Annotated in this window: 50 protein-coding genes, 2 tRNA genes and 1 pseudogene (2 of these 53 only partly in view); 16 read left to right on the top strand and 37 right to left on the bottom strand. The window is 67.9% G+C overall.

Translation table 11 applies throughout. The annotated features are described in order from the left end of the window. Positions 1–1,306: the 3' portion of a polysaccharide deacetylase family protein gene (locus tag ABDJ40_RS12580; protein ID WP_347610146.1), read on the top strand. The gene continues 932 nt to the left of window position 1, outside the view; the window shows 1,306 of its 2,238 coding nt (coding positions 933–2,238); its start codon lies beyond the left edge, outside the window; the stop codon is at positions 1,304–1,306. 61 nt (positions 1,307–1,367) lie between these two features. Here ABDJ40_RS12580 and ABDJ40_RS12575 read toward each other — a convergent pair whose 3' ends face one another. Further along, a complete protein-coding gene (locus tag ABDJ40_RS12575; protein ID WP_347610144.1) occupies positions 1,368–2,687 on the bottom strand; it encodes a chondroitinase-B domain-containing protein in 1,320 nt (439 codons plus the stop codon). Between the two features lie 30 nt (positions 2,688–2,717). Between ABDJ40_RS12575 and ABDJ40_RS12570 the strand changes: the two genes are divergently transcribed. Next, positions 2,718–3,785, top strand: a complete 1,068-nt coding sequence (locus tag ABDJ40_RS12570; protein WP_347610142.1) for a GNAT family N-acetyltransferase — start codon at positions 2,718–2,720, stop codon at positions 3,783–3,785. Positions 3,786–3,804: 19 nt separating this feature from the next. Here the strand turns inward: ABDJ40_RS12570 and ABDJ40_RS12565 are convergent, their stop codons facing one another. The 4 genes and pseudogenes from ABDJ40_RS12565 to ABDJ40_RS12550 form a co-directional block, all read right to left on the bottom strand. Further along, entirely contained in the window at positions 3,805–4,158 is a 354-nt protein-coding gene (locus ABDJ40_RS12565; RefSeq protein ID WP_347610409.1) for an FKBP-type peptidyl-prolyl cis-trans isomerase, read from the bottom strand. A gap of 24 nt (positions 4,159–4,182) precedes the next feature. Then, a pseudogene (locus ABDJ40_RS12560) lies at positions 4,183–4,527 on the bottom strand (FKBP-type peptidyl-prolyl cis-trans isomerase); the annotation flags it as partial. A 37-nt stretch (positions 4,528–4,564) separates the two neighbouring features. Then, positions 4,565–5,500: a tRNA glutamyl-Q(34) synthetase GluQRS gene (gene gluQRS / locus ABDJ40_RS12555; RefSeq protein ID WP_347610140.1), complete on the bottom strand. Its 936-nt coding sequence runs from the start codon at positions 5,498–5,500 to the stop codon at positions 4,565–4,567. Further along, positions 5,497–6,408, bottom strand: a complete 912-nt coding sequence (locus ABDJ40_RS12550) for a LysR family transcriptional regulator (RefSeq protein ID WP_347610407.1) — start codon at positions 6,406–6,408, stop codon at positions 5,497–5,499. Before ABDJ40_RS12550 ends, gluQRS begins: the two co-directional genes overlap by 4 nt. A gap of 188 nt (positions 6,409–6,596) precedes the next feature. On the opposite strand from ABDJ40_RS12550, the gene ABDJ40_RS12545 reads away from it, so the two are divergent. Further along, positions 6,597–7,334, top strand: coding sequence for a pirin family protein (locus ABDJ40_RS12545; RefSeq protein WP_347610138.1), 738 nt, complete (start codon positions 6,597–6,599; stop codon positions 7,332–7,334). A 63-nt stretch (positions 7,335–7,397) separates the two neighbouring features. Further along, entirely contained in the window at positions 7,398–8,117 is a 720-nt protein-coding gene (locus ABDJ40_RS12540) for a DUF599 domain-containing protein (protein ID WP_269632701.1), read from the top strand. Positions 8,118–8,135: 18 nt separating this feature from the next. On the opposite strand, the gene ABDJ40_RS12535 is transcribed toward ABDJ40_RS12540, so the two are convergent. From ABDJ40_RS12535 to ABDJ40_RS12525, 3 genes are read right to left on the bottom strand one after another with little or no spacing between them, the layout of a single operon-like run. Then, a complete protein-coding gene (locus ABDJ40_RS12535; protein ID WP_347610135.1) occupies positions 8,136–9,053 on the bottom strand; it encodes an ATP-grasp domain-containing protein in 918 nt (305 codons plus the stop codon). Further along, a complete protein-coding gene (locus ABDJ40_RS12530; protein WP_347610133.1) occupies positions 9,050–9,925 on the bottom strand; it encodes a hypothetical protein in 876 nt (291 codons plus the stop codon). The genes ABDJ40_RS12535 and ABDJ40_RS12530 overlap by 4 nt, the downstream gene beginning before the upstream one ends. After that, a complete protein-coding gene (locus ABDJ40_RS12525) occupies positions 9,906–11,774 on the bottom strand; it encodes a S8 family peptidase (protein ID WP_347610131.1) in 1,869 nt (622 codons plus the stop codon). Before ABDJ40_RS12525 ends, ABDJ40_RS12530 begins: the two co-directional genes overlap by 20 nt. 219 nt (positions 11,775–11,993) lie before the next feature. Between ABDJ40_RS12525 and ABDJ40_RS12520 the strand changes: the two genes are divergently transcribed. Beyond that, positions 11,994–12,245: a hypothetical protein gene (locus tag ABDJ40_RS12520; RefSeq protein ID WP_347610129.1), complete on the top strand. Its 252-nt coding sequence runs from the start codon at positions 11,994–11,996 to the stop codon at positions 12,243–12,245. Between the two features lie 231 nt (positions 12,246–12,476). Here the strand turns inward: ABDJ40_RS12520 and ABDJ40_RS12515 are convergent, their stop codons facing one another. From ABDJ40_RS12515 to ABDJ40_RS12470, 10 genes are all read right to left on the bottom strand, one after another. Further along, positions 12,477–13,244, bottom strand: a complete 768-nt coding sequence (locus ABDJ40_RS12515; protein ID WP_347610127.1) for an ABC transporter ATP-binding protein — start codon at positions 13,242–13,244, stop codon at positions 12,477–12,479. A 4-nt stretch (positions 13,245–13,248) separates the two neighbouring features. Continuing rightward, a complete protein-coding gene (locus ABDJ40_RS12510) occupies positions 13,249–14,367 on the bottom strand; it encodes a succinylglutamate desuccinylase/aspartoacylase family protein (RefSeq protein ID WP_347610125.1) in 1,119 nt (372 codons plus the stop codon). Positions 14,368–14,419: 52 nt separating this feature from the next. After that, complete coding sequence (locus tag ABDJ40_RS12505) at positions 14,420–15,106, bottom strand: ABC transporter permease (protein WP_347610123.1); 687 nt, start codon at positions 15,104–15,106, stop codon at positions 14,420–14,422. Between the two features lie 12 nt (positions 15,107–15,118). Next, positions 15,119–15,811 (bottom strand): ABC transporter permease, encoded by a 693-nt coding sequence (locus tag ABDJ40_RS12500; RefSeq protein ID WP_269632710.1) that lies wholly within the window; start codon positions 15,809–15,811, stop codon positions 15,119–15,121. A gap of 124 nt (positions 15,812–15,935) precedes the next feature. Continuing rightward, the gene (locus tag ABDJ40_RS12495) at positions 15,936–16,727 is read right to left on the bottom strand and encodes an ABC transporter substrate-binding protein (RefSeq protein WP_347610120.1); all 792 of its coding nucleotides are present in this window, start codon (positions 16,725–16,727) and stop codon (positions 15,936–15,938) included. 72 nt (positions 16,728–16,799) lie between these two features. Beyond that, a complete protein-coding gene (locus ABDJ40_RS12490) occupies positions 16,800–17,768 on the bottom strand; it encodes an alpha/beta fold hydrolase (RefSeq protein ID WP_347610118.1) in 969 nt (322 codons plus the stop codon). Between the two features lie 4 nt (positions 17,769–17,772). Beyond that, positions 17,773–18,546: a sulfurtransferase gene (locus ABDJ40_RS12485; RefSeq protein WP_347610116.1), complete on the bottom strand. Its 774-nt coding sequence runs from the start codon at positions 18,544–18,546 to the stop codon at positions 17,773–17,775. Positions 18,547–18,595: 49 nt separating this feature from the next. Further along, the gene (locus ABDJ40_RS12480; RefSeq protein ID WP_347610114.1) at positions 18,596–19,570 is read right to left on the bottom strand and encodes a hypothetical protein; all 975 of its coding nucleotides are present in this window, start codon (positions 19,568–19,570) and stop codon (positions 18,596–18,598) included. Positions 19,571–19,578: 8 nt separating this feature from the next. Further along, the gene (locus ABDJ40_RS12475) at positions 19,579–20,574 is read right to left on the bottom strand and encodes a peptidylprolyl isomerase (RefSeq protein ID WP_347610112.1); all 996 of its coding nucleotides are present in this window, start codon (positions 20,572–20,574) and stop codon (positions 19,579–19,581) included. Between the two features lie 149 nt (positions 20,575–20,723). Further along, positions 20,724–21,098: a VOC family protein gene (locus ABDJ40_RS12470; protein ID WP_347610110.1), complete on the bottom strand. Its 375-nt coding sequence runs from the start codon at positions 21,096–21,098 to the stop codon at positions 20,724–20,726. 180 nt (positions 21,099–21,278) lie between these two features. Here ABDJ40_RS12470 and dnaE point away from each other — a divergent pair, with 180 nt between their 5' ends. Then, positions 21,279–24,788: a DNA polymerase III subunit alpha gene (gene dnaE / locus ABDJ40_RS12465; RefSeq protein WP_347610108.1), complete on the top strand. Its 3,510-nt coding sequence runs from the start codon at positions 21,279–21,281 to the stop codon at positions 24,786–24,788. Positions 24,789–25,013: 225 nt separating this feature from the next. Beyond that, positions 25,014–26,291, top strand: coding sequence for a patatin-like phospholipase family protein (locus ABDJ40_RS12460; RefSeq protein WP_347610106.1), 1,278 nt, complete (start codon positions 25,014–25,016; stop codon positions 26,289–26,291). Here ABDJ40_RS12460 and ABDJ40_RS12455 read toward each other — a convergent pair. Both ABDJ40_RS12455 and msbA read right to left on the bottom strand, forming a co-directional pair. Further along, positions 26,263–26,652, bottom strand: a complete 390-nt coding sequence (locus tag ABDJ40_RS12455) for a ComEA family DNA-binding protein (protein WP_347610104.1) — start codon at positions 26,650–26,652, stop codon at positions 26,263–26,265. The two genes, ABDJ40_RS12460 and ABDJ40_RS12455, sit on opposite strands and share 29 nt — an antisense overlap. Continuing rightward, entirely contained in the window at positions 26,624–28,426 is a 1,803-nt protein-coding gene (gene msbA, locus ABDJ40_RS12450) for a lipid A export permease/ATP-binding protein MsbA (protein ID WP_347610102.1), read from the bottom strand. The genes ABDJ40_RS12455 and msbA overlap by 29 nt, the downstream gene beginning before the upstream one ends. A 64-nt stretch (positions 28,427–28,490) precedes the next feature. On the opposite strand from msbA, the gene ABDJ40_RS12445 reads away from it, so the two are divergent. Continuing rightward, entirely contained in the window at positions 28,491–29,633 is a 1,143-nt protein-coding gene (locus ABDJ40_RS12445) for a glycosyltransferase (RefSeq protein WP_269632721.1), read from the top strand. Positions 29,634–29,648: 15 nt separating this feature from the next. On the opposite strand, the gene ABDJ40_RS12440 is transcribed toward ABDJ40_RS12445, so the two are convergent. From ABDJ40_RS12440 to gyrA, 13 genes are all read right to left on the bottom strand, one after another. Next, on the bottom strand, positions 29,649–30,689 hold the full coding sequence (locus ABDJ40_RS12440) for a glycosyltransferase family 2 protein (protein ID WP_347610100.1): 1,041 nt from the start codon (positions 30,687–30,689) through the stop codon (positions 29,649–29,651). Beyond that, the gene (locus tag ABDJ40_RS12435) at positions 30,686–31,669 is read right to left on the bottom strand and encodes a glycosyltransferase family 32 protein (protein WP_347610098.1); all 984 of its coding nucleotides are present in this window, start codon (positions 31,667–31,669) and stop codon (positions 30,686–30,688) included. Before ABDJ40_RS12435 ends, ABDJ40_RS12440 begins: the two co-directional genes overlap by 4 nt. Beyond that, a complete protein-coding gene (locus ABDJ40_RS12430; RefSeq protein WP_347610096.1) occupies positions 31,666–32,412 on the bottom strand; it encodes a glycosyltransferase in 747 nt (248 codons plus the stop codon). The genes ABDJ40_RS12435 and ABDJ40_RS12430 overlap by 4 nt, the downstream gene beginning before the upstream one ends. After that, the gene (gene lapB / locus ABDJ40_RS12425; protein ID WP_269632725.1) at positions 32,412–33,560 is read right to left on the bottom strand and encodes a lipopolysaccharide assembly protein LapB; all 1,149 of its coding nucleotides are present in this window, start codon (positions 33,558–33,560) and stop codon (positions 32,412–32,414) included. The genes ABDJ40_RS12430 and lapB overlap by 1 nt, the downstream gene beginning before the upstream one ends. Further along, positions 33,550–33,843 carry a LapA family protein gene (locus tag ABDJ40_RS12420; protein ID WP_183104342.1) on the bottom strand — a complete coding sequence of 98 codons (294 nt, stop codon included), beginning with the start codon at positions 33,841–33,843 and terminating at the stop codon, positions 33,550–33,552. Before ABDJ40_RS12420 ends, lapB begins: the two co-directional genes overlap by 11 nt. 98 nt (positions 33,844–33,941) lie before the next feature. Then, positions 33,942–34,247 (bottom strand): integration host factor subunit beta, encoded by a 306-nt coding sequence (locus ABDJ40_RS12415; RefSeq protein ID WP_347610094.1) that lies wholly within the window; start codon positions 34,245–34,247, stop codon positions 33,942–33,944. Between the two features lie 114 nt (positions 34,248–34,361). Further along, complete coding sequence (gene rpsA, locus ABDJ40_RS12410; protein ID WP_430765639.1) at positions 34,362–36,389, bottom strand: 30S ribosomal protein S1; 2,028 nt, start codon at positions 36,387–36,389, stop codon at positions 34,362–34,364. Next, complete coding sequence (locus ABDJ40_RS12405; RefSeq protein ID WP_347610092.1) at positions 36,301–38,313, bottom strand: bifunctional 3-phosphoshikimate 1-carboxyvinyltransferase/cytidylate kinase; 2,013 nt, start codon at positions 38,311–38,313, stop codon at positions 36,301–36,303. The genes rpsA and ABDJ40_RS12405 overlap by 89 nt, the downstream gene beginning before the upstream one ends. A gap of 63 nt (positions 38,314–38,376) precedes the next feature. Beyond that, positions 38,377–39,261, bottom strand: coding sequence for a prephenate dehydrogenase (locus ABDJ40_RS12400; protein WP_269632728.1), 885 nt, complete (start codon positions 39,259–39,261; stop codon positions 38,377–38,379). A gap of 25 nt (positions 39,262–39,286) precedes the next feature. Further along, on the bottom strand, positions 39,287–40,399 hold the full coding sequence (gene pheA, locus ABDJ40_RS12395; protein ID WP_347610089.1) for a prephenate dehydratase: 1,113 nt from the start codon (positions 40,397–40,399) through the stop codon (positions 39,287–39,289). Further along, complete coding sequence (gene serC, locus ABDJ40_RS12390) at positions 40,392–41,513, bottom strand: 3-phosphoserine/phosphohydroxythreonine transaminase (protein WP_347610087.1); 1,122 nt, start codon at positions 41,511–41,513, stop codon at positions 40,392–40,394. Before serC ends, pheA begins: the two co-directional genes overlap by 8 nt. 40 nt (positions 41,514–41,553) lie before the next feature. Continuing rightward, entirely contained in the window at positions 41,554–42,153 is a 600-nt protein-coding gene (locus ABDJ40_RS12385) for a DUF2059 domain-containing protein (RefSeq protein WP_269632731.1), read from the bottom strand. A 17-nt stretch (positions 42,154–42,170) separates the two neighbouring features. Further along, a complete protein-coding gene (gene gyrA, locus ABDJ40_RS12380) occupies positions 42,171–44,849 on the bottom strand; it encodes a DNA gyrase subunit A (protein WP_347610085.1) in 2,679 nt (892 codons plus the stop codon). 268 nt (positions 44,850–45,117) lie between these two features. Between gyrA and ompA the strand changes: the two genes are divergently transcribed. Next, the gene (gene ompA, locus ABDJ40_RS12375) at positions 45,118–45,771 is read left to right on the top strand and encodes an outer membrane protein OmpA (RefSeq protein WP_347610083.1); all 654 of its coding nucleotides are present in this window, start codon (positions 45,118–45,120) and stop codon (positions 45,769–45,771) included. Between the two features lie 198 nt (positions 45,772–45,969). On the opposite strand, the gene efp is transcribed toward ompA, so the two are convergent. Together efp and earP are read right to left on the bottom strand one after the other, a co-directional pair. After that, entirely contained in the window at positions 45,970–46,524 is a 555-nt protein-coding gene (efp, locus tag ABDJ40_RS12370) for an elongation factor P (RefSeq protein ID WP_183104334.1), read from the bottom strand. Between the two features lie 259 nt (positions 46,525–46,783). Further along, positions 46,784–47,869: an elongation factor P maturation arginine rhamnosyltransferase EarP gene (gene earP, locus ABDJ40_RS12365; RefSeq protein ID WP_347610080.1), complete on the bottom strand. Its 1,086-nt coding sequence runs from the start codon at positions 47,867–47,869 to the stop codon at positions 46,784–46,786. A gap of 33 nt (positions 47,870–47,902) precedes the next feature. Here earP and uvrC point away from each other — a divergent pair, with 33 nt between their 5' ends. The 7 genes from uvrC (at position 47,903) to ABDJ40_RS12330 (ending at position 54,157) form a co-directional block, all read left to right on the top strand. Next, positions 47,903–50,029 carry an excinuclease ABC subunit UvrC gene (gene uvrC / locus ABDJ40_RS12360; RefSeq protein WP_347610078.1) on the top strand — a complete coding sequence of 709 codons (2,127 nt, stop codon included), beginning with the start codon at positions 47,903–47,905 and terminating at the stop codon, positions 50,027–50,029. Continuing rightward, the gene (locus tag ABDJ40_RS12355) at positions 50,016–50,618 is read left to right on the top strand and encodes a hypothetical protein (protein WP_347610076.1); all 603 of its coding nucleotides are present in this window, start codon (positions 50,016–50,018) and stop codon (positions 50,616–50,618) included. The genes uvrC and ABDJ40_RS12355 overlap by 14 nt, the downstream gene beginning before the upstream one ends. 63 nt (positions 50,619–50,681) lie before the next feature. After that, a complete protein-coding gene (gene pgsA, locus ABDJ40_RS12350) occupies positions 50,682–51,248 on the top strand; it encodes a CDP-diacylglycerol--glycerol-3-phosphate 3-phosphatidyltransferase (protein WP_347610074.1) in 567 nt (188 codons plus the stop codon). 308 nt (positions 51,249–51,556) lie between these two features. Then, entirely contained in the window at positions 51,557–51,829 is a 273-nt protein-coding gene (locus ABDJ40_RS12345; protein ID WP_269632737.1) for an HU family DNA-binding protein, read from the top strand. A gap of 14 nt (positions 51,830–51,843) precedes the next feature. Next, positions 51,844–51,919, top strand: a tRNA-Val gene (locus tag ABDJ40_RS12340). A 170-nt stretch (positions 51,920–52,089) separates the two neighbouring features. Beyond that, positions 52,090–54,003, top strand: a complete 1,914-nt coding sequence (locus tag ABDJ40_RS12335) for a SurA N-terminal domain-containing protein (RefSeq protein WP_347610071.1) — start codon at positions 52,090–52,092, stop codon at positions 54,001–54,003. A gap of 78 nt (positions 54,004–54,081) precedes the next feature. Beyond that, a tRNA-His gene (locus ABDJ40_RS12330) sits at positions 54,082–54,157 on the top strand. 413 nt (positions 54,158–54,570) lie between these two features. Here ABDJ40_RS12330 and ABDJ40_RS12325 read toward each other — a convergent pair. Beyond that, complete coding sequence (locus ABDJ40_RS12325; protein WP_347610069.1) at positions 54,571–55,314, bottom strand: LuxR C-terminal-related transcriptional regulator; 744 nt, start codon at positions 55,312–55,314, stop codon at positions 54,571–54,573. 157 nt (positions 55,315–55,471) lie between these two features. Then, on the bottom strand, positions 55,472–55,505 hold the final stretch of the coding sequence (locus ABDJ40_RS12320; RefSeq protein WP_347610067.1) for an NADPH:quinone oxidoreductase family protein. 947 nt of this gene lie beyond the right edge of the window; only the last 34 of its 981 coding nucleotides appear in the window; its start codon lies off the right edge, out of view; it ends in the stop codon at positions 55,472–55,474.

The following is a 55,505-nucleotide window of genomic DNA, read 5'->3' as shown; positions in this document are numbered from 1 at the left end:
TCCGCCCGAGCCCGACCTGGCGCGGCCGGCTCGCCCCCATGCCGCCTTGATGGTCGCCTTCCACTTCCCGCCTCAGGCCGGCTCCAGCGGTGTGCTGCGCAGCCTCAACTTTGCCAAGATCCTGCCCGAGGCCGGCTGGGACGTGAGCCTGCTGTCGGCCAGCGCCAGCGCCTATGAGCGCACCAGCGTGGACCTGATGGCCCAGGTGCCGCCGGACATCCGCCTGGATCGTGCGCTGGCTCTGGACGTGCGGCGCGACCTCTCCATCCGCGGCAAGTATCCCGAGCTGCTGGCCATGCCCGACCGCTGGTCCAGCTGGTTCTTCGGCGGCGTGCGGCGCGGCATCCGCCTGGTGCGCAGCCGCCAGGCACAGCTGGTCTGGAGCACCTATCCCATTCTCTCGGCTCACCTGATCGGCGGCATGGTGGCCCGCTGGACCCGCCGGCCCTGGATCGCCGAGTTCCGCGATCCCGTCTACCACGAGGACTGGGATGCCAGCCGCCTCAAGCGCTGGCTGCTGCCGCGCCTGGAAGGCTGGGTGGTGCGCAGCGCCACCTGCTGCGTGGTGACGACGGATGGCGCGCGCCAGCTCTTCGAGCGCCGTTATCCCGAGGCCCGCGGCCGCGTCCATGTGATCGAGAACGGCTACGACGAGGGCTCCTTCGTGGGTGCGCAGGCACAGCGTTATGACGTGGCGCCCGAGCGCCTGCTGATGCTGCACAGCGGCGCCATCTATCCCAAGGAACGCGACCCCAGCAACCTCTTCCGCGTGATGGCCCGCCTGCGCGACAGCGGCCGCATCGAGGCCTCCCGCCTGTGTGTGCGCTTCCGCGCGCCGGGCGCCGACCAGGCCATCCGCGAGCTGGCGCAGAAGTTCGGTGTGGAGGACATGGTCGACATCGCCGGCCCCGTTCCCTACCGCCAGGCCTTGCAGGAGATGATGGGCGCGGACCTGCTGCTGGTGTTCCAGGGCTCGGCCTTCAACAACCAGATCCCCGCCAAGATCTACGAGTACCTGCGGGCGCTGCGTCCCATCCTGGCCCTGGTGGACTGCGCCGGCATCACCGCGCAGCGCCTGTCGCAGTTCGAGGGCGTGCGCAATGTCGATGTGCTGGACGAGGCGGCCATCGAGGCGGCCCTGCTGCAGTCCTATGACGCCTTCGTGGCCGACATGGCTGCCTGCCGCCAGCCGGTGCGCACGGTGGAGGCGGTGTCGCCGACCTCGCGCCAGCATGGCGCCTGGCAGCTGGCGCAGCTGATGATCGCGGTGGACGCCCGGACCAACGACGCGCCGCTGCGCGGCTGACTGAAGCCTGCCAGGCTGAGCCGGGGCCGCGACGGCCCCCACCGCGGGGGCAGGGTTCGACTCAGGGGCGGATCTTCAGCTGCGCATCCAGCGGTGCCCGGCCCAGGCCGTCGCTGCTGACGTCCTTGTTGGCGAAGGTGCGCACCGAGCCGTCACCCAGGTTGCCGATCAGCCGTGCCGCGGGGCTGGTGCCGCGCACATTGATGCCGGCGGTGTTGATCAGCACATTGCCTTCCAGCGTGATGCTGGTCGCGTGGTTGATGTCCAGGCCGGCGTCATTGCAGTTGGCCACGATGTTGGCACGTGCGAGGCCATTCTCGTGCTCGGTGCGGCACAGCTGGTCCCGGCAGTAGCTGGGTCCGGTCAGGCCGCCCCCGAAGGAGATGCCCAGCCGCGTGCCGCGCGAGGACACGCCCTGGGCGGCGCAGATCACCAGGTTGCGCTCGATGCGGCCACCGCTGCCGCCGCCCTTCATGAAGATGCCGTAGCTGCTGGCCCTGTCATCGGGGTGAACGAAGTGGCGCACGATGTTCTCGTCGATCACCCAGTGGCTGGCGGCCACGATGTCCACCGGATTGGCCGGTCGTGCGCTGACGCGCTCGCCCTTGTTCAGCAGGGTGTTGCGGGTCAGGTGGCCGTGGTCGGGGAACAGGCCCTTGCTGCCGTTCACCTTGACATGCGAATCGAAGTCGCTGATCACGTTGTTCTCGGCCCGGAAATGGCTGGCCTTGCCCGTCACGTGCAGCGCATGCTCGCAGCCGGGCGGCTTGCAGTGGCCTTCGATGTCCAGGTCCTCGACATGCCAGTAGGGCTCCGTGATCTCGAACAGCGTGGCCGTCTCCGAGACCAGCACGGCGGCCCGGGCATGGGCCGCACGCAAGGTGATGGGCTGCTCGGCCGTGCCGGCCGAGCGCGTCCACAGCGAGCGGGTGATGGAGTAGCGGCCGTCGGCCAGCTCGAGGATGTCACCGGGCCTGGCCTCCTGCAGGGCCAGCTCCAGGGCCGCCGGGCTGTCCACCGGGCGCAGGCGCCGGCCCAGCTCCTCGTCGATCCTGCCGCGCCCGGCCAGGGCCTGCTGTCTTACACTGCGGGCGCTTTCGGCGCGCGCGCCGCGGCCGTGGTCGGGGTGCTGGCTGAGGTCCACCTCGGGCTCCAGCCAGGACTGCCATCCCTGCAGCAGCGGCTGGAAGACCGTCTCCAGCTTGGGATGGCCTTCCAGGCGCTTGAAAAGGTAGCGGGCATAGTCGTTCCCGCGCTTGGATGTCCAGGGCGTGCCGCCCAGGCGGTCCAGGTCCGCATAGACCAGCTTGAACGAGACAATGAGCACGAGCAGCAGCAGGGCCGCAGCAATGAGGGGCAGTCGTCGGACTTTCATGGACATGGGCGGGGCGAATCGAGCCCCGATTCTCTGATGTCCTTGTTCCAGACGCCGCCCTGGTTTCGCCTCATGGCCTCCCGTGGTCTGGGGGGGCAGGGTGAGCCCGTGTTGTTCAGTGCCGAAGCCGGGGCTGGCCGGCGTCTCTCGCTGTGGCTGTGCCGGCATGAGCGCCCCGTCGCGCCGGCCGGTGCGCGGCTGACCGCCCTGGGCAACTTCTACAGCCCGCGCTTCGGGCCCTTGCTCGAGCCGGCCTCAGCCGCCTGGGAATCGGCCGAGGCTGTGCAGGCCGCCAGAAGCATCGGCCTGCAGCTGCGCTGCGACGCCCGTGGCGCGGTGCTCAGCCTGCAGCCCATGCAGGCCGGCAGCGCCGAGCTGCAGCTGCTCCAGGGCGGGCTGACCGCCGCAGGCTATCGCACGGACTGCTACCACTGCTTCGAGAACTGGGTCCTGCCCTGTGCGGGCCTGCGCTTCGAGCCCTACTGGGCTGCGCGCTCCTCCCGGCTGCGCAATACCGAGCGGCGCGCCCGCAAGCGCCTGCAGGCCGAGCACGGGCTCAGCATCGAGATCGTGCGAACGGCAGGGCCCGCGCTGGACCGCGCGCTGCAGGACTTCGAGTCGGTCTACCAGGACAGCTGGAAGCAGGGCGAGGCCCGCCCCGACTTCATCCGCGAGCTGGTTCAGCTGCTGGCTGCCGACGGGCGCCTGCGCCTGGGCGTGCTGCGCCTGCAGGGCGTGGCGCAGGCTGCACAGCTGTGGTGGGTGCACGAGGGGGTGGCCAGCATCTACAAGCTGGCCTACCGCGACAGCGCCGCAAAGCTGGGCGTGGGCACCGTGCTGTCTGCCAGCCTGTTCCAGGACACGCTGGACAGCGGCGAGGTGCACCTCATCGACTACCTCAACGGCTCCGAGCCCTACAAGCAGGACTGGGTCAGCGAGCGCCACGAGTTCCTGGGCCTGGTGGCCTTCGACCTGCGCCGCCCTGCGGCCTGGATGCCGGCCTTGCGGCACTTTGGCGGCCGCTGGATCAAGGGCCTGCTGAAAAGGCTGCGCCCGCACAAGGCGGGCGCAGAAGCGGTCGACAGGGCCCAGGACGAGGCCTGAGCCGGGTTCAGCAGAGGCCTCAGACGGCCAGCAGCTCCACCTCGAACAGCAGCGTGGCATTGGGCGGGATCACGCCGCCCGCGCCGTAGGGGCCATAGCCCAGGTCCGAGGGGATCACCAGCATGCGCTTGCCGCCGACCTTCATGCCCTGGACGCCTTCGTCCCAGCCCTTGATGACCTGGCCGGCATCCAGGTGGAACTTGAAGGGGTCGTTGCGGTCCTTGCTGGAATCGAACTTCTTGCCGCGCTGGCCGTTCTTGTAGAGCCAGCCGGTGTAGTGCACGGTGACGCGCTTGCCCGAGACGGCTTCGGCGCCTTCACCCACGGTCACGTCCTCGAACTGCAGGCCGCTGGCGGTGGTCTGCAGGGTCAGCGCGAGGGGCTCGGAACCGCCGGACACGCCCAGCAGCTCCACCTCGAACATCAGCGTGGCATTGGGCGGGATCACGCCGCCGGCGCCACGGGCGCCATAGCCCAGCTGCGCGGGGATCACCAGCACGCGGGTGCCGCCGATCTTCATGCCCTGCACGCCTTCGTCCCAGCCCTTGATGACCATGCCGCCGTCGAGCTCGAACTCGAAGGGCTGGCCGCGGTCCTTGCTGGAGTCGAACTTGGCGCCCTTGACGCCGTCCTTGTACAGCCAGCCGGTGTAGTGCACGCGCACGTCCTGGCCGGACTTGGCCTCGGCGCCGTCGCCGACCTGGGTGTCTTCGTACTGCAGGCCGGTGGAGGTGGTGATCATGGATAAAGCCTCGTGGGGAAAAACGCGAATCCCGGGATCATGCCATCAAAGACGGGCGGCGCAGGCCCTGGCTCGCCCACGCGCGCACGGCGGCGGCGAGCCAGTCAGCCATCGTCGCGCCGGGCAGGTCGGGCAGGCCCAGGGCTGCAGCGGCATGCTGCAGGGTGGCCAGCGGCTGGTCCAGGTCCAGCGGCCGGGCGCCGTTCTGCTTGGAGAGCTTCTCGCCATTGGCACCCAGCACCAGCGGCGTGTGCAGGTAGCGCAGGGAGGGGAGGCCCAGCAGCTGCTGGAGGCGGAGCTGGCGCGGGGTGTTGTCCGCTAGATCCTCGCCGCGGACGACGTCGGTGATGCCCTGCTCGGCATCGTCCACCACGACGCAGAGCTGGTAGGCCCACAGCCCGTCCGCCCGGCGCAGCACGAAGTCGCCCACGGCCTCGGTGAGGTTCTGCCGCTGGGCGCCCAGCCGGCGGTCTTGCCAGGAGAGGGTCAGGTCTTGCGTCCCTGCCAGATCGGCGGTGCTCAACAGCCGCCAGGCGCGGGCCTGTGCGGGGGACAGCCGGCGATGCCGGCAGGTGCCGGGATAGACCAGCTCGCCGTGCCGGGCCTTCTGCTGCGCCTGCGCAGCCAGGGCCTCGGCGATGGACTTGCGCGTGCAGTCGCAGCCATAGGCCCAGCCGCCATCGACCAGGCGCAGCAGGGCCGCGGCGTACAGGGGCTCGCGCCGCGACTGCCAGACGGGCGGCTCGTCGGGCACCAGGCCCAGGGTCTGGAGCTGGCCGAGGATGGCCTGGTCCGCGCCGGGGACGCAGCGGCCCTGGTCATGGTCCTCGATGCGCACCAGCCAGCGGCCACGGTGGGCGCGGGCGTCCAGCCAGCTGGCCAGCGCGGCGACAAGGGAGCCGGCATGCAGCAAGCCGGTGGGCGAGGGGGCGAAGCGGCCGCGGTAGGGGGGGCCGCTCAGGGCCTGACTCACAGCAGCAGGCCCTCATGCTGCTCCAGCAGCGCGCCGCGCGTGACCGGGCTGCGCAGCTGTTGCAGCCACCAGGCCAGGGCACGTGCCGGCGGATGGCCGGCCCGCCAGGCGTAGTTCAGCGAGACCGGCGGGCGGACCTGGGCATAGGGCTTGTGCACCAGACGGCCGGCCTCGACATGCCGCCGCACCATGGAGCGGGGCAGGGAGCCGCAGCCCAGGCCGCGCAGCAGCGCCTCCAGCTTGGCGGCCATGGAGGGCATGGTCAGCACCTCCTGGCCGGGCATCACGCCCACGGTCATGGGCAGCAGCTGCCGGGCCGTGTCGGCCACGGCGATGATGCGGTGCTGGGCGATGGTGCCCGGGTCCAGGGCGCCCTCATGGCTGGCCAGCGGGTGGTGGGGGGCCACGACGAAGATCATCTCCATCTCGCCCAGGGGCTCGCAATGGAAGCTGCTGCCGGGCGGCTGGGTGGTGGTGCCGATGGCCAGGTCGGCCTGGCCCGAGCTCAGCGCCTCCCAGGTGCCGGCCAGCACCTCGGTGCGCAGCTTCAGCCGGGTGGGCGGCGGCTGGCCGTCCTCGCGCAGCTGGAAGAAGGCTTCCATCAGGTCGTAGACCGCGCGGCGGGCGATGGCGTCGTCGATGGCCACCGTCAGCGTGCTTTCCCAGCCCGTGGCCACGCGGCGCACGCGGTTGGCCACGGCGTCCATCTCCTGCAGCAGGCGGCGGCCCTCGGCCAGCAACTCCTGGCCGGCGGCGGTCAGCACGGCCTGGCGCGAGCTGCGGTCGAAGAGCAGCACGTCCAGCGCCTCTTCCAGCTGGCGCACGCTGTAGGTGAGGGCGGAGGGCACCTTGCCCATCTCGCGGGCGGCTGCCGCGAAGCTGCCGGTGCGGGCGATGCTGTCCATCATGGAGAGCGCCTCGGGCGTCAGCACCCGCCGGCTGGTCTGGTGGGCCTCCAGCGACAGGGTGCTGATGGCGTAGGGGCTGGCGGGGTCTTTGTGCGGCATGCCTTCATCTTATTTGAACGATGGCTTCAAGCGCGCTCGATCCCGGCGGAGGCAGGGATCCCTACAGTGAGTGCAGGAGAAATCGCACCATGTCCCAGACCCAGCTGATCCGTTCCTGCGACCGAGGCTATGCCGACCACGGCTGGCTGAAGAGCTTCCACAGCTTTTCCTTTGCCGACTACTACGACCCGTCCCGCATGGGCTTCGGCGCCCTGCGCGTGATCAACGAGGACCGCATCGCCCCCGGCACCGGCTTCGGCACCCATGGCCACCGGGACATGGAGATCATCAGCTACGTGCTGGACGGCGAGCTGGCGCACCGCGACAGCATGGGCAATGGCGATGCCGGTGCCGCCAACGCCGGCGTGATCCGCCCGGGCGACGTGCAGCGCATGAGCGCCGGCACCGGCGTGCTGCACAGCGAGTTCAATCACGCCAAGGACCGGGCCACCCATTTCCTGCAGATCTGGATCCAGCCCAACCAGCGTGGCGTGGCGCCGGGCTATGAGCAGAAGCACATCGAGGTGCAGCGCAAGCGCGGCCGGCTGGCTCTGATCGCCGCCCCCGCGGGCGAAGCCAGCGCCGCGGACGCCGTGATGATCCACGCCAATGCGCGGGTCTACGCCGGCCTGTTCGATGGCGCCGAAACCGAGACATTGCCCCTGCCCGCAGGCCGCCTGGCCTATGTGCACCTGATCCGCGGCAAGCTCAGCGTCAATGGCCAGCGCCTGGCCTCCGGCGACGCCCTGCAGCTCCAGGACGTGGCCCAGCTGCAGCTCGCCGAGGGCGAGGACGCCGAAGTGCTGGTCTTCGATCTGGCGCCCTGAAGCTCACGTTCCGATGAGGCCGGGGGCCTGCGCCCGCGCGCGGGCCCTCGCTACACTGGCGTGATGCAAAAGCTGTTCTCGCACCTGGGCCTGCTGCCGCTGGCCGACTGGCTGGCACTCGTGGGATTCTTCGTGGCCTGGGTAGGCTACGCCCAGTTCGCCCGCCACCGGGCGCAGCAGAAGGGCTCGCTGCTGGCCATCACCAACCAGGTTCGGCGTCGCTGGATGATGCAGGTCACCTACCGCGAGGTGCGGGTGATCGACGGCGTGGTGGTGCAGAGCCTGGCCTCCAGCCCCTCCTTCTTTGCCTCCACCACCATCCTGATCCTGGGCGGCCTGCTGGCAGCCCTGGGCGCCAGCGACAAGGCCAGCGAGCTGGTCAAGGAACTGCCCTTCGCGGCCAGTACCAGCAACCTGGTGTTCGACCTGAAGCTGGTGCTGCTGACGGCCATCTTCATCTACGCCTTCTTCCGCTTCACCTGGAGCATGCGCCAGTACACCTTCGGCGCGCTGCTGGTGGCCTCGGCGCCGGAGTCGGAGCAGTACCTCGCCGAAGGCCTGGACCGCACTGCCTTCGCCGACCGCGCCGGCCGCGTGGTGGGCATGGCGGCCGAGACCTTCAACGACGGCCTGCGGGCCTACTACCTGGCCTTTGCCGCCATCGCCTGGTTCTTCTCGCCCTGGGCCATGCTGGCCGCGACGGTGGGCGTGATCTACATCCTCTACCAGCGCGAGTTCCACTCCGAGGTGCTGGACGTGCTGCGCGAGGCAGTCCGGCACTGAGCCGGACCGGGCCTGCGCTCAGTGCAGCGGCTCGGCCCCCCGCAGCAGCCGGGCCAGCGAGCCGGAGATGTCCTGGCCGGTCGCGTCCTCGAAGAAGCTGTAGCCCGGGCTGGGATTGGCCTCGAAGCAGTAGGTGAGGCCGTCGTCCGCCAGCATCAGGTCCAGGCCCACGAAGGGCAGCCCCAGGACCTGCGAGGCGCGCAGGCAGCGCTCGCGCGTGCGAGGCTCCAGGGTGGTGGGCCGCAGGTGGGCGTCGCCGCCCTGGCGCGAGGCATAGCGGTAGTCCACCACGTCCGCGTCGATCTCGGTGGCATGGACCTCCTGCCCCACCACATGCACCCGCACATTGCTGCCCCGCAAGCGCTTCTGGAACAGGGCGGGGCAATGGCGCAGGCGGTCCAGGCGGGAGCGGGCCTCGTCGTCCAGCTCCCGCACGATGGAGCGCACGCCGCTGGCGGACTTGTAGATCAGGGGCCCCTGCTCGGCCTCGAAGGCCAGCACCTCTGCCGGGTCGTTGCTCACGAGGCTGGGCGGCACGGCAAAGCCCAGCCCGGCGAGCAGGCGCAGCTGGTAGGGCTTGGAGGCGTTCGACCCCATGGCCGACACGCGGTTGACCACCGTGCCCGGGAAGAGCTCGCCCAGCTCTGCCCAGGCCTGGCACCACAGCTGCTGCTGCAGGGCCGAGGCCTGCGAGCCGCTCCCCGGTCGGCCGAAGGGACGCAGGTAGATCCCCTGGACGGCCTCGAGCGCCTGGGACCGGCCTCCGTGGGCAAAGCTGCCCGTGAGACGTCCACCAGCCAGGGCATGGCGAGGCAGCTGCAGCGCCTCAGTCTCGGGCCGCAGCCACAGGGGCTGGACGCCCTGGTGGCGAAGGGACTGGACCAGCAGTTCGCAGGGGCTGTCGCTGCCGATGATCAGTACGGGGGCCTGGCTCATGGGTGCAGCTCCTCTGCTGGCAAGGTGGGGGGAAGCAGCCGCCAGGCGTCGCTGCCGGCGGCGGTGCGAGGCAAGACCTGACCCCGCCGGTCCGGGCCCAGGCCCAGGCAGGCCAGCAGGGCGGCCACGAGGTCGGCATCCAGCTGGCGCAGTTCGGGTCGCGGGTCGGCACGGTCCAGCACCCAGCGGCCGGCGCCGTCCCTGCAGAGCCAGACTTCCAGCAGGGCCAGGTCCAGCCGGGCGGCAAAGGCGGGCAGGGCCGAGGTCCAGTAGCGCAGGGCAGGCTCCATGGCCGCACGCGCCTGCACATCCGGCAGGCAGTGCGAGCCCAGCACCAACAGGCGGCGCCCCTCGCGCCCTGGGGGCGGGGACGAGGTCTCCGGCCAGGCCGGCAGCCCGGCATGGCTGGCCTGCAGGCGCCACCAACTGGGCGAGCCCTGCGGCCCGCAGAGCCCCGTGGGATGCGCAGGATTGAGCACGGGGCAGGGCAGGCTGGCCAGCCAGAATGACAGGATGGCCTGCCATTCCTGCTGCTGGTAGGCCGCGTCCGCGTGGGTGCCGGCCAGCCGGGGCGGGCCCAGGCGGTTCAGCACCGCCCGCAGGCGATGGCCCTCGATGCGGTGCGGGCCCAGCTGCAGCGCAGACCGGGTCCGGCCTGCGCTGTCCATGCGCAGGGACCAGTGCCTGGCCTGCAGCAGCGCCGGGGCGGGCAGGCTCAGCAGCTCGCCGCCTTGCGCCCGGGCGGCCGGTGCCAGGCAGCGCCGCAGGGGCTCTGCGCTGGCGTCGTCCAGCTCGTGCAGCAGCAGCCACAGCGGGCCTTCGGCAGAGCCGCCCTCGCGAACGGCTCCCGGCTCACTGGCCCTGGCTGCCATCGTCCGATCCCCCACCGACCAGGGGCCGCAGCGCTTCGGGAATGAAGTGCTCCTGGCCTCCCAGGCCCTGGAGCTGCAGCATCTGGGCCAGGCTCTGCACGGTGGCCTCGAGCGCCGCCAGGCGTGCCTCGCTGCTGGCCGCTTCCGCCGGCGTGCGGATGACGCCGCCGCCGATGCCGCCCTCGAAGACGTCCTTCTCCTTGTCCTTTTCCTTGATCGGCTTCTCGAGCTCCTTGACGTCCTTCTCCTTGAGCTCCTTCAGGTCCTTTTCCTTGAAGTCCTTGATGTCCTTGTCCTTGTCTTTCTCCTTTTCCTTCTCCTTGACATCCTTGATGTGGTCCTTGAGGTCCTTCTCCTTCAGGTCCTTGTCCTTGATCTCCTTGAGCGTCTCCTTGAGGATGGGCTTGGGGAAGAGCTTGCCGTAGATTTCGCGCAGATTGGGCCGCTTGCCGATGCGCTGGCTGACCGGGCGGCCGGGCTCGTCCTGCTGGGGTGAGCCGGTGTTGCGCAGCATCTGGCGGGCGCTGGCGGGCGTCATCAGTGGCTTGCCGGCGGCACGCAGCCAGCCCTGCACGCAGCCCAGGGCACCGACCACGATGGGCGAGGCGCTGGAAGTGCCGGAGAAGGTGTCGGTGTACTGGGTGTTGCTGCTGTTGTTCTGCAGGTCGCCGTAGCCGGTGCTCGTCACCTCGCGGCCCCAGCCCTGGCAGTCCACGGCCGAGCCATAGTTGGAGAAGCCCAGGCGCGAACGGTCCGCACCGTGGTTGCGGCCATGCGTGCCCGGCGGCGGTGCGCCGGCCCCGACCAGGATGGCGCCGCACTGCGGATTGTTGCGGTTGAAGGGATTGCGCCAGCTCTGCGGGAAGCCGGCCGGGCGCACGCTGTAGAGCGCGTCGTCCAGGTTCTCGGCGCCGTTGCCCGCGGCTTCCACCACGAGGATGCCCTTGGCGGTGGCGTAGAGGATGGCGGCGAAGTCATCAGGCCACCACTCGATGCCGATGTAGCCCAGCTGGTCGTCGCGGGCCTGGAAATTGTGGCGCGGGCCGGCGCGGTGGATCTCCAGCAGGATGATGTCGCCCGGGCCCAGGCGGTCGGCCGCCTTGCGGATGGCCGCGGCGGAAGGGTTGGTCACGAAGGAGATGGTGGAGAGCTTGGCATTCGGGGCGATGCCCATGATGCCCAGGCCGTTGTGGTCCCCGCCGATCTCGCCCAGCACGGCGGTGCCGTGGTGGTTGTTGGCCGAGTTCGTGCCGTCCAGCAGACCGCCGGAGTTGGCCAGCAGGTCTTCGTGGCTGAAGTTCCAGCCCCATTCCAGGTCGATCACGCGGCCGCCGTCGCCGCGGCCGCCGGGCTTGGTCCAGGCGAAGCGGGCGTCGATGCCGGCGGGGGCGGCGTCGAGGTAGATCTGGCGGGCGTTGAAGTCGGGCGTGGGGGCCGGGGCGCTGTCGGTCGGGGCGGGCATGCCGTTGGCCTCGCCTTCCTCGCGGTACACCGGCGGCTCGCCACCAGGCTTGAGGTAGGCGCCTTCGATGGCCTCCTCGTTGAGCAGGTCGGCGATCAGCTTCTTGGGGTTCTTCACCTCGCCGCTGACCACGTAGTAGCTGCCGGGGTCGGGCGTCTCGCCTCCCGCATGCTTCATCATGGGCTCGCTCATCACGGAGCGGACAGCCGCCTCGTTGTCGCCAAACAGCGGCTCCAGGGTGATCTTGCCGCTCTTGAGCAGGCTGTTGAGCCCGCTGACCTTGGCGCCGGGGCCGGCGCTGACCGTGGGCATGCCCTTGGGCGAGCGCAGTGCGGCGGAAGTCTTGGCCACCACGATGATCTCGGGGGCGGAATAGGTGTCTTTCATTGAGCCTCCTTGTGGACCGGCAGGCGCCGGCTTAGGCTCAGTGTCGAAAGCGGCGAAGTCGCTCTCAAGTCCCCTCAGTCCCCAAGCTTGAGGACGCCAATGCTTCGAATCCCTAAGGCATAGGCCCGCCATTCAAGGGGTGAGGCCCCAAAGGCTAGGGGGCTCGTTCAGGGGGGGGGAGCGCCGCATGCTGCGCCATCAACGAGTCAGGAGACCTGCATGGACACACCGGCACAAGCCGTCCTTCTGCTGCAGCCCGGCGCCCCCTTTGCGCCCCTGCAGCCCCTGCTGAAGCAACTGGGCCTCGACGCCCGGCCCATGCATCCCGGCAGCACCGATCCCACGCTTCAAGGCTGGTACACCCTCAGCCATCCAGACGCCGCCCAGCTCGACGCCGCCCTCCGGCGCCTCCAGCAGGCCCCGGGCGTCGACGGTGCCTACCGCAAGCCCGAGGGCGAGCCACCCGGCTGAGCGCAGCAGAGGGTCAGGTCTTGTCAGCCCTGCCCCGAAACGCAAAACGGGACCCGCCCAAGGTCCCGTTTTGCCCCCAGCGGAGCGCGAGGATCCGGCTCCGCCGGTCCTACGCGCTCGCCCCCCTGGGGGGCTGAGGTCGGACACGAACGCCTTGGCGTTTGTGCCTACCGAAGGGCCAGGCCTCTGGCCTGGCGCGGCCTGCAAGGCCGGCGAAGCCGGTAGGGGGGGCTACTTCAGTCCACCACTGAGGAAAGCCTTGAGCCGCTCGCACTGAGGCTTGATCAGGATCTCCTTCGGATGCCCCTGCTCTTCCACCCGGCCCTGGTGCAGGAACAGGGTGTAGTTGGAGACCTCGCGGGCGAAGCCCATCTCGTGGGTGACGACGATCATGGTGCGGCCTTCGGCGGCCAGGTCGCGCATCACCTTGAGCACCTCGCCCACCAGCTCGGGGTCCAGCGCCGAGGTGGGTTCGTCGAAGAGCATCACCTCGGGCTCGACGGCCAGCGCGCGGGCGATGGCCACGCGCTGCTGCTCGCCGCCCGAAAGCTGGGCCGGGTAGACGTCCTTGCGATGCGCCACGCCCACGCGGGCCAGCAGGGCCTCGGCCTTCTCCAGGGCCTCGGCCTTGGACACGCCCAGCACGTGCACGGGAGCCTCGATGACGTTCTCGATCACGGTTCGGTGGGCCCAGAGGTTGAAGTTCTGGAACACCATGGCCAGGCGCGAGCGCCAGTGCTGCAGCTGCTTGGCATCGGCGGCCTTGAGGCTGCCGTCGCGGTCCCGGACCAATTTGAGCTGTTCATCGTGCAGCCACAGCTGGCCTTCGTAGGGCTGCTCCAGCAGGTTGAGGCAGCGCAGGAAGGTGCTCTTGCCGGAGCCGCTGGAGCCGATCAGGGTGATCACGTCGCCCTTGTTGGCCGTCAGCGAAACGCCCTTGAGCACCTCGCGCTCGCCGTAGCGCTTGTGCAGGTTCTCGACTTTCAGGCTGGCACTCATCTCGTCAGGCTCCCAGCAGCTTGCCGCTGCGCAATGCATTCAATCCGGCCACCTTGGCGACGCGTGCGCCCGCAGTGACGAAGCGCAGGTTGTCCCGCGCAAAGAGAAGACCGTCCACCGGGCTCTTGAGCTCGGTCAGCCGGGCAGTCACGGGGTCGATCACATGGGCGAGCACCTCGCCCTCGCGGACCTCCTCGCCCGGCTGCCGCAGAAAGGTCAGCACGCCACCCACGGGCGACTTGATGGGCATGGAGCCGGCCAGCGGGCGGGCGTCGCCCTGTGCCGGCGGCACGGGTTTGGCCTCGCCGGCCAGGGCGCCACGCCAGCGCAGGTAGTCGAGGATGTTGGCGGCGTCCTGCTCGGCCAGCGCGTGTTCCACGTCCTGCTGGCCGCGCAGCTCCACCGTGACCGAGAGGCAGGCCTGCGGGATGGGGAAACGGTCGCCGAAGTGGCGCTGCCACTTCCACCACACCTGCGAGCAGGCTTCGTCGAAGGGGTTGTCGCCGGAGTCCGTGGCCAGCAGGGTGACGCGCGAGCCGAGGAAGCGGGCGAGGGGATCGCACAGGTCCGCCGCGGGGGTCTCGCAGTAGAGGTGCAGCACGGCCTGCGCGTCGCAGTGCAGGTCCAGCACCACGTCGGCATCGCAGGACAGGCCCATCAGCGTGCGGCGCAGGCTCTGCAGCTCGGTGTCCACGGGCTGGGCCAGCACGGCCTTCTTCAGCTCGCGGCGCAGCACGGCAACGTTGCGGGCCGGATCCGCGCCCAGCTCGGGCTCTGCGGCGCGGGCCGCGGCCTCGATCTGGTCGGGGTAGTGGCGGTTGAAGTTCTCGCCCGAGAGCAGCTCGAAGCGCCCGAGATGGCCCTGCAGCAGCCACTGCGCGAGCCCGATCGGGTTGGCCATGGGCACGAGCACGATCTCGCCCGAGATCTGGCCGGCGGCGTCGAGCGCATCGAGCTGGCGGCGCAGGTGCCAGGCGGTGAGCATGCCCGGCAGCTCGTCGGCATGCAGGGAGGCCTGGATGTAGACCTTGGGGCCCTGGCCAGGCTGGCCGTAGTGCAGCGAGACCAGCTCGCGCTGCGTGCCCGGGGCGGGGGAGAGAAGGGAATGGGTCTGGATCTGCATGGTGAGGACTCCAGCGGGGCACGCCCGTGGCGCACCCGCCTGTCGGCGCGGGTCAGCGCGGCATCAGCGGCTTGAGCCAGCGGGCCTCGGCCTTGTGGAAGAGGCCGACCAGGGTGAGCGTCATCAGGAAGTAGAAGACGGCGGCGGTGATGAAGGCCTCGAAGGGGATGTAGTGGGTCGAGTTCACTTCACGGGCCACGCCGGTGAGGTCCATCAGCGTCACGATGCTGGCCAGCGAGGTGCCGTGCAGCATGAAGATGGCCTCGTTGCTGTAGGCGGGCAGGGCGCGGCGCAGGGCCGAGGGCAGCACGATGCGGCGGAACATCACCCAGGGGCTCATGCCCAGGGCGCGTGCGGCCTCGACCTCGCCGTGAGGCAGGGCGCGGATGGCGCCCGCGATGATCTCCACCGTGTAGGCGCAGGTGTTCAGCACGAAGCTGAGGCAGGCGCAGAACCAGGCCGAGCTGAAGTACTCCCAGGCCCAGCTCAGCTGCATCCACTCGAACTGGCCCAGGCCGTAGTAGATGAGGAAGAGCTGCACCAGCATGGGCGTGCCGCGGAAGATGTAGGTGTAGAACCAGATCGGGCCGGAGATCCACTTCCTGCGACTCACCCGCAGCACGGCCAGCGGGATGGCAGCGCTCAGGCCCAGGGCCAGGGAGATGGCCAGCAGCTGCAGCGTGACCCAGGCGCCCTCGAGGTAATGGGGTAAGTTCTCTTGGATGGCTTCGAAATTCATGGCGCGCTCCGCTCAGAAATGGCTCTGGCGCACGCCGATCGACAGGCGCTTCTGCAGCCAGTTGAACAGCAGCTCGGAGAGCGTGGTGAAGCCCAGGTAGATCACCGCCACCGCGGCATAGAACACAAAGGGCTCGCGCGTGGTGCCCGCCGCCTGCGAGCCGCGGGTCATCAGGTCATGCAGGCCGATCACGGAGACGATGGCCGTGCTCTTGATCAGCACCAGCCAGTTGTTGGACAGCCCCGGCAGCACATGGCGGAACATCTGCGGGAAAGTGATGCGCCAGGCGATCTGCGCGGGCGACATGCCGTAGGCCAGGCCCGCCTCGCGCTGCCCCGGGGGCACGGCCAGGAAGGCGCCGCGGAAGGCTTCAGTGAGGTAGGCGCCGAAGATGAAGCCGATGGTCAGCACGCCGGCGACGTAGGGGTCGATGTCGATGTACTCGTCATGCCCGAGAGACTGGGCGATCGAGTTCACCGCCACCTGGCCGCCGAAGAAGATCAGCAGCATCAGGACCAGGTCCGGCACGCCGCGGATCAGCGTGGTGTAGACATAGGCCAGGGTCTTGGCCCAACGCCAGCGGGACAGCTTGGCCATGGCCCCGAGCAGGCCCAGCACCATGGCCAGGGCCATGGAGGCGAGGGCCACGCTGAGCGTGATCACCGAGCCTTGGAGCAGGCTGGGCAGGAAACCGTGCAAGAACATCGCTGGAACTGCTGCAGATAGAAAAACCGAGGCGCCCCCGGATCACGGCGGGCGCCTCCTTGAATCGAGGTCCGGGCGCATTATCAGCGCTTCCGGACCTGCGGGGGCGGGGCCCCTGGCGGCCTTACTTGGCCGAGATGTCGTACTCGAAGTACTTGTCGTTCAGCTTCTTGAAGGTGCCGTTGGCCTTGACGGCGGCAATGGCGTCGTTGAACTTCTTGGCCAGGGCCTTTTCGTCGGCCTTGCGCATGCCCACGCCGGAGCCGATGCCGAAGTACTTGACGTCGTCATAGCTGGGGCCCTGGAAGGCGAAGCCCTTGCCGGCCGGCGTCTTCAGGAAGCCCTGGTCCACGGCCACGAGGTCGGCGATGGTCAGGTCGATGCGGCCCGACTTCAGGTCCAGGAAGGCCTGGTCCTGGGTGGCGTAGCGCACGATATTGCTCTGCTTGAAGGTCTCGGCGACGAACTTCTCGTGAATGGTGGCGCGCTGCACACCGATCTTCTTGCCCTTCAGCCCGGCCGGGGTGAAGTCGAACTTGGCTTCAGCCTTGCCGGCGAAGCGGGCCGGGGTGTTGTAGTAGGGGTTGGAGAAGGCGATGGCCTTCTTGCGCTCGTCCGTGATGGACATGGAGGCAATGATGGCGTCGATCTTCTTGGCCTGCAGGGCGGGGATGAGGCCGTCGAAGTCCTGCTGCACCAGGGTGCATTCGGCCTTCATCTCGGCGCACATGGCCAGGGCCAGGTCGATCTCGAAGCCCTTGAGCTTGCCGTCAGCACCGACTTCCGAGAACGGAGGGTAGGCGCCTTCGACGCCGATGCGGATCTTCTTCCAATCGGGGGCCTGGGCCGAGGCGCTGATGGCGCTGAAGCCCAGGGTGGCCATGGCGGCCAGTGCGATCAGATGGCGTTTCTTCATGGGGTCTCCTGCTCGTCTTGCGAGACTGGGTTGGAAAAACTCGATCTTGCATGGCCGCAGCCGGCGCTCGCATCAGGGTTTGAGCGAGTGCAGGAAGTCCTGCACCGGCCCAAGCGTCTGCTGCGGGTCTTCCTCCTGCGGCACATGCCCCAGGGTATCAAAGACCACCAGCCTGCTATTTGCAATGCTTTGTTTCAGCTGCCGGCCATAGGCCAGCGGGATCAGACGGTCGCGCCCGCCCCAGAGGATGAGTGTCGGCTGCCGGATCTGGGGGAGCATGTTCGCATAACGCCCGGGCTCCAATTGCGCAAATCGTTGCACCAGGGCTGCACGGTTGCCCTCGCGCAGGGTGAGCTCGAAGTAGCGGTCGACCAGGGCGTCACTGACCTGGGTCGGATCGCCGAAGACGTTGCGCACGCTGCGCTCCACCATCTGGCGCGGCAGCAGCTGCGAGGCCAGGCTGCGCAGGCCCGGCAGGCGCGCCACGCGGAAGGCCAGGGGCACCGATTCGGACTGGAACTCCAGCCCGCCCGCATCCACCAGCACCAGGGCCTGGACGTGCTCGCCATGCTGGGCCGCGTATTCCCAGGCGATCTGCCCGCCCAGGGAGTTGCCGCCCAGGACCACGCGATCCAGCTTCAGATGGGTCAGCAGGGCGTGGAGGAAGTCGACATAGCTGGCGTCGTGGTAGTCCCCCAGCACGCTGGGGCCGGTGAGGCCGAAGCCGGGGAGGTCCAGGGTGACGACGCGCCGCTGCCGGCTCAGCACCTTCACCCAGGGCTCCCAGGTATGCAGGCTGGCGGAGGTGCCATGCAGCAGCACGAGGGGCGTCTCGGTGCCGCGCGGCCCTTCGTCGCGCAGGTGCACCAGCTGGCGCCGGCCCTGCCAGGGCAGCTCGATGAAATCGGAGGGCGGCGGGGCCCAGCGTGCGACGAGCGACTCCAGCGGCCGCTCCGGCGCCTTGAAAGCCGCGGCCCCCAGCGCCAGCACCACGATCAACAGCCCCAGTCCACGCAGCAGCCAGGCGCCCAGGGTCTTCATGGGGTCAGGCCTTGCCTGCCGGCTTGAGTTCGGAGGAGGGGGCCAGCCCGGCGTCCAGGGCCTCGCGCTGGTCGAAGACGAAGCAGCTGCCGTGGTAGTGGGCGCCGTCGGTCTCCTCGAAGTACTTGAGGATGCCGCCCTCGAGCTGGTAGACGGGGCCGTCCAGGCCCTGCTGCTGGAGCACGATGGCAGCCTTCTCGCAGCGGATGCCGCCGGTGCAGAAGCTCACCACGGTCTTGCCCATCAGCTCGTCCTTGTGGGCGGCGAGGGCGGCGGGGAACTCGGTGAACTTGTGGATGCGCCAGTCGATGGCACCGTCGAAGGTGCCGTAGTCCACCTCGAAGGCATTGCGGGTGTCCAGGGTCACGACCGGGCGGCCGTCGTCGTCATGGCCCTGGTCCAGCCAGCGGCGCAGGGTGGTGGCTGGCAGGGCCGGGGCGCGCGGCAGCTGGTCGGGCCGGATCGCGGGCATGTTCATGCGGATGATCTCGGGCTTCACCTTGACCAGCAGCTTGCGAAAGGGCACGGACGCGCTCCAGCTTTCCTTGGGCGCCAGCTCGGCGAAGCGTGGGTCGGCCTTCAACAGCGCCACCCAGCCGCGCACGCCTTCGGCTGAGCCGGCCAGGAAGAGGTTGATGCCTTCCTCGGCCAGAAGCACCGTGCCTTTGAGCCCGCGGGCCAGGGCCTCGGCATGCAGGCGCTCGCGCAGTTCGGCGGCATCGGGCAGGCCGACGAAAAGATAGCAGGAGATGTTGAGGACGGGCGCGGGAGACGACATGGCGCCGGATTCTAGGCCGCGGCAGCTCCTCGCCCTGCGCTGTCCAGCATCAAGCCGGGTAGCAGGCCGCGACCAGGCCGGCCAGGGCCTGGGCACGTGGACGCCGGCCCTCCAGAAAGGGCTGCCAGTGGGCGTCCAGCGGCTCGACCGCAAAGGCCCAGCCCCGCCCGAACACGCCACGGCGCTGGGCGTAGGGGAGGTAGTCCCGGCCGGACACCGACAGCAGGCGCTGCGTCACATGGCCCACCGTGTAGAACTGGACGGCGTGCCACAGCTGCTTGCGGTCCTGCAGGCCGCGTGGGGCGAGCAGGGCCTCGATGTCCTCGCGAAGGCGGTCGTCCATGCCGGTGTGACTGGCTTCGTGGAAGAGCATTTCCAGCGCCGCGTCACCCTGGTAGTCCTCGCGCAGGCTGGGCATGACGGTGTGCGGCGGCTGGCCGTCCGTGTAGGCGCCGCGTCGGTCGCCGCTGAGGGGTACGAGGTCGACCAGGATCAGCTCGGGCAGGGCGGGCTGGAGCACGGCCTCGAGCCGCTCGCGCAGCGCCGGGCCCCAGCTGGCCAGGCGCGTGCGGGCCTCCTGCATCCACGCCTGGTTGGCCGCGTCATGGGCCGGCCAGAGCTGCCGGCGGTACGGGGCGGCAGCCTGGCTCAGGGCCTGAGCCAGGGGCCGCAGCGCGGCGTCCATCGCAGGGAGGGGCTGCGAGTCACCGAGGCCCAGCAGGGCCAGGCGCAGGGCCTGGAAGCGATCGTCGTCGAGCAGGTCCTGCTCGGCAAAGGCGTGGCGGTAGGCCTGCAGCGCTTCCAGCCAGTCCCGCGTCTCCTGGGCTGACCAGCCCTGGGGCTGGCGCCATTCGCCGCGCTGGCTGCGCGGCTGGAAGGCCTCCGCCAGCGTGTGGTGGAGGTTCATCCAGAAGCGGCTGCGAAGCCGGAAGGGCAGGGGGCGCGCTGGGGTCAGGTCTTGCGCGGCGCCGGCCAGAGGCGCTGCCCCGGCCGCCAGGAGCCCCAGGGCCTGTCGACGATCCATGGGGCGTCTCAGGGAGCGCTGCGAACCGGGGGCAGCGCACTGCACAGCTCCACCTTGGCCGGCTCATGAACGAACCAGCCGCCGCCGCGGAAGCGCCGGCTGTTGAGCCAGGCCTGCCAGGTGGCGGTGTCGGTGCGCAGCACCTCCAGGCGCGGGCGCTCGGCTTCGGGAATGTCGGCCAGCACGCGGACGCGGGTGATGGGGGTGCGTTCCTCGGCCTTCTCGTAGAAGCCCAGGGCGCCGGTGCCGCGGGGCAGGCTGCTGAGCTTCTCCATGCCCTGCAGCACACGGCCCACGGTGGTGATGTTGAGGTCCAGGGCGCGCGGGGCGTGGCCAATGATGGCGTAGAGGCCGCTGCCGTCGCTGGAGTCGGGCTCGTTGCCGCGGGCGGCGCCCACGATGCTGTTGCAGTGGGCGAGCCAGGCGCGGCCCTTCTGGGGATCGACGGCGACAGGCCAGCCATCCACGAAGCCGACCTTGGCCGCCCAGGTGTCGCGTTCGGGCAGCGGGGTGAGCTTCAGTCCCTTCAGCGGACGGGAGAACTCCGCCGGGGCCTTGCCCAGGGTGTCCGGCTTCTTGCGGGCCTTGGCCTCATCTTCTTCGGCGTCGCCCCATTGGGTCACGTAGTTTTCCTGGGAGCGGATGACGGCCAGGCCGTCGAAGTAGCCCGCGCGGGTCAGCTTGACGATGTTGGCCGCATGGGCCGGCGCGAAGCTGCTGGCCAGCTCGATGATGACCATGCCGCTGGGCAGCTCCATCTGGAGGGCCTGCTCGGGGTTCACGGCACGCCAGTCGGAGGGTTTGGCGGCGGCCAGGACGTCCGCGCTGGAGGGTTTCTTGCCGGGCGCCGGGCCGGCCGGCCTGGCCGCAGGCTGGGCAGCCGCGGAGGCTGGCGCGGCCGACTGGGCGCTGGCCAGCGAGGCGCTCAGCAGACCGGCGCAGGCGCCGAGCGCCAGGACCAGGGAGCAGGGGGGGGACGGGCGATCTTGGCGGCGTTCTTGCATGAGGAATCTCGGCGTCAGCAGGGTTGGCGGGGCAGCATACGGCAGGCAGCCCGAGGTGGCGTCCCCGAATGTTCCCTGAGTCCCGCCCGGTCGGGCGCTCAGCGCCCGACTACCCCGCACCGCACCCGGCAGCGCGCCCGGCAGCGCACTCAGTTGCCTTCGGGATGGAAGATGCGCAGGCGGTGGCCGTCAGGATCCGTGGCGACGAAGGTGTAGCCGAAGTCCAGGGCCACGGGCGCCTGGGCCATGGGGATGCCGGCCGCGCTCCAGCGTGCGTGCAGGCTGTCCACGGTGCCGCGATCGGGCTGGGCGAAGGCCAGTTCGGTGCCGCCGCCGGCCGCCGTCGGGCTGGGCTCGGCCGTATGGCGGGACCACAGACCCAGGCGAGCGCTGTCACCCAGCGCCAGCATCGCGAAGGTAGGGGAGGACTCCAGCACCCGGGCGCCGAAGTGCTCGCTGTAGAAGGCAGCGCTGCGGGCAGGCTGGTCCACGAAAAGGATCTGGAGGCTGGGACTGAGGTTCATGGGTTTCTCCCTGGATGTGGCGCGTTCCCGTATGAGGGCATTGCCGGTTGCAAAAAGGCTCCCTCGTTGGAGCTGGGCCCATGCTAGGTGCGGTTGTTGACAGGATATGTCAGTAGGCTCGGCGGCTGTCGGCTGTGCCGGGCAAGCTTGGGCGAGCCGCGCCCGTCTCTACAATCCGGCATGGCTTTTGTTCACCTGCGCACCCACACCGAGTTCTCCGTCGTCGACGGCACCCTGCTGATCGACGATGCCGCCGCCGCTGCCGCCAAGGACGGCCAGGTGGCGCTGGCCGTCACCGACCTCGCCAACATGTTCGGCGCGGTCAAGCACTACAACGCCTGCCGCAAGAAGGGCGTCAAGCCCATCCTGGGCGCCGACTGCTGGGTGGAGGCCGAGGTGGCCGACAAGCCGCCGCACCGCCTGCTGCTGCTGGTGCAGAACAAGCAGGGCTACCTGAACCTGTCCGAGCTGCTGTCACGGGCCTGGATCCAGGGCGTTCAGCGCACCCAGGCTTGCCTGAAGCTGGAGTGGATGCAGGAGCTCAACGAGGGGCTGATCTGCCTCTCGGGTGCGCAGATGGGCGCCATCGGCCAGGCCTTGCTGATCGGTGACCAGGCGCGGGCGCGCGACTGGGCGGGCAAGCTGGCCGCCATCTACCCGAACCGCTTCTACCTGGAGCTGCAGCGTGCCGGCTTGCCGGGCCAGGAGGCCGTCGTCGCGGCCACCGTGCCGCTGGCGGCGGAGCTGGGCCTGCCGGTGGTGGCCACCCACCCGGTGCAGTTCCTGACCGAGGAGGACTACGACGCCCACGAGGCCCGCGTCTGCATCGCCGATGGCGAGACCCTGGCCAATCCCAAGCGGGTCAAGCGCTTCCTGCCGGGGCAGTTCTTCCGGCCGCAGGAGGACATGGAGGCGCTCTTCGCTGACATTCCCTCGGCCCTGGCCAACACCGTCGAGATCGCCCGGCGTTGCAGCCTGTCGCTGGTGCTGGGCAAGCCGCAGCTGCCCAACTTTCCCACGCCCATCCTGGACGACGGCCAGCCCATGGCCATGGACCGCTACTTCCGGGAGCTCAGCTACGAGGGCCTGGACGCGCGCCTGAAGCAGCTCTACCCCGACGAGGCCAAGCGCGAGGCCCAGCGCCCCCGCTATGTGGAGCGCCTGGAGTTCGAGCTGGAGACCATCATCAAGATGGGCTTCCCGGGCTACTTCCTCATCGTGGGTGACTTCATCCGCTGGGCCAAGCAGAACGGCTGCCCCGTGGGCCCGGGCCGGGGCTCGGGTGCCGGCTCGCTGGTCGCCTACGTGCTGCTGATCACCGACCTCGACCCCCTGCAGTACAACCTGCTGTTCGAGCGTTTCCTGAACCCCGAGCGGGTGTCGATGCCCGACTTCGACATCGACTTCTGCCAGGGCAACCGCGACCGCGTCATCGAGTACGTCAAGGACAAGTACGGCCGCCCCGCGGTGAGCCAGATCGCCACCTTCGGCACCATGGCGGCCAAGGCCGCGCTGCGCGACATCGGCCGCGTGCTGGGCATGGGCTTCGGCCATGTGGACTCCATCGCCAAGCTGATCCCCGCGCCCCCGGGCAAGACCGTGACCCTGGCCAAGCTGCCGCCGGATTTCGACCCGGACAAGGCCAAGGTCATCTACGCCCGCCATGAGGCCCCGGAGATCGAGGAACGCGAGAAGCAGGAAGAGGAAGTGGCCGAGCTGCTGAAGCTGGCGGCGCGGGTCGAAGGCATGGTGCGCAACATCGGCATGCACGCCGGGGGCGTGCTGATCGCCCCGGGCAAGATCACCGACTTCTGCCCCATGTACCAGCAGCCGGGCTCCACGAGCGCGGTGAGCATGTACGACAAGGACGACGTCGAGGCCATCGGCCTGGTGAAGTTCGACTTCCTGGGTCTTGCGACGCTGACCATCCTCGAGCTGGCCAAGGACTTCATCGTGGCCCGCCATCCGGGCCAGAAGGACTTCGCCTTCGAGAACATCCCCCTGGACGACAAGAAGGTCTACAAGCTCTTCTCGGACGGCCTGACGGAATCGGTGTTCCAGTTCGAATCCCGCGGCATGCAGGGCATGCTGCGCGACGCCAAGCCCTCGCGCCTGGAAGACCTCATCGCCCTGAACGCGCTGTACCGCCCGGGCCCCATGGACCTGATCCCGACCTTCGTCGCGCGCAAGCACGGCAAGGAGACGGTGGAGTACCCGCACCCCCTGACCGAGCCCGTGCTGGCCGAGACCTACGGCATCATGGTCTACCAGGAGCAGGTGATGCAGACGGCCCAGGTGCTGGGTGGCTACAGCCTCGGCGGCGCCGACATGCTGCGCCGGGCCATGGGCAAGAAGAAGGCCGAAGAGATGGCCATGCACCGCGACCTGTTCCGAAAGGGCGCGGCGGAGAAGGGCATCGACCAGGCCAAGGCCGACGAGGTCTTCGACCTGATGGAGAAGTTCGCGGGCTACGGCTTCAACAAGTCGCACGCGGCCGCCTACTCCCTGCTGGCCTATCACACGGGCTGGCTGAAGGTGCATTTCACGGCGGAGTTCTTCGCCGCGAACATGACCATCGAAATGGACGACACGGACAAGCTCAAGGTCCTGCTGGAGGACGCGAAGCTGTTCGGCATCGAGTTCCAGCCACCTTGCGTCAACCGCGGCGTCTATCGCTTCGAGCCCATCCACGACAAGCTCGTCAACTACGGCCTGGGTGCCGTCAAGGGCACGGGGCAGGGCGCCATCGAGGCCATCCTGCGCGCCCGCAAGGAGGGCGGCCCCTTCAAGAGCTTCTTCGACTTCTGCGCCCGCGTGGACCGCAAGGCCGTCAACAAGCGCGTGGTGGAGGCCCTGATCAAGGCGGGCGCCTTCGACACCCTGGAGGCCGATCGCGCCCGCCTGCTGGCCAGCGTGGCCCTGGGCTACACCTATGCCGAGAACCTGGCCGCCAACGCCGACCAGGGCGGCCTCTTCGACTTCGACGACACCCATGGCTCCTCGACCGCCGAGCCCGATCTGGTCAGCGTGGCGCCCTGGAGCATCAAGGAGAAGCTGAGCCTCGAGAAGACGGCCATCGGCTACTACCTCTCAGGCCATCTCTTCGACCAGTCCGGCGAGGAAGTGCGCCGCATGGTGCGCCGGCGCATCGCCGACCTCACGGACAGCCGCGAGCCGGTGCTGGTGGCGGGCATCGTGTCCGACATGCGCATCATCAATGGCAACCGGGGCAAGGTGGCCATCTTCAAGCTGGACGACAAGACCGACGTCATTGAGTCCGTGGCCAATGAGGAACTGATCAACAGCGCCAAGGGCATCCTGGCGGACGACGAGCTGATCATCGTCTCCGGCAAGGTCCAGAACGACCGCTTCTCCGGCGGCCTGCGCATGAATATCCAGGCCGTCTGGGACCTGGCCGGCGCGCGCGCCCGCTTCGGCAAGTTCCTGCGCCTGGCGGTCAACGGCACGGTGCCGCCGGTGCAGGAGGTGGTCAAGACCTGGCCCCCGAAGGTGGTCGAGACTGAGCAGGGCACGCTCACCCACGGCCTGGGCCTGCGCCTGAGCCTCAAGCGCGAGGGCGCCGTGGCCGAGCTCGAACTGGGCGACGCCGCCAAGTTCTGGCCCTGCGACGAGGCCCTGGCGAAGTTCGCCGGCCCCAAGGGCGAGCCGGTGCAGATCAGCTACGAGTGAGTGCCGAACCGGCACGACCGTGGCTGCGACGTGCCTGATACGCCGCACCGTTGCTGTTTCGACCGGTGTCGTCACCTCCCCCAGGACTAGGGGGATTTCGCGCTATCCTTTTCCGCAGGGAAGGGCCGGCATGCTGCGATGATCGGCCCAGCGGGCGCGGGCCGCCTTTCACGGACGCCAGCCCCCGCTGCCTCTTTCGCAGACCCGCAGCGCGGAGACCATGCCTTGAGCGCGACCGCCCACACGCCACGCACCGGCCTCATCCTCACCGGAGGCGGCGCGCGTGCGGCCTACCAGGTCGGTGTGCTGGCCGCCATCGCCCAGCTGCGGCGCGATGCGGGCGTGCAGGGCCCCAATCCCTTTCCCGTGATCGCCGGCACCTCGGCCGGTGCCATCAATGCGGCCACGCTGGCCTGCCAGGCCGATGAGTTCGATGCTGCCGTCGATGGCCTCATGCACATCTGGCGCAACATCCATGTGGAGCAGGTCTACGCGGCCGACTCGCTGGGTGTGATCCGCACCGGCGCGCGCTGGATGACCATGATGAGCCTGGGCTGGGCCCTCGCGCGCTGGCGCCGCTCCAAGCCGCGCAGCCTGCTGGACAACGACCCGCTGTCCCACCTGCTGCAGCGCTGGATCCGCTTCGACCGTCTGGAGGCCATGCTGGACAGCGAGCACCTCGAAGCCCTGGCCATCAGCGGCTCCAGCTATACCTCGGGCCAGCACGTCACCTTCTACCAGACCCACAAGCCCTATGAGCCCTGGCTGCGCTCGCAGCGCATTGCCGTGCGGGCACAGCTGGGCATCGAGCACCTGCTGGCGTCCTCGGCCATCCCCTTCATCTTCCCCGCCCAGCAGCTGGAGCTCGACGGCCAGCTGGAATGGTTCGGCGACGGCTCCATGCGCCAGAGCGCGCCGGTCTCGCCGGCCGTGCACCTGGGGGCGGAGCGCGTGCTGGTCATCGGTGCCGGTCGCATGCACGAGCCGCCGGGCCGGCGGGTGACGCTGGTGGAGGGGCATCCGTCCATGGCACAGATCGCGGGGCACGCGCTGTCCAACATCTTCCTGGACGCCCTGGCGGTGGATGTCGAGCGGCTGCAGCGCATCAACAAGACCCTGTCCCTGCTGCCGCCGGCCGCACGTGAAGGCACGCCCCTGCGACCCATCGACGTGCTGGTGATCGCGCCCAGCCGCCGCCTGGACGACCTGGCCGCCGAGCACCAGGGCAGCCTGCCGCCGCCCATCCGCGCCATGCTGCGAAGCGTGGGGGTGTCCGGCGAGGGCAAGGGCGCGACCGGCTCGGCACTGACCAGCTACCTGCTCTTCGAGCCCTCCTTCACCATGGACCTGATCAACCTGGGCATGGCGGACACCCTGGCGCGCCGGGGCGATGTGCTGCGCTTCTTCAACTGGCCGGCGCAGGCCAGCCGGCCCGATCCCGCCCGGCAGCGCCGCGGCGAACGCGATGCGCCCGTCAAGCCTCCGGTGACGACGCCGGCCTGAGCCCGCCCGCGGGCGCGGCGTCCAGCGGCTGCCCGTTGATGCGCAGGCCCGCCGCTGACAGCCGTGCCCTCATCTTCGGGCCCATGCCCTTGACCCTTCGTGCCAGGTCTTGCCCGTCCTGGAAGGGTGCCTGCTGGCGTGCGGCCAGCATCAGGCCGACGAGGGAAGGTCCGAGCCCGGGCAGGGACTCCAGCTCCGCGCGGCTGGCCATGTTCAGCTCCAGCGGCGGCGGGGTGTGCGGGGTCAGGTCTTGCCCCAGGGCCGATGAGCCGGCCAGGCCCAGGGCTGCGGCTGCGCCGAGGAAGCGCCGCCGCCGCAGGCCCCCAGAAGGCTCAATGCTGGGCTCGCACCATGCCGGCATAGACGCCTTCCAGGGCCAGCAGGGTCTCGTGCGTGCCGCTCTCGATCACCCGCCCCTGGCTCATCACATGGATGCAGTCGGCATGCCGGACGGTGGACAGGCGGTGGGCGATCACGATCAGCGTCTTCTTGCCCTGCCACTGCTCCAGGGCCTGCTGCACGGCGCGCTCGCTTTCGGTGTCCAGGGCCGAGGTGGCCTCGTCGAAGACCCAGACCGGCGCTTCCTTGTACAGGGCGCGGGCGATGGCCAGACGCTGGCGCTGGCCGCCCGAGAGCAGGCTGCCGTTGGCGCCCACGGGGCTGTCCAGACCCAGGGGCTGCTGGTGGACGAAGTCCCACAGATGCGCGGCGCGCAGCACCTGCTCCAGGCGCGCATCGTCGCGCTGCTGTGCATAGGCGATGTTGTCGGCGATGCTGCCGTCGAAGAGCACGATGTCCTGCGAGACCACCGCGAACTGGCGACGCAGGCTGGCGCGGGTGTGGTCGGCAATGTCCCCGCCGTCCAGCAGGATCCGGCCTGCCTGTGGCCGGGCGAAGCCCAGCAGCAGCTGGATCACCGAGCTCTTGCCCGCGCCGGAGGAGCCCACCAGCGCAGTGGTCCGGCCGCTGGGGATGTGGAGCTGCAGCGCGTCCAGGGCCGGCCTGTCGGCATTGGGATAGCGCAGGGTGACACCCTCCAGCTGCAAATCGCCCTGGCAGTGCTCGAAGGTGGCGCTGCCGCTGTCCTGCTCGCGCGGCGTGTCCAGCAGCTGCAGGCAGCCCTGGGCCACCACCAGACCGTTGATGATGGGCTGGCTGACCTCGGTGAGATGGCGCAGGCGCGAGGTCAGCAGCAGCAGGGCGGTGATGAAGGCACTGAACTCGCCGACGCCCGTGTGCGCGCCGCGCGCCTGCAGCAGGGCCAGGCTGACGATGGCCGAGAGCCCGATGCTGGCCACGAACTGCGACAGCGGCTGGGCGGAGGCATTGGCCGCGGCCGTCTTGAGCGCCGCACGCTGGGCCTCGCGGGCCAGCTGCTCGAAGCGTCGGCGCTCGTGCTCGGCGGCGTCGAAGCTGCGCACCACGCGCCAGGCACGGCTGACGTCCTCCACCTTGGCGACCAGGCCCAGCTGCGCGTCATAGGCGGCGCTGCCCATGGCGCGCACCCGCTTGCTGACCTTGCTCACCACAAAGCCCATCACCGGCGTGGTCACCATGGACAGCAGGGTCAGCTGCCAGTTCAGGAAGAAGAGATAGCCCAGCATGGCCAGGGCCGGCAGGCCATCGCGCAGCAGCGTGATCACGCTGGTGGACAGGCGCTCCATGATCTGCTGCGGGTCATTGACCACCTTGGAGACGGCCACGCCGGGCTGCAGGCTGGTGTAGACGGCGGCGTCGGCCTGCAGCAGGGCGTCCACCAGGGCCAGGCGCAGGCGCATCACGGTGCGTGAGCTGGTCCAGTTGAGCAGGTACTGGCCCAGAAAGCTGAAGATGCCCCGCAGCACGAACAGGCCCACCAACACCACGGGCACCCACCACACGGCGAAGGCGTCGGCATGGAAACCGTCGCCGAAGATCTTCTGGATCAGGGCCGGGATCAGGGGTTCGGTGGCGGCCGCTCCAAGGTAGGCCACCATGGTCAGGGCCAGGCCCCAGCGCTGGGGCCAGAAGAAGGGGAGCAGGCGGCGGGCCGTCTGGCGCAGGCCCGGCGTCGTGGCCGCCGGCAGGGCCTGGGCGTCCTGGGTGGGCACATCCAGGGACTGGGGTTGGGGGTCGGAAGGCGGGCTTGCTTGCATGTGCTTGCATTGTCGCTGCGAATACCGATCGATTCCGCTTGACGCCCCTGCCTATACTGTTCGCATGTCGGATGCTTCCTCCTCCCCATCCAAGCCCTTCACCCGTTCACTGCCCATCCAGGAGCAGGTGGTGATGCACTTCGTGACCGGCGGCTTCTCCGGTGCGACCCAGGTCGCGGTCGACTTGTGCAATGCCGCCAAGGCCCCTGGCAGCGGCATGCGCGCCGTGCTGGTCCTGCGCCGCAAGCGCAACACCGACCCCCAGCGACTGCAGAACCTGCAGGACCGCGGGATCGATGTACACGTGGTGCCGGGCTGGTCCCATCTGCTGACGGTGTGGTCGCTTTATCGACTTTGCAAGCAGATGAAACCGGATGTGCTTGTGGCCCACGGCTTCAGCGATCACATCTGGGGCCGCCTGGCCGGCTGGCTGGCGGGCGTGCCGACCCTCGTGCATGTGGAGCACAACACCCGTGAGCGCTACAGCCGCTGGCGCCTGATGCAGTCACGCTGGCTGGCCAAGCACACGGCGCGCTTCATTGGCGTGTCCGAGGGGGTGCGGCGGCGCCTGGTCGAGCTGGGCTTTCCAGAGGACCGCAGCTTCGCCATCCCCAATGGCATCGACCTCTCCAAGTTTCCCGAGAACCGCATCCTCGGCTTTGCCGAGCGTCCGGCCTGCATCGTCATGTCGGCCCGCTTCGCTCGCCAGAAGGACCAGAAGACGCTGATCCGCGCGCTGGCCATCCTCAACCAGCGCGGGCTCAAGCTGCCGTTGCTGCTGGCCGGTGCGGGCAAGGACGGCTATCGCAAGGACTGCGAGGCCGAGGTGCACCGCCTGGGCCTGCAGAAGCAGGTGCAGTTCCTGGGCCACCATGCCGAGATGCCCAAGCTGCTGATGAACTCCGCCGTGTTCGTGCTTTCCACGCACTGGGAAGGCATGCCGCTGGCCCTGGTCGAGGCCATGGCCGCGGGCTGCGCCTGCATTGCTTCCGACGTGCCCGGCGTGGAGGGCGTGATCGAGCACGGCCGCACCGGCCTGCTGGTGCCGGAATCCGATCCGGCCTCCCTGGCCCTGGCGCTGGAGCGCGTGTTCAGCGAGCCCGGTCTCGGTCAGCAGCTCTCCCAGGCGGCACGCAAGCAGGCCTTGCAGGCGCATGGCCTGGACCTGATGCGTCTGCGCTACCAGGCATTGCTGGCCTCGATCTGATCCCGTCCTGAGAGCTCAGCGCCCGGCTGCCCGGCACTGGCCCAGCCAGTGCCTCAGGCGCAGCGCGCGCCACCACCAGCCTCGCCTCACGTAGGCCCCCAGCAGCGCGCTGGCGCCCAGGGGCGATGCCGCCGTGAAGACCTCCAGAAAGCCGGGCAGGCGGTCGCGGTCGCCGACCTTGCTCACATGCCGGCAGGCGCCGATGAAGGAGCGCGCAGCGAAGTGCGCGGCCGCGAAGGCGATGCGCGGGTCCACCCGGGACGCCTCCGCCCAGTGCTGCCCCAGGCCGGCCAGCGCCTGCATCATGTGCTCGTACTTGCGCGTGTCGCCCGTGGCGAGGATGGAGCCAGGCCGCTGGCGGTAGCCGATCCAGACCTCGGGCACATGCAGCCAGGAGCGGGCACGCAGGGCCAGGGCGGGCACCACGGCCATGTCTTCGTAGTAGCGCCCGACGGGGAAGCGCAGGCCCTCGTCCCACAGCGAGCGCCTGGAGATGCGGCTCCAGCAATGCAGATAGCCCGGCAGCAACAGGCCCTGCATCAGCAGGCCGCGGTCGCTCAGCACTTGCGACGGCGGGCCGTCGAAGCTGCGCACATGCCGCTCGCCCCGCAAGCGGTGCTTGAGCTTCTCCCGTTCACGGAGATAGGCGAAGTCGCACAGCACCAGATCGGGCTGCTGGGCCTGGATCTGCTGCTTCAGCGAGGCGATGGCGCCGGGCATCAGCACGTCGTCCGCATCCAGGAACCAGAGGTAGGTTCCGCGGCTGGCCTCGACCAGGGTGTTGCGCGTGGCGCTGATGCCGGCATTGCGCTCGTGGCGGATCACGCGCAGAGGGCCGGGATGCCGCGCCGACCAGGCCGCGAGCACCGCGGGCGAGCCGTCCGTGGCGCAGTCGTCCACGGCCAGCACCTCCACACCGTCCAGGCCGTCCTGGGCGAAAACGGAGGCCAGGCAGGCCTCCAGCCAGGGCTCGACGTTGTAGACGGGGATGAGCAGGCTCAGCCAGGGCCGGGCGGCGCTGTCGCGCGCGACGTCATGCGAGGAGGCGTGGCTCATGCGCGGTCCGAGGGCTGCGCAGGGCGCAGGGTGGGCAGGTAACGGTCCAGCAGGCTGTCACGCCGTGCCGGCCGTTTCTGCAGCTGCTGCTCCAGCACGCGGCGGTCATTGCCCCGCAACTTGAGCAGGGCCGGCACACGCGCCGGGCAGGGGCACAGGGCCAGCTTGGCGTAGAGGTGGCGCTTGCGCCAGCCCACGGCCTGCTGCAGCGCGAAGGCGCTGTCCTCGGCGCGCTGCAGGGCGAGGCGGTAGCGGCCGGCGTCGGCGTCCAGCAGGGAGGAGGCGGCCACATGCATGATCAGGTACTCGTGCAGGCTGGGGTCGATGGCCTGGATCACACGATCGAAACGGCCTGCATCACGCAGGGCCTGCAGGTAGCGGGCCTCGCCCATGGTCAGGGCGCGGACAAATTCGGCGTTGAGGTCCGCGATGAAGCGGCTGCCCGGAACCGCCGCCATGAACCAGTTCTCGACCAGGGGCAGCTCGGGGCGCTTGCTGAGGCGGTCGATGTAGAAGCCGACGAACTCGGCGCCGCCGGCGGCCTGCTGCGCCTGCACCCAGTCCAGTCCGGTCGTCAGCAGGGTGGAGGCGTCGATCCAGAGCCCGCCGTGGGCCTGAAGCAGCTGCAGGCGCAGCCAGTCGGCCTGGCGGAAAGGGGGCAGTCCCTGCATGAGGCCGAGGTCCGTGCCTTCGGGCAGCCAGGCGCGCAGGGTGGCGGGCGTCAGGAAGCGCAGCTCATGGTCGGGCGCCTGCTGGCGCCAGTTGTCGGCGCAGGCCTGGATCAATGGGGGCAGGGCCTCGCTGTTCCAGTAGCTCCAGATCACCTTCGGGATGCCTGGACCGGAGCGGGCAGGAGCGCTGCCCACCTGCAGGCTGCGGACCTGCCCCGGCGCCTGGGCCCGCAACAGCCGCAGCAGCTCCCAGGCCAGCAGCGCCAGAAGGAGCAGGGGCAGCAGGAGCAGCCAGGCGAGCAGGCTCATTCGTGCCAGTGCTCGGCGATCCAGGGGGCCGGCTTGGCCTTGCGCCAGTTGCCGTTGCTGCGGCCAGCCAGGGCGTCGGGCGGGTTCATCACGCCGTGGAAGATCAGGATGCGCGCACCCTTGGGGATGTGCGGCGGCTTCCAGTAGTTGCTGGGCCAGGTCGGGATGCAGTGGTACTTGTAGCTGGCGCACCAGGCGGCGTCCCAGTACTGCAGCTTGCCCTGCTGGTGGATCTCGTCGGAAAGGTAGGCCTGCTCGTTACGGAAGCGGGCACGGATGGCCTCGTGCTCGCGCCGGAACCTCTCCAGCACGTCCGCGTGGGCTCCGAGCCTGAAGCGGTAGACCGAGGAGTTGCCGGTGATGCGCCAGGGTCGCTTCCAGTCATGGATGATCAGGAAGTCGCCGGGCACCTCAAAGAAGGGCGTGATGTCGTCGACGATGACCACGTCCAGGTCCAGGAAGAGGGCCGTGCCCTGCAGGCCGTGGAGGTCCGCCTCGAAGGTGGTGAGCTTGGTCCAGCCGCGCTCGGGAATGCCCGTCGGCAGCTTCAGTTCGGGAATGGGCAGGCACTGCACTTCCGGGCGGATGCCTTCAACGCGGTCGGTCAGGCATACGAACCTGAACGGTCCGCGCAGATGCCGGGCCACCATGGCGTAGAGCCGGTTCACGTACTCGGGGCCGTACTTGGTGCCCCACTTCATGCAGAGGATGACGCGATCGCTCGCAGCTTGGGATGGGCTCATCAGAGTTCCTCGACGTGGCGAGGCGGGTAGGTGTCCCAGTTGAGGCAACCGGGGCACTGCCAGAAATAGTGCTGGGCTTCGAAGCCGCAGGCGGCGCAGCGGTAGCGCTGCAGGGGTCGCACGGCCTTGTCCAGGGCTGCGGCCACGAGCGGGGCTTCCTCTTCGCTGAGGCGGGACTGCGATTGCGCCAGCAGCGCGCGCGCGGCCGAGAGGGCCGGCTCGGCCTGCAGATGCTGGCGCAGGCGGCGGCGCTGGGCCTCGCCCTCGGGTTCCAGCAGGGCCAGGGCCAGCAGCAGGTGCATGCTGGGATGGCGCTCGTACTGGGCCTGCAGCGCGCGCTGGGCTTCGGCCTGCTTGCCGGTCTGCAGGGCGGCCTGCGCGTAGTCGCGGGCCACGAGATTGAAGGCCTCAGGATTGGCCGCCAGCAGCTCGGCATAGGCGGCCATGGCCTGCTCGGGCTGCTCGCGCCGGCTCAGCAGCTGGCCGGCCAGCACATGGGCCCGGGCCGATTGCGGAGCGGCCTTGCGGGCCTCGGCCAGCAGGGCCTGGGCCTCGGCGTCCTGGTTCCGTGCCTGGGCCTCCAGCGCCTGCTCGCACAGATAGTGGGCGATGCGCGAGGCAAAGGAGCCCGTGCCGCCCTGTTCGAGGTGGCGGGCGACCTCGGCCGCCTTGCGCCACTCGCGGGAGCGTTCGTAGAGGGACAGCAGGGCCAGCTCGGCCTCGCTCTCGAAGCGGGTGCCACGCAACGCGGCAAAGGCTTCCTCTGCGCGATCGAAAAGGCCTGCCTTGTAGAAGTCCTGGGCCAGGGCGTGCTGGGCGCGGTCGCGCTCGGACTTGGGCAGATCGCCGCGCTGCAGCAGGTGCTGGTGCACGCGCACCGCGCGCTCGTACTCGCCGCGACGGCGGAAGAGGTTGCCCAGTGCGAAATGCAGCTCGGAGGTGTCAGGGTCGGCCTGCACCGCCTCGATGAAGGCGTCGATGGCCTTGTCCTGCTGTTCGTTGAGCAGCAGGTTCAGGCCCTTGAAATAGGCCTTGGGCGCGTCGCGCTGCTCGCGTTTCCACTGGCGGGAGTCGAGCTTGGAGGCCAGCCAGCCAAGGGCGAAGACCAGGGGCAGGGCAATGAGGAGGGCGCTGAGTTCAAAGCCCATCGTGCACGCCCGGATTGGCCAGGGGGTCAGGTGTTGCCAGGGTGCTCTGCTGGGCCTCGATCTGGCGCGTGGCCACGCGGCGGTGGCGCCACCAGGCCGGCACCATGGCCAGCACGCCGAAGGCGCAGCCCAGGCCGAAGCTCAGCAGCACCACGATCACCAGGGGCGAGTGCCAGGCATGGCCGAAGAACCAATGCACGGCCACCTCCTGGCTGTTGTTCAGCGCGAAGGAAAACAGGGCGAAGAAGATGAAGGCCCAGAAGAGCCGGACGATGAATCGCATCGTGGCGGATTCTAAGGGGCAGGGGCGGGGGCGTCAGCCTTGGCCCGGGGAGCGCCTGCAAAGTGCGGCGCTGACTGTGGCGCGGGAGAGCCAGTGGATCAGACGGCGCTGTCGTCGACAGGCAGCTGGGCGTCAACCGCTTCGCGCAGGGCCTTGCCCGGCTTGAAGTGCGGCACCAGCTTCTCGGGGATCAGGACCTGCTCGCCACTGCGCGGATTGCGTCCCATGCGGGGCGGGCGACGGTTGATGGAGAAACTGCCGAAGCCACGGATCTCGATGCGGTGGCCACGGGCCAGGGCATCGGACATGGCATCCAGGATCGTCTTGACGGCGAATTCGGTGTCGCGCTGCGTGAGCTGGCCAAAGCGGTCTGCCAGGTGCGCGACGAGATCGGAACGGGTCATGACGATGGAATTCCAGGCTGGGGAGAAAAACAGGCTCGCCCCCGTGAGAGTGGCGAGCCTGCGTTGGCAGCTGGGGCCCAGGCTACCAGAGCCCGGGCCTTCGCGGAACAGGGATTAGCTGTTCTGGTTGTCCAGCTTGGCACGCAGCAGGGCGCCCAGGCTGGTCGTGCCGGCGTTCTCACGCTCGGACGATGCCGACAGACGCTGCATGGCTTCTTGCTGGTCGGCGCTGTCCTTGGCCTTGATGGACAGCTGGATGTTGCGGGTCTTGCGGTCGATGTTGACGATCAGGGTCGTCACTTCGTCGCCTTCCTTCAGCACGTTGCGGGCGTCTTCCACGCGGTCGCGGGAGATTTCCGAAGCGCGCAGGTAGCCCAGCACGTCTTCAGCCAGCTCGATCTCGGCGCCACGGGCGTCGACGGTCTTCACCTTGCCGGTCACGGTCATGCCGCGATCGTTGATCGAGGTGTAGCTGGTGAACGGGTCAGCGTCCAGCTGCTTGATGCCCAGGGAGATGCGCTCGCGCTCGACGTCCACAGCCAGGACCACGGCTTCGACTTCCTGGCCCTTCTTGTAGTTGCGAACGGCGGTCTCGCCCGGCTCGTTCCAGGACAGGTCGGACAGGTGCACCAGGCCATCGATGCCTTGTGCCAGGCCCACGAACACGCCGAAGTCGGTGATGCTCTTGACGGGGCCCTTGACCTTGTCGCCGCGCTTGACGTTCTCGGCGAACTCTTCCCAGGGATTGGCCTTGCACTGCTTCATGCCCAGGGAGATGCGACGCTTGTCTTCGTCGATTTCCAGGACCATGACTTCCACTTCGTCGCCCAGGGAGACGATCTTGGAAGGAGCGACGTTCTTGTTGGTCCAGTCCATTTCGGAGACGTGCACCAGGCCTTCGATGCCCGGCTCGATCTCGACGAAAGCGCCGTAGTCAGCGATGTTGGTGACCTTGCCGAACAGGCGGGTGTTGGCCGGGTAGCGGCGCGACACGCCGAACCAGGGATCGTCGCCCAGCTGCTTCAGGCCCAGCGAGACGCGGTTCTTCTCGGCGTCGAACTTCAGGACCTTGGCGGTCAGTTCCTGGCCGACCTGAACGACTTCGCTCGGGTGACGGACACGGCGCCATGCCATGTCGGTGATGTGCAGCAGGCCGTCGATGCCGCCCAGGTCCACGAAGGCACCGTATTCGGTGATGTTCTTGACCACGCCCTGGACGATCGCGCCTTCCGACAGCGTTTCCAGCAGCTTGGCGCGCTCTTCACCCATGGAGGCTTCCACCACAGCGCGACGCGACAGCACAACGTTGTTGCGCTTGCGGTCCAGCTTGATGACCTTGAATTCCATGGTCTTGCCCTCGAACGGGCTCATGTCCTTCACCGGGCGGGTGTCCAGCAGCGAACCGGGCAGGAAGGCGCGGATGCCATTGACCAGGACGGTCAGGCCGCCCTTGACCTTGCCGGAGACGGTGCCGGTCACGAAGTCGCCGGACTCCAGTGCGGTTTCCAGGCTCAGCCAGGAAGCCAGACGCTTGGCCTTGTCGCGCGACAGGATGGTGTCGCCGTAGCCGTTTTCGATGGCGTCGATGGCCACCGAGACGAAGTCACCGACGTTGACTTCGAGTTCGCCCTGGTCGTTCTTGAACTCTTCAATGGGCACGTAGGCTTCAGACTTGAGGCCGGCGTTCACCACCACGAAGTTGTAGTCAACACGGACGACTTCGGCCGAGATGACCTCGCCCGAGCGCATGTCAGCGCGTTGCAGCGATTCTTCGAAGAGAGCGGCGAAGGATTCGCCGCCGGTGGCGGTTTGGGTTTGGGACATGTTGATTCCTGAATCGGCGCGCACAGCGTAGGAAGAACTCTGAAAAAGCGCCGACGGTGAGTGCAAGTTGCCTTGCGGGTTAGGTTGCAGACAAAGCGCACCCGGTGGACTGTCGTCCGGAGGGCAGGTGCGCCCGCTTTTGGGCCAAAGCCCGTGGGTCAGCGCCCTTGCGAGCGCCTTCCCGTGGATCCGTTCGCGAGATTCATCGCCGGGGGATCCATTCCGGCCCTCAGAAGGGCTGCCGCTCCTGCCACCACCCCAGCACCAGGCCCTTCGATTCCTCGATGGTCTGGCCGGAGTTGTCCAGCAGCTGCGCATCCTGCGCGGGCTTCAGTGGCGAGGCGGCGCGACCCTTGTCACGCGCATCGCGCGCTTCCAAGTCCGCACGCAAGCTCTCCATATTAGCGGAAATTCCCTTGCCAATCAATTGCTTATAGCGGCGTTCGGCGCGCGTCTGGGCACTGGCCGTGAGGAAAACCTTCAGTCCGGCGTCCGGGAACACGGCGGTGCCCATGTCGCGGCCATCGGCCACCAGGCCGGGCAGACGACGGAAATCCAGCTGCAGCTGATGCAGGGCTTGGCGGACCTCGGGGTGCGCGGCCACCTGGGAGGCCATCAGCCCGGTGGCCTCCTCGCGCAGCAGCTCGCTGATGTCCTCGCCCTGGAGGATGGCGCGACCCTTGCGGAAATGCAGGTCCAGCCCGGCGGCGATGCGGGCCACGCCCGGGCCGTCGTCCAGGCTGACGCCGGCGCGGAAGGCAGCCAGGCCGGCCGTGCGGTACAGGGCGCCGGAGTCCAGCACGATGTAGCCCAACTGGTGCGCGACCTCGTCTGCCAGCGTGCCCTTGCCGGAGGCGGTGGGGCCGTCGATGGTGATCACGGGGATGTCGGCGCGGCGGGCCTGCACCACCTCGAACAGGGTCTCGAAGTAGTCCGGAAAGGTCTTGGCCACACAGGCCGGGTCCTCGATGCGAACCGGCACTGGACGCCCGGTGATCAGCGGGTTCAGTGCGGCCAGCGAGAAGCACATGGCCACACGGTGGTCGTCATAGGTGTGGATGCTGGCGGCGCGCCAGTCCTTCAGCGGGTGGACGCGCAGCCAGTCCGGGCCTTCTTCGACCTGGGCGCCCAGCTTCTCAAGCTCGGCGGCCATGGCGGCGATGCGGTCGGTCTCCTTGACCCGCCAGCTGGCGATGTTGCGCAGGGTGCTGGGGCCGTCGGCGTAGAGCGCCATGACGGCCAGGGTCATGGCTGCGTCGGGGATGTGGTTGCAGTCCAGGTCCAGGGCCTTCAGCGGCCAGGCACCCCGGCGGACCTCCACCCAGTTGGGGCCCTGCTCGATGCGCGCGCCCATCAGCGCGGCGGCCTCGACGAAGCGCACGTCGCCCTGAAGAGAGGCCGTCCCCACGCCCTCGATGCGCACCGGCGCCTCGATGCCGGCCAGCGCCCCCAGCGCGACGAAGTAGGAGGCGGAGGAGGCGTCGCCCTCCACATGGATCTCCCCGGGCGAGCGGTAGCGGCTGCCTGCCGGAATGATGAAGCGTTCCCAGCCCTCGCGACGGACCTCGATGCCGAAACGCTGCAGCAGCGCCAGGGTGATGTGGATGTAGGGCTTGGAGATGAGCTCGCCCACCACCTCGATCACCACGTCCTCGCGGGCCACCAGGGGCAGGGCCAGCAGCAGCGCGGTCAGGAACTGGCTGGAGACGTCGCCACGCACGCGGACGGGCTGCGAGAGGCGCAGCGGGGAGGGGCCGCTCAGTCGCAGCGGCGGATAGCCTTCCTGGCCGAGGCAGGCGATGTCGCAGCCGCGCTCGCGCAGGGCGTCGACCAGGTCGCCGATGGGGCGCTCGTGCATGCGCGGCACGCCGCTGAGCTCGAACTGCCCGCCTTGCGTGGCCGCCAGCAGGGCCAACGCCGCGGCCAGCGGGCGCATGGCCGTCCCGGCATTGCCCAGGAAGAGCTTCAGGCCGGCTTCACGCACTGAGGCCAACAACTGGCCCCCGATGCCGCGCACGCGCAGCTGTGAGCCGTCCTGGGTGATGGTGCAGCCCAGCTGACGCAGGGCCTCCAGCATCACGGCGGTGTCGTCGGAGGCCAGCAGGTCGTGGATCAGCGTCTCGCCCTCGGCCAGGCCGGCCAGCAGCAGCACGCGGTTGGAGATGCTCTTGGAGCCAGGCAGGCGCACGCTGCCGGCTGCGGCCTGTAGCGGGGGCAGGTCCAGGAAGGGGATCTTGTACATGGGAGAACCGGAAAGGCGGTGCCGGGAAGACGGGGGCGGATTCAGCGCAGGCCAGTCATCATCTCAACGCGGACGATTGCCGGACAACTGGCCCATCTGCCACTGCGAGCGTCCCTCCGAGGCCTGCTGCAGCAGGGCCTCCAGGGCCTGCGCGTTGTCCTGCTGGAGCAGTTGCTCGAAGCGGGCGAGCATGTCGCGGAAGCGCTGGGACTGGGCCAGCACCTCCTGCTTGTTGGCGAGGAGGATGTCTCGCCAGATGGCCGGGTCACTGGCCGCGATGCGGGTGAAGTCGCGGAATCCCGGTCCTGCCAGGCTGAGGAAGTCTCGCCCGGCGGATTGGTTGGCAATGGTGCTGAAGTAGGCGTAGGCAAGCAGATGAGGCAGGTGGCTGACGGCGGCAAAGGCGGCGTCATGGTTCTGCGGCGTCATCTTCAGGACCTGGCAGCCCAGAGCGGACCAGACGTCGGTCGCCTTCTGGATCAGCGCTGCATCGGTCTGGGGCAGGGGTGTGAGGATGACCTGTCGGCCCTGGTAGAGCGTGGCGTCGGCCGCCTGCACGCCGGACTGCTCCTTGCCGGCGATGGGGTGGCAGGGCACGAAGGAGCCGATCTGCTTGCCCAGCACGCGCTGGGCGGCGTCCACCACATCGCACTTGGTCGAGCCTACGTCCATCATCAGGACCTTGGGGTCGACCAGGTGCTTGACGGCGCGGAAGGTGGCCTCGGTGGCGGCCACGGGCACGGCCACCAGCACGATGTCGGAGCCCGCCACGGCCAGCAGGGCGGATTCGGCAGCGATGTCGATCACGCCCAGGCGCTTGGCCGTCTCGGTGGTGGAGGGCGATTTGCTGTAGCCGACGACCCGCTTGACCAGGCCGGCCTTCTTCAGGGCCAGCGCGAAGGAGCCGCCCATCAATCCACAGCCGATCACACCCAGTTGATTGAACATTGTGTTCTTGTGTCCTTTGCTTGGCTCAGCCCTTGCGGGGGTAGGCGCCGATGACCTTGTAGAACGCGCACAGAGCGCGCAGCTCTTCCAGGGCTGCGGCCACATTGGGCTCGCTGGGATGGCCGTCCAGGTCGATGTAGAAGTAGTACTCCCACTGGCCGGTGCGGGCCGGGCGGGACTCCAGGCGCGTCATGGACACGCCATGCTTCTTCAGCGGCACCAGCATGTCGTGCATGGCGCCGGGCTTGTTGGTCACGGAGACCACGAGGCTGGTGCAGTCGCGGCCGGTAGCCGGCGGCGTGGCCATGGTCTGCGGCAGCGTGATCACGGCGAAGCGCGTGCGGTTGTAGGCCTCGTCCTGGATGGCATGGGCCACGATGTGCAGACCGAAGAGCGTGGCAGCGCGTTCGCTGGCGATGGCGCAGAAGTCCGGGTTCTCCGCCGCCAGGCGCGCGCCCTCGGCATTGCTGGAGACCGCACGGCGCTCGGCGTCCGGCAGATGCTTGCTGAGCCAGTTCTGGCACTGGGCCAGGGCTTGCGGATGGGCCAGCACGGCCTTGATGCCATTCAGGCTGCTCTCCTTGCGCAGCAGGTTGTGGCGGATCAGCAGGCTGACCTCGCCGACCACATGCGTGGGTGTGTGCAGGAAGAGGTCCAGGGAGCGGGTCACCACGCCCTCGGTCATGTTCTCCACGCCCACCACGCCGTACTGCGCGCTGCCGCTGGCGGTGGCATGGAAGACGTCGTCGAAGCTGCTGCAGTAGATCAGGTCCGCGGCGCCGCCGAAGTACTCGATGGCGGCCTGCTCGCAGAAGGTGCCCATGGGGCCCAGGACGGCCACGCGCTGCGGCGATTCCAGGGCCAGGCAGGCCGACATGATCTCGCGCCAGATGGCGGCCACATGCTCGTTCTTCAGCGGGCCAGGGTTGGCGGCCTGGATCTTGTGGATGACCTGGGCCACGCGGTCCGGCCGGAAGAAGGGCGTGCCATCGCGTCGCTTGAGTTCGCCGACCTGCTCGGCCACATGGGCACGCTCGTTCAGCAGGCGCAGCAGCTGCCCGTCCAGGGCATCGATCTGGTCACGCAGGGCCAGCAGGGCCGGGTTGGCAACAGGTGCAGGGGGCTTGTCCTCAGCCATGGCGGGTCTCAAAGTCCTTCAGGAAGTCCACGAGGGCGTGCACGCCCTCCAGGCTCATCGCGTTGTAGATGGAAGCACGCATGCCGCCCACCGACTTGTGGCCTTTGAGTTGCAGCAGTTGCCTCTCCCGGGCTTCATCCAGGAAGGCTTGGTTGAGTTCGGGGGTGTCGTGGGTGCCACGCAGGTAGAAGGGCACGTTCATGCGGGAACGGCAGTCGGGCGCGACGCGGTTCTCGAACAGGGCGCTGTGGTCCAGAGCCTGGTAGAGCAGGGTGGCCTTGTCGATGTTGCGCTGCTCGATGGCGGCCAAGCCGGTCTTGCCACCGTATTCGAAGCGCTTGAGCCACTGGAACACCAGGCCGGCGACATAGATGGAGAACGTCGGCGGCGTGTTGTACATGGACTGCGCCTCGGCGACCGTCTTGTAGTCGAAGGCCGAGGGGCAGATGGGCAGGGCGTGGCCCAGCAGGTCTTCCCGGATGATCACCAGGGTCAGACCGGCAGGGCCGATGTTCTTCTGTGCGCCGCCAAAGGCCAGGCCCACGCGGGACCAGTCCACCGGGCGCGACAGCACATGGGAGGAGAAGTCGATGACCAGGGGCGCGTCGCAGCCCAGGGCCTTCAGGTCAGGCAGCTCGTGGAACTCGAGGCCGTCGATGGTCTCGTTGCTGCACAGGTGCACATAGGAGGCATCGCCGCGCAGCTGCCACTCGGCCGCGGCCGGGATGGCACGCTGGCCATTCGACTTGGCGTCCGCTGCAATGCGGACGTCGGCATAACGTCCAGCCTCCTGGGCACTCTTGCGAGACCAGGAGCCGCTCACCACCACATCCACCTTGCCGCCCCGCGACAGGTTCAGCGGCACGATGGCGTTCTCGGCCAGGCCGCCGCCCTGCATGAAAAGGATGCGGAACTGCGGCGGGACCGCCAGCAGCTCGCGCAGGTCCGCCTCGGCCTGCTCGCAGATGGAGACGAACTCCTTGCCGCGATGGCTCATCTCCATGACGCTCATGCCCGAGCCGTGCCAATCCAGCATCTCCTGGGCGACTTGCTGCAGCACCTCCTCGGGGAGGGCGGCGGGTCCGGCGGAGAAATTGAACGGGCGTCGGTTCATGGCATGGAGGCGCTGGAGAGACGAACGAGAGGGCTTGCGCTTACTTCTTGGGCGAGTTCTTGTTGCCGGCGGGGCTGCTGGCGGCGCCAGGCATCGGCACGCCCAGGTGCTTGGCCACGTTCTGCTGCAGCACCTTGAAGCGTGCGTCCAGGGTGGCGCCGTTCTCGGCCAGCACCTTGTCGCCCAGGGCCTTCTGCATCTCGCCGCCCAGCTGGCCGAACTTCTTGCTGACCGGGGAATCCAGCCAGGCCAGGATCTGCTTCAGCTCGTCCTCGGTGAACTTCTCTTCCAGGATGGCGCCCACGGTGCTGGGTGCCAGCTTCTGGGCCTTGTCACGGAGGAAGGGGCCGTTCTCTTCGACGAACTTCTTGACGTCGGCCTCGATGGCCTTGGCGGCGGCCTCGCGCTTGTCGGCGGGCATCTGCTGGAGCATGCCGCCGGCACCCTGCATCAGCTGGGCCACGGGGGCTTGCAGCATGTTGCGCGCCATGATCTCGACGCCCTGCTGTTGATGCTGCAGGACCTTGGCGACCAGTTCCTTCTTGGCAGGCGAACTGGCCGGGGCGGCGGGGCCCTGGGCCATCGCCAGGCTGGCGCAGGCCAGGGTGGTGGTGGCTGCGAGCAGCTTCAGTGCATTCATGCGGGGTGCCTTCACGTTCATTCCTTGTTGGAGTCCTGGTCATCGGCCGGGCCGGCACCGACGTCGTCACCGGCGTCGCCGCCGGCGTCATTGCTGAGCTCGCTGCTGGCCTCGTTGGCATCGTTCTCCACGATGCGCTGCAGGCCGGAGAGCTTGGAGCCATCGTCCAGCGCGATCAGGGTGACCCCCTGGGTGGCGCGGCCGAGCTCGCGGATCTCCGCGACGCGGGTGCGCACCAGCACGCCCTTGTCGGTGATCAGCATGATTTCGTCTTCGGGGCGCACCAGCGTGGCAGCGACCACGCGGCCGTTGCGCTCGCTCTGCTGGATGGCGATCATCCCCTTGGTGCCGCGGCCGTGGCGGGTGTACTCGATGATGGAGGTGCGCTTGCCGTAGCCGTTTTCGGTGGCGGTCAGCACGCTCTGGCTTTCGTCCTCGGCCACCAGCATGGCGATGAGGCGCTGCTCGGGCTCCAGCATCATGCCGCGCACGCCGCGGGCCTGGCGGCCCATGGGGCGCACGTCATCCTCGTCAAAACGCACGGCCTTGCCGCCGTCGCTGAAGAGCATGACGTCGTGCTTGCCGTCGGTCAGTGCCGCGCCGATGAGGAAGTCACCCTCGTCCAGGTCCACGGCGATGATGCCGGCCTTTCGCGGGTTGCTGAAGTCCTTCAGCGAGGTCTTCTTGACGGTGCCCAGGGCCGTGGCCATGAAGATGAAGTGATCTTCAGGGAAGCTGCGGAACTCGCCGGTCAGCGGCAGCACCACGGTGATCTTTTCGTCCTGCTGCAGCGGGAACATGTTCACGATGGGCTTGCCGCGCGAGTTGCGCGAGCCCTGCGGCACTTCCCACACCTTCAGCCAGTAGACGCGGCCGCGGTTGGAGAAGCACAGGATCCAGTCGTGGGTGTTGGCGATGAAGAGCTGGTCGATCCAGTCGTCGTCCTTGGTGGCGGCGGCCTGCTTGCCGCGACCGCCGCGACGCTGGGCGCGGTATTCGCTGAGGGCCTGGCTCTTGATGTAGCCGGTGTGGGACAGGGTCACCACCATGTCGGTCGGGGTGATCAGGTCCTCGGTGCCCAGCTCCTGCGCATTGCGCTCGATCACGCTGCGGCGGGCGCCCAGTTTGGTCTGGCCGAATTCCTGGCGCAGCTGGACCAGCTCTTCGCTGATGATGGTGGTCACGCGCGAGGGCGTTGCCAGGATGTGCAGCAGATCGGCGATCTGGGCCATCACGTCCTTGTACTCACCGACGATCTTGTCCTGCTCCAGACCAGTCAGGCGCTGCAGGCGCATCTGCAGAATTTCGCTGGCCTGGTCGTCCGAGAGGCGGTAGAGGCCGTCCGGCTGCATGCCGTACTGGGCGGGCAGACCCTCGGGGCGGTAGGCGTTGCGGCCGCCGGTGGTCTCGTTTTCGGCGCGGGCGAGCATCTCGCGCACCAGCGAGGAGTCCCAGCTCTTGGCCATCAGCGCGGCCTTGGCGACGGGCGGGGTCGGCGAGGTCTTGATGGTCTCGATGAACTCGTCGATATTGGCCAGCGCCACGGCCAGGCCTTCCAGCACGTGGCCGCGCTCGCGGGCCTTGCGCAGCTCGTACACGGTGCGGCGGGTCACCACCTCGCGACGGTGCTCCAGGAAGACCGTGATCAGGTCCTTCAGGTTGCAGACCTTGGGCTGGCCGTCGATCAGGGCGACCATGTTGATGCCGAAGGTGTCCTGGAGCTGCGTCTGCTTGTACAGATTGTTCAGCACGACCTCGGGCACTTCGCCGCGCTTGAGCTCGATCACCACACGCATGCCGGACTTGTCGGACTCGTCCTGGATGTGGCTGATGCCCTCGATCTTCTTCTCGTGGACCAGCTCGGCAATGCGCTCCAGCAGCGTCTTCTTGTTGACCTGGTAGGGGATCTCGTCAACGATGATGGCCTGGCGGTTGCCGCGGTCGATGTCCTCGAAGTGGACCTTGGCGCGCATCACCACCTTGCCGCGGCCGGTGCGATAGCCCTCGCGCACGCCGTTGAGGCCGTAGATGATGCCGGCCGTGGGGAAGTCGGGCGCCGGGATGATCTCCATCAGCTCGTCGACCGAGCATTCCGGGTTCTTCAGCGCATGCAGGCAGGCGTCGACGACCTCATTGAGGTTGTGCGGCGGGATATTGGTGGCCATACCCACCGCAATACCGGCCGAGCCGTTGACCAGCAGATTCGGCAGCCGGGTCGGCAAAACCAGGGGTTCCTTCTCGGAACCGTCGTAGTTGGGGCCGTAATCGACAGTTTCCTTGTCGATATCCGCCAGCATTTCGTGGGCGATTTTGTCAAGGCGGATTTCGGTGTATCGCATCGCTGCGGCGTTGTCGCCGTCGATGGAGCCGAAATTGCCCTGGCCGTCCACGAGCATATGACGCAGCGAGAAATCCTGGGCCAGTCGGACGATGGTGTCGTAGACGGCACTGTCGCCGTGAGGGTGGTACTTACCGATCACATCGCCGACGATACGGGCCGACTTCTTGTAAGGCCGGTTCCAGTCGTTGTTCAGTTCGTGCATCGCGAACAGCACCCGGCGATGCACGGGCTTCAAGCCGTCCCGGGCATCGGGGAGGGCTCGACCCACGATCACGCTCATCGCGTAGTCGAGGTAGGAGCGCCGCATTTCCTCTTCGAGGCTGATGGGCAGGGTTTCCTTGGCGAACTGAGTCATGCGCGTTGCGGCGCCTGGTGCGAACCGGCGCCGAATCTGGTACGGACGGGAAGGGCTGATTCTATGCTGGCCGGCATGTCGCTCTCGCACAACATGGATCCATGGCTTTCGACAGGTAGGCAGCAGAATGCTGAACGCCCTGGGCGCTATGGCACAATTGCTGAGTCCCTAGTGGAAACCCTTGGCTTTGGCTTGGTGGAATCTGCTTGGCATTTCAAAGATCCGGACATTTCGCAGGGCAACTGCGTCTTTCCTTGAGAGGATAAACATGAAGAAATTGAACCGTGTGGCGTCGCTCTTCGCAGTGGCTGCTGTCCTGTCGTCTGGCGCCTTCGCTCAGACCGTTGACAACTGGCGCTCGACCGACGGCACCGTGTGGAAGAACGGCAGCAACGAATACTGCTGGCGCAACAACTTCTGGACGCCTGCCACCGCCGCCAAGGACTGCGACGGCGCCCTGAAGCCGGAAGTCAAGAAGATCGAGCCGCCGAAGGTTGCGGACACGCCCAAGGTGGAGCCCAAGGCTGAAGTCAAGCCGCCGGTGACGCCTCCCGTGGTCCAGAGCGAGAAGGTCACCTTCGCCGCTGATGCCTTCTTCGATTTCGACAAGGCTGTGCTGAAGCCCGAAGGCAAGGCCAAGCTGGATGACCTGGTCTCCAAGACCTCGGGCATCAACCTGGAAGTGATCGTTGCCGTCGGCCACACCGACAGCGTCGGTTCCGACGAGTACAACCAGAAGCTGTCGGTGCGTCGCGCCGAAGCCGTGAAGGCCTATCTGGTCTCCAAGGGCATCGAGAAGAACCGCGTCTACACCGAAGGCAAGGGCGAGAAGCAGCCTGTGGCCGACAACAAGACCACCGAAGGCCGCGCCAAGAACCGTCGCGTGGAAATCGAAGTGGTCGGTACCCGCGCCAAGAAGTAATCAGGCCTTCAGCCTCGGCTGATCTGTCTGACGAAGAAGTCCCCGCTTCGGCGGGGATTTTTTTTGCCCATCGCCGGGTTGGTAGGCGCTGGCCTGCCTGCCTGAGGCGGGCTGCCTGATTCCATGCTCCCGCCGGGCGAGGGGCGGCAATGAAAAAGGCGCCCGAAGGCGCCTTTGACATGTGGGACGAGCCGGCGCTTAAACGCGCTTGCGGTACTCGTTGGTGCGGGTGTCGATTTCGATCTTGTCGCCGTTCTCCACGAACAGGGGCACGGGAATCTCGAAGCCGGTGCCCTTCACGCGGGCGGGCTTCATGACCTTGCCGGAGGTATCGCCCTTGACGGCGGGCTCGGTCTCGATCTCGCGCACGACGGTGGTGGGCAGTTCGACGGAGATGGCCTTGCCGTCATAGAACACCACTTCGACGCCCATGTTGTCGTCGAGGTAGTTCAGAGCGTCGCCCATGTTCTCGGCTTCGACTTCGAACTGGTTGTACTCGGTGTCCATGAACACATACATCGGGTCAGCGAAGTAGGTGTAGGTGCATTCCTTCTTGTCCAGGATGATCTGGTCCATCTTGTCGTCGGCCTTGAAGACGACTTCAGCACCTGCGCCGTTCAGCAGGTTCTTCATCTTCATGCGCACGGTGGCGGCGCCGCGGCCACCACGGCTGTATTCGGTCTTCAGAACGACCATCGGGTCCTTGCCCTGCATGATCACGTTGCCGGCGCGGATTTCCTGAGCGAGTTTCATGGTGTTTACTTGCTGATGTCTTGATGGGATGCGCTGTTTCGAGCGCTGTCTTGAGCAATCTTCTGAGCGATCCTGTTGTGATCGCCAGCGTGTGACCGCCAACGCTGGGCGATGCTGAAACCGTGCCCACGAAAAGGCTCGACCCTTGCATCGCAGCTCGCGCACCCGGGACTCCAGACAAGAAGCTAAAGGCAGGGTCAACGCGGCAAAGCTGCCTATTCTAGCCCGAAGTGGCCCGGTGGGGCCGCAGCGCGCCGGCTCAGCGCTGCAGGAATCCCTGCAATTGCGTCACAAGGTCGACCTGCGTCAACAGGCCGGAGCGCCAGGCGAGGAAGGCGTCCGTCGCGGCTGCGAGCGGCGGGAGCTGCAGCGGGGCGCTGGCCTCCGGGCTTCGGTCGAGGCCGTTCCAGGCGCGCCACAAGGCCTGCCAGGCCAGGCGCTGGTCGGGCGGCATGCCTGCGAATGCCCGGTCCATGAAGGCCTGCAACTTGGCCTCGTGGGCGCCGTCGTCCTGGGGGTAGATGTGCCACACGAAGGGGCGGCCGGCCCACTGCGCGCGCACGAAGGAATCCTCGCCGCGGACTAGGTTGAGATCGCAGACCCACAGCAGGCGGTCGAAATCGTCCTGGGGCAGGAAGGGAAGATGCTGCACACGCAGGCGCTCAGGCAGGGCCTGTGCTGCCTGCCGCTCACGGAGCATTCGACTGCCGGGGCCGGGGCAGGCCAGGATCAGGGTGGGCGTCCCGGCCAGGGCTTGCAGCAGTCGAGGCAGGGCGGGGTTGTCGTAGCAGAAGAGGGTGACCAGACGTTCGCCTGGCTCGCGCACGATGCCCTGCTGGCGCAACCAGCCCGCATGATCGGCGGCCTCCCGTGCTTCCATCAAGCCGGGTTCGCGCAGCAGGCCGCCGGTGCGTGCCGTGAAGCCGGGATAGAAGAAGAACTTTTCCAGTCCCGCGGCCGGGCCTTGCCACTGCGGCGAGCGCAGGCCGTGGCTGCGCTCCACATAGTCTTCGGCGCTGAGGTATTCCAGGTTGAGCCAGAGAGGCGTCGGACGGGCAGCTGCCATGCGCGCCTTCACGCCATCGGGCAGCTCGCATCCGAAGGCCTCGATCACAACGCCGCCCGGCTGCGCCTCGAAGCGGAGCTCGGCTTCGGACCAGGCCATCAGCTGGATGGACTCGAGGTCCGAGGGGGCGGCCATCCACTGCAGGGGGCGGGCATCGTCGATCCACAACCGGACCTCATGGCCGCGGCGGCTCAGCTCACGACACAGGCGCCAGCAGACGCCCGCATCGCCGTAGTTGTCGATGACGCGGCAGAACACGTCCCATGCTCGTGAATCCATCGGCGCATTATCGGCGGCGGCACAATCGCGCCCATGAGCAAGAAGAAGCCGGATCCCGCATTGAGCACAGCACTGCCGGAAGGCGTCTCCAATCCCTCGGGGGCGGATGCGGCTGCACAGGGCGAGGCGCCGGCAGGGGCATCGTCGACGCTGGGGGAGGCGCAGATCTCGGCCTGGGCGGAGGAGCGCGAGGCTGTGGAGCGTGCCGAGGCGCAGCGCGTCGCCGAGGTCGAGGCGGCCGCGCTGGCGGTGCGCGAGCGGGTGCTGGCCGAAGTGGCGGCGCTGCCGGGGCTGCCGGGCGTCTATCGCTACTTCGATGCGCAGGACCAGGTGCTGTACGTCGGCAAGGCCAAGAACCTGAAGAAGCGGGTCTCCAGCTATTTCCAGAAGAACCATGGCGGCACCCGCATCGGGCTGATGGTGGCCCGCATCGCCAGGTTGGAGACCACGGTGGTGCGCACCGAGGCCGAAGCCCTGCTGCTGGAAAACAACCTGATCAAGGCGCTGAATCCGCGCTTCAATATCCTCTTCCGGGATGACAAGAGCTACCCGTATCTGCGCCTCAGTGCCCATGCCTATCCGCGGGTGAGCTACTACCGGGGCGGTGTGGATCGCCGGCATCGTTACTTCGGGCCGTATCCAAGTGCATGGGCCGTCAAGGAATCGATACAGCTGATTCAAAAGGTATTCCGGCTGCGTACCTGTGAGGACACCGTCTTCAACAACCGCAGCCGACCCTGTCTGCTGTTCCAGATTCGCCGCTGCTCCGGCCCCTGCGTGCCGGAGAACCAGGGGGAGACTTACGCCCGCGATGTCCGCAATGCCGAGCGTTTCCTGCTGGGTGAGACGGATGAGGTGCTCCAGGGTCTGCAGGCGCAGATGATGGCGTACGCCGAAGCCATGCAGTACGAGCAGGCCGCCGAGGTCCGCAACCAGATCACGGCGCTGTCCAGGGTGCTGCAGCAGCAGGCCGTGGACGAAAGCAGTGCGACCGGCCGCGACCGCGATGTGGACGTGCTTGCGGTCAAGGTCCAGGGCGGGCGTGCGTGCGTCAACATGGCCATGGTGCGCGGTGGTCGCCACCTGGGGGATCGCGCCTTCTTCCCCAAGCATGTGGAGGAGGGTACCCAGTGGTTCGTCGAGGATGAGACCGACGCGGCCGAGGGCTCCGGTGAAGGCGCCGGCCCGAGCCGACCCAGCCCCGAGCGGCAGGTTCTGGAGGCTTTCATGGCCCAGCATTACCTGGAAGCTGCGGTTCCCTCGCTGATCGTCGTCAGCGAGATGGTGGACGAGGGTCTGGCCGCCGCGCTCAGCGCGCAGCAGGGCGCCAAGGTCACTGTGCAGGCGCAGCCCCGTGGCCAGCGTCGCATCTGGCAGGAGATGTGCATCAAGGGCGCCGAGCTGGCCCTGGCGCGCCTGCTCTCGGAGGAAGGCTCGCAGCAGGCCCGCACCCGAGCGCTGGTCGAGGCCCTGGATCTCAATGTGAGCGATCTGGAGTCCTTCCGCGTCGAGTGCTTCGACATCAGCCACACCGCCGGCGAAGCCACGCAGGCATCCTGCGTCGTCTTCCAGGGCCACCAGATGGTCAGCAGCGAGTACCGCCGCTACAACATCGAGGGCATCACTGGCGGTGATGACTACGCCGCGATGCGTCAGGTGCTCACACGCCGTTACGCCAAGCTCGCCGAGGCTGTTCAACTGGGCACGGGTCGCATGCCGGACCTGGTGCTGGTCGATGGCGGCAAGGGGCAGATCTCCATGGCGCGCGAAGTATTCGAGGAGCTGGGGCTGGACCTCGGCCTGCTGGCCGGCGTCGAGAAGGGCGAGGGCCGCAAGGTGGGCCTGGAGGAGCTGGTGTTTGCCGATGGCCGCGAGAAGGTCTACCTGGGGCGCGATTCGGCAGCCCTGATGTTGGTGGCCCAGATCCGGGACGAGGCGCACCGCTTTGCCATCACCGGCATGCGGGCCAAGCGGGCGGCGGTGCGCACGGGCGGCTCGCGCCTGGAGGACGTGCCGGGCGTGGGTCCGAAGAAGCGCGCCCAGTTGCTTCAACGCTTCGGCGGTGTGCGCGGCGTGGCCGCCGCCAGCGTCGAGGACATCGCCAGCGTCAAGGGCATTTCGCGTGAACTGGCCGAGGAGATCTATCGTGTTCTGCACTGACAAGCCGACGTTCGCCCAAACCGGGGCCGTCTCTCCGTTGCGGCGCTACCGTTGCGTGGCCGGCTCGGGCCTGGCCTTGCTCGTGATGCTGGCCGGCTGTAGCAATTCGCCCACCTCGGCCCCCGCTTCGCCGCCCGCTGCCACGACCGCGCCGGGCCCCTCGGGCTCCGCGGCGTCCGGCAAGGGCGGCGGGGCACCGAGCTCCTCCGTACCGGCCAAGGGCGGGGCAGGGGGACAGGTCTTGCTGGGGCCGCCCAGGACGCCGCGCTCCCATGCCGAGCTGCGGCGTCAGGCGGCGCAACGCCTGGTCGCGGCGAATCCGGATCGCAGCTACATGGACACAGTGCCGGATGTGCTGCTGGCGATTCCCGTGCTCGAGGTGGAGCTGAATGTCGACGGCCATGTGCGGCACATCAAGGTCCTGCGCAAGCCGGGCCAGGCGCTGGATACCGTGCAGCTGGCCATGGATGCCGTTCACCGTGCGGCGCCCTTTGGCAATGTCTCGGCCCTGCCCAAGCCCTGGGTCTTCAGCGAGACCTTCCTCTTCAATGACCAGCGCAAATTCAAGCCGCGCACGCTGGATGAATGAACGCAGCATCGCTGCAACAACGTACAGGCCTGAAGGCTGTTCGCGCTCGGGCACAATGCGCCCATGTTTCTGACCCTGCCAACCTTGCTGACCTGGGCGCGCATCGTCGCGATCCCGCTGATCGTCGGCGTGTTCTACCTGGACATCGAGCCGGGGCACCAGAACCTCTTTGCCACCTCGCTGTTCGTGCTGGTCGCCCTGACCGACTGGCTGGACGGCTACCTGGCCCGCAAGCTGAACCAGACCTCTTCCTTCGGCGCCTTCCTGGACCCGGTGGCTGACAAGTTCCTGGTCTGCGCTGCCTTGCTGATCCTGCTGGAGCTGGGTCGGGTCAATGCCCTCGTGGCCCTGGTCATCATCGGCCGGGAGATCGCCATCTCTGCCCTGCGTGAATGGATGGCCCAGATCGGCGCCTCGCGCAGTGTCGCTGTCCACATGGTGGGCAAGCTCAAGACCACCGTGCAGATGGTCGCCATCCCCTTCCTGCTGTACGACGGCCGGCTCTTCGGCCTCATTCCCACACGGGTCTGGGGAACCTGGCTGCTCCTGGCCGCCGTGGTGCTCACCATCTGGTCCATGGTCTATTACCTGCAGAAGGCCGTGCCGGAGATCCGCGCCAAGGCCCGTTGAGTGCACAGCCGCCGTGCGTGGCGCCGGCGTGTCCCACATGCTGGGTGCAGAGGCCTACGGGCCCATGACCGCCTAGCCTGGGAGGGCCTGACATCCGGGCTTGTACCCGTCCGGCCTGCCGCCTGATTCGGTCTAGAATCCGCTTCCCCAGCGGACGCTTGCTGCCAGTGCGGCGCTGGCTCCTGGCGGGCGGTGTGCAACCGGCAGGGCATCCAGCAGGAGGTCCATCAGGACGGCCTGCAGGGCTTCCAACAGGGCATCCATTGCGAGCGCCTGCGCGTCCAGGCATGTTGTTGAGGGGTAGGTTTGTGAACAAGTCAGAATTGATCGAACACATCGCCAAGCAGGCCGACATCTCCAAGGCTGCTGCGTCCCGCGCACTGGAGGCCGTGATCGGCGGCGTGAAGACCACGCTCAAGAAAAACGGCACGGTTTCTCTGGTAGGCTTCGGCACCTTCAGCGTGACCAAGCGCGCTGCGCGCAGTGGACGCAACCCGCGCACCGGCGACACGATCAAGATCAAGTCTGCCAAGGTGCCCAAGTTCCGTCCCGGCAAGGCGCTCAAAGACGCGGTGAACTGAATTCCTTTCTTTGCGGGTGCTTAGCTCAGTTGGTAGAGCGCTTCCCTTACACGGAAGATGTCAGCGGTTCGAGCCCGTTAGCACCCACCAGTCCCAGCACCCCCGGCCGGCCCCGTGCGGCGCGTGCCGGAGGTGAGGGATAGAATCCCACGCAGCAAAGGCGAACTCCGGTTCGCCTTTGTCGCAATTGATGCGGCCTTTGTCAGGCCCTGTGATCCGCCAGTACGGGGTGTCCGTCTTCGGCCCTTCCGAGGTTTTGAATGTTTGATTTCGTTCGCAAGCACAACCGTCTGTTCCAGCTGATCCTGCTGGTCCTGATCCTGCCGTCTTTCGTGGCCCTTGGGGTCAATGGCTACAGCAACTTCATGGATGGCAGCAATGCCGCGGTGGCTCAGATTGATGGCCAGAAGATCACCCGCGCAGAGTGGGATGCGGCGCATCGCCAGCAGTCCGAGCGCCTGCGGCAGCAGCAGCCCACGCTGGATCCCAAGCTGCTGGACTCGGCCGAGGCGCGCCAGCAGTCTCTGGATGCGCTCGTGATGGAGCGTGTACTGCAGGCGGCGGTGCGGAAACAGCACTGGCAGGTCTCGGATGAGCAGCTCAGGCACGTCTTCCTGACGGATCCGCAGTTCGCGGCACTTCGACAGCCTGATGGCTCCCTGAATGCGGCGCTTCTGGCCTCGCAAGGCATGAACGGACCGATGTTTGAGCGCCGCCTGCGTGACAACATGGCTCAGGAGCAGGTCTTGCGTGGCGTGATGAACTCCGCCATCGGCAGCAACAATCTGTCGGCGCAGGCCTTCGATGCCTTCTTCCAGCGCCGCGAAGTGCGCCTGCTGACGCTGAGCCCGGCCGAGTTCGCGGCCCAGGTGAAGCCTGCCGATGCCGAGATCGAGGCCTACTTCAAGGATCCGGCCAACGCCAGCAAGTTCCAGCTGCCCGAGGTGGCCCAGATCGACTACGTGGTGCTGGATGTAGATGGCCTGAAGGCGAGCGTCAGCGTGGCCGAGAAGGACCTGAAGGACTACTACGAGCAGAACCGCAACCGCTACACCGTCGCCGAAGAGCGCCGCGCCAGCCACATCCTGATCAAGGCCGACAAGGCCGCACCCGAGGCCGAGAAGGCCAAGGCGCGTGCCCGCGCCGAGGAGTTGCTGGCCCAGGTGCAGAAGGCGCCTGCGAGCTTCGCCGACGTGGCGCGCAAGAACTCCCAGGACGAAGGCTCTGCCAGCCGTGGCGGGGACCTGGACTTCTTCCCTCGCGGAGCCATGGTCAAGCCTTTCGAGCAGGCAGCCTATGCGCTCAAACCGGGTGAAATCAGCAAGGTGGTGGAGAGCGATTTCGGCTTCCACATCATCCAGCTGACGGCCGTGCGCGGCGGTGACACCAAGTCCTTCGACAGCGTGCGTGCCGAGATCGAGGCAGAGGTCCGCAAGCAGCTGGCCCAGAAGCGCTATGCCGAGCTGGCCGAAACCTTCAGCAACACGGTCTACGAGCAGTCTGACAGCCTGAAGCCCATCGCCGAGAAGCTCGGTCTGAGCATCCGCAGTGCTCTGGTCCAGCGCAAGCCCTCCGCGGATGCGCAAGGCCCCCTGGCCTCGGCCAAGCTGCTGGATCTCGTGTTCAGCAAGGACTCGCTGCAGAACAAGCGCAATACCGAGGCCGTCGAGTTCGGCCCCAGCCAGCTCGTGGCCGCCCACGTGACCGACTACAAGCCTGCCCGCATGCCAGCCTTCGATGACGTGAAGGCCCAGGTGAGCCAGCTGCTGGTGGCCCGCCAGGCTGCTGCGCTGGCGGTGAAGGCCGGCACAGAGAAACTCGCCGCCCTGAAGGCCTCGGGTGACCCGATGTCGCTGCCGGAAGCGCAGACAGTCTCCCGCATGCAGCCCGGCAAGTTCTCTCCCAAGGTGCTCAAGGCCATCCTGCAGGCTGACACCAGCAAGCTGCCCAGTTTCGTGGGGCTCGAGGCGGGCGACGGCAGCTATGTGATTGCGGCCGTGACGCAGGTGCTACCGCGCGAGGGCCAGATGGCTGACCCGGCGCGTGCGGCGCAGCAGTACGCCAAGGCCTGGAGTTCGGCTGAAACCAACGTCTACTACAAGGCCCTGAAGGCGCAGCTCAAGACCACGATCAAGGCGCCCGCCGCAGCGGCATCTGCCGTCGCGTCCAACTGAATTTGGGCGTCTTGAAAAAGTTTTCGGAAAAGTCTTCCCAAGTGAATGAAATACTGCTTATAATCTAAGGCTTCACCGGTGGCTGTAGCTCAGTTGGTAGAGTCCCAGATTGTGATTCTGGTTGTCGTGGGTTCGAGTCCCATCAGCCACCCCACCGGATAAAAGCAAACGGCGACAAGAATTCAGGTTCTTGTCGCCGTTTTGTTTTGGTGCGTCGGATTTGTCTGGTTGATCCGTACGGGTTGATTGGTGGTGTCTGGTTTGGCTCGGCTGTGTTTGGGCAGGTTTGGATGGCTTTGATATGGCCTCCTGCCTCAGGCGCTGCATGGGCTCTCTTAGCGCCCTTCGCAGGTCGTGGCTGTGCCAAGTTGGTTGAGGCCGGTGCGGACAGGCGAATGCCGCCGGGAGGCGCGACGGGGGGGCGCTACTGGAGTCAGGTGGGGCATGGCGGGGCCAGCCCTGTGCTCAAAACACGGCGCCCAAGAACAAAGGCGCCCAAAAACAAAGGCGCCCAGGGCGCCTTCTGTCATTGCTGCGCATCAGGGTACAGGCTGCGCCAATCCGGCGTCAGACCAGGCCTTGCTTGCTGGCCAGCACGGCGGCCTCGGCACGGCTGGAGACGTTCAGCTTCTTGTAGATCGACTTGATGTGGTCGTTGACGGTGAACCACTTGATGCCCATCAGGTTGGCGATTTCCTTGATGGTGAAGCCCTTGCTCAGATAGGTGAGCACTTCGTTCTCGCGTGGAGTGAGGCGCTCCCATTCGGGCGCAGGATCCAGGGCCACCGTGCGGCTGTTGGAGAATCCGCCCGGACTGGTCAGCGCGCCGAAGCCGGAGTTCAGCCCCATGGGGCCACTGTCACCACTGGCGCCAGGGCGGAAGTGGGACAGCAGGCGCCGTGCAATGGCCGGCGACAGCGGGGGCTGGCCGCGCACGATGCGCTGCAGCTCTTCCACCAGCACCTCGAAGCGGTCTTCCTTCAGCAGATAGCCATCCGCTCCGCACTGCAGGGCAGGGAAGAGGTGGTCATCATCGGAATAGAGGGTGGTGACGATCTTGATGGCCGGGCTGCTGGCAATCTCGGCCAGCAGTTCCATGCCATTGCCATCCGGCAGTTCCAGGTCGACCAACACCAGGCGGAAGCCTTGTTCGGGCGGCAGCGAGGCGACGCGGGCCAGCTGCTTGCGAGCGCCTTCCAGGTCGCCTGCTTCGACGAGTTCCATGGTGTCGCTGAAGCTTTCCCTCACCACGCGGCAAAGAAAGCTGCGGGCAACGGGGTTGTCTTCGAGGATGAGTACTTTGACGGCCATGGTCCGAGGGGCTCAGAAGACCTGCATCCTAGCGCACCGGACTCGTGAACAAAGCCCCTGAAAGCGGGGAGTCGACAAGCTGCCATTTCCCGTTCGCGAAAGGCGCTCTCACGGCGAATGGGCCCTGCCCATGCGGTTTTTCGGGCGCTACGTCGCGTCATTGATCATTGAGCAGCAGCACCTTGCCCGTC

Origin of the sequence: Roseateles flavus (assembly GCF_039872765.1) — a bacterium.
GTDB lineage: Bacteria > Pseudomonadota > Gammaproteobacteria > Burkholderiales > Burkholderiaceae_C > Roseateles_B > Roseateles_B flavus.
The sequence above is the reverse complement of the archived record's forward strand: the minus strand, read 5'-3'. Positions and strand labels throughout refer to the sequence as shown.

Bases quoted from the DNA above. Each gene is read 5' to 3' on its own strand.
- ABDJ40_RS12575 (WP_347610144.1), bottom strand. From the start codon at position 2,687: ATGTCCATGAAAGTCCGACGACTGCCCCTCATTGCTGCGGCCCTGCTG.
- ABDJ40_RS12570 (WP_347610142.1), top strand. From the start codon at position 2,718: ATGTCCTTGTTCCAGACGCCGCCCTGGTTTCGCCTCATGGCCTCCCGT.
- ABDJ40_RS12550 (WP_347610407.1), bottom strand. From the start codon at position 6,408: ATGATGGACAGCATCGCCCGCACCGGCAGCTTCGCGGCAGCCGCCCGC.
- ABDJ40_RS12545 (WP_347610138.1), top strand. From the start codon at position 6,597: ATGTCCCAGACCCAGCTGATCCGTTCCTGCGACCGAGGCTATGCCGAC.
- ABDJ40_RS12540 (WP_269632701.1), top strand. From the start codon at position 7,398: ATGCAAAAGCTGTTCTCGCACCTGGGCCTGCTGCCGCTGGCCGACTGG.
- ABDJ40_RS12535 (WP_347610135.1), bottom strand. From the start codon at position 9,053: ATGAGCCAGGCCCCCGTACTGATCATCGGCAGCGACAGCCCCTGCGAA.
- ABDJ40_RS12530 (WP_347610133.1), bottom strand. From the start codon at position 9,925: ATGGCAGCCAGGGCCAGTGAGCCGGGAGCCGTTCGCGAGGGCGGCTCT.
- ABDJ40_RS12525 (WP_347610131.1), bottom strand. From the start codon at position 11,774: ATGAAAGACACCTATTCCGCCCCCGAGATCATCGTGGTGGCCAAGACT.
- ABDJ40_RS12520 (WP_347610129.1), top strand. From the start codon at position 11,994: ATGGACACACCGGCACAAGCCGTCCTTCTGCTGCAGCCCGGCGCCCCC.
- ABDJ40_RS12515 (WP_347610127.1), bottom strand. From the start codon at position 13,244: ATGAGTGCCAGCCTGAAAGTCGAGAACCTGCACAAGCGCTACGGCGAG.
- ABDJ40_RS12510 (WP_347610125.1), bottom strand. From the start codon at position 14,367: ATGCAGATCCAGACCCATTCCCTTCTCTCCCCCGCCCCGGGCACGCAG.
- ABDJ40_RS12505 (WP_347610123.1), bottom strand. From the start codon at position 15,106: ATGAATTTCGAAGCCATCCAAGAGAACTTACCCCATTACCTCGAGGGC.
- ABDJ40_RS12500 (WP_269632710.1), bottom strand. From the start codon at position 15,811: ATGTTCTTGCACGGTTTCCTGCCCAGCCTGCTCCAAGGCTCGGTGATC.
- ABDJ40_RS12495 (WP_347610120.1), bottom strand. From the start codon at position 16,727: ATGAAGAAACGCCATCTGATCGCACTGGCCGCCATGGCCACCCTGGGC.
- ABDJ40_RS12490 (WP_347610118.1), bottom strand. From the start codon at position 17,768: ATGAAGACCCTGGGCGCCTGGCTGCTGCGTGGACTGGGGCTGTTGATC.
- ABDJ40_RS12485 (WP_347610116.1), bottom strand. From the start codon at position 18,546: ATGTCGTCTCCCGCGCCCGTCCTCAACATCTCCTGCTATCTTTTCGTC.
- ABDJ40_RS12480 (WP_347610114.1), bottom strand. From the start codon at position 19,570: ATGGATCGTCGACAGGCCCTGGGGCTCCTGGCGGCCGGGGCAGCGCCT.
- ABDJ40_RS12475 (WP_347610112.1), bottom strand. From the start codon at position 20,574: ATGCAAGAACGCCGCCAAGATCGCCCGTCCCCCCCCTGCTCCCTGGTC.
- ABDJ40_RS12470 (WP_347610110.1), bottom strand. From the start codon at position 21,098: ATGAACCTCAGTCCCAGCCTCCAGATCCTTTTCGTGGACCAGCCTGCC.
- dnaE (WP_347610108.1), top strand. From the start codon at position 21,279: ATGGCTTTTGTTCACCTGCGCACCCACACCGAGTTCTCCGTCGTCGAC.
- ABDJ40_RS12455 (WP_347610104.1), bottom strand. From the start codon at position 26,652: ATGCCGGCATGGTGCGAGCCCAGCATTGAGCCTTCTGGGGGCCTGCGG.
- msbA (WP_347610102.1), bottom strand. From the start codon at position 28,426: ATGCAAGCAAGCCCGCCTTCCGACCCCCAACCCCAGTCCCTGGATGTG.
- ABDJ40_RS12445 (WP_269632721.1), top strand. From the start codon at position 28,491: ATGTCGGATGCTTCCTCCTCCCCATCCAAGCCCTTCACCCGTTCACTG.
- ABDJ40_RS12440 (WP_347610100.1), bottom strand. From the start codon at position 30,689: ATGAGCCACGCCTCCTCGCATGACGTCGCGCGCGACAGCGCCGCCCGG.
- ABDJ40_RS12435 (WP_347610098.1), bottom strand. From the start codon at position 31,669: ATGAGCCTGCTCGCCTGGCTGCTCCTGCTGCCCCTGCTCCTTCTGGCG.
- ABDJ40_RS12430 (WP_347610096.1), bottom strand. From the start codon at position 32,412: ATGAGCCCATCCCAAGCTGCGAGCGATCGCGTCATCCTCTGCATGAAG.
- lapB (WP_269632725.1), bottom strand. From the start codon at position 33,560: ATGGGCTTTGAACTCAGCGCCCTCCTCATTGCCCTGCCCCTGGTCTTC.
- ABDJ40_RS12420 (WP_183104342.1), bottom strand. From the start codon at position 33,843: ATGCGATTCATCGTCCGGCTCTTCTGGGCCTTCATCTTCTTCGCCCTG.
- ABDJ40_RS12415 (WP_347610094.1), bottom strand. From the start codon at position 34,247: ATGACCCGTTCCGATCTCGTCGCGCACCTGGCAGACCGCTTTGGCCAG.
- rpsA (WP_430765639.1), bottom strand. From the start codon at position 36,389: ATGCGCAGCTGCTGGACAACTCCGGCCAGACCATCGAGGAATCGAAGG.
- ABDJ40_RS12405 (WP_347610092.1), bottom strand. From the start codon at position 38,313: ATGTACAAGATCCCCTTCCTGGACCTGCCCCCGCTACAGGCCGCAGCC.
- ABDJ40_RS12400 (WP_269632728.1), bottom strand. From the start codon at position 39,261: ATGTTCAATCAACTGGGTGTGATCGGCTGTGGATTGATGGGCGGCTCC.
- pheA (WP_347610089.1), bottom strand. From the start codon at position 40,399: ATGGCTGAGGACAAGCCCCCTGCACCTGTTGCCAACCCGGCCCTGCTG.
- serC (WP_347610087.1), bottom strand. From the start codon at position 41,513: ATGAACCGACGCCCGTTCAATTTCTCCGCCGGACCCGCCGCCCTCCCC.
- ABDJ40_RS12385 (WP_269632731.1), bottom strand. From the start codon at position 42,153: ATGAATGCACTGAAGCTGCTCGCAGCCACCACCACCCTGGCCTGCGCC.
- gyrA (WP_347610085.1), bottom strand. From the start codon at position 44,849: ATGACTCAGTTCGCCAAGGAAACCCTGCCCATCAGCCTCGAAGAGGAA.
- ompA (WP_347610083.1), top strand. From the start codon at position 45,118: ATGAAGAAATTGAACCGTGTGGCGTCGCTCTTCGCAGTGGCTGCTGTC.
- efp (WP_183104334.1), bottom strand. From the start codon at position 46,524: ATGAAACTCGCTCAGGAAATCCGCGCCGGCAACGTGATCATGCAGGGC.
- earP (WP_347610080.1), bottom strand. From the start codon at position 47,869: ATGGATTCACGAGCATGGGACGTGTTCTGCCGCGTCATCGACAACTAC.
- uvrC (WP_347610078.1), top strand. From the start codon at position 47,903: ATGAGCAAGAAGAAGCCGGATCCCGCATTGAGCACAGCACTGCCGGAA.
- pgsA (WP_347610074.1), top strand. From the start codon at position 50,682: ATGTTTCTGACCCTGCCAACCTTGCTGACCTGGGCGCGCATCGTCGCG.
- ABDJ40_RS12335 (WP_347610071.1), top strand. From the start codon at position 52,090: ATGTTTGATTTCGTTCGCAAGCACAACCGTCTGTTCCAGCTGATCCTG.
- ABDJ40_RS12325 (WP_347610069.1), bottom strand. From the start codon at position 55,314: ATGGCCGTCAAAGTACTCATCCTCGAAGACAACCCCGTTGCCCGCAGC.